The organism is Chitinimonas sp. JJ19 (assembly GCF_036961565.1).
Lineage (GTDB): Bacteria > Pseudomonadota > Gammaproteobacteria > Burkholderiales > Chitinimonadaceae > Chitinimonas.
Window position 1 is genome coordinate 114,609 of sequence record NZ_JBAMDD010000007.1, and the last position, 57,671, is coordinate 172,279.

General features: G+C 60.1%; 50 protein-coding genes and 4 tRNA genes (1 of these 54 only partly in view). 33 read left to right on the top strand and 21 right to left on the bottom strand.

What is annotated here, in order from left to right; all coding sequences use genetic code 11:
• On the bottom strand, nt 1-1,341 hold the 5' portion of the coding sequence (locus tag V7714_RS10710) for a catecholate siderophore receptor Fiu (RefSeq protein ID WP_335709713.1). The gene continues 948 nt to the left of window position 1, outside the view; 1,341 of the gene's 2,289 nt are visible here — the first part of the coding sequence; the start codon lies at nt 1,339-1,341; its stop codon lies off the left edge, out of view.
• A 496-nt stretch (nt 1,342-1,837) separates the two neighbouring features.
• Here V7714_RS10710 and V7714_RS10715 point away from each other — a divergent pair, with 496 nt between their 5' ends.
• The 3 genes from V7714_RS10715 to V7714_RS10725 all read left to right on the top strand — a co-directional run bounded on the left by V7714_RS10715 (nt 1,838) and on the right by V7714_RS10725 (nt 5,567).
• On the top strand, nt 1,838-4,042 hold the full coding sequence (locus V7714_RS10715) for a RelA/SpoT family protein (RefSeq protein WP_335709714.1): 2,205 nt from the start codon (nt 1,838-1,840) through the stop codon (nt 4,040-4,042).
• Between the two features lie 233 nt (nt 4,043-4,275).
• On the top strand, nt 4,276-5,109 hold the full coding sequence (locus V7714_RS10720) for a substrate-binding periplasmic protein (RefSeq protein WP_335709715.1): 834 nt from the start codon (nt 4,276-4,278) through the stop codon (nt 5,107-5,109).
• Nucleotides 5,106-5,567 (top strand): DUF1456 family protein, encoded by a 462-nt coding sequence (locus V7714_RS10725; protein WP_284197760.1) that lies wholly within the window; start codon nt 5,106-5,108, stop codon nt 5,565-5,567. The genes V7714_RS10720 and V7714_RS10725 overlap by 4 nt, the downstream gene beginning before the upstream one ends.
• A gap of 100 nt (nt 5,568-5,667) precedes the next feature.
• On the opposite strand, the gene V7714_RS10730 is transcribed toward V7714_RS10725, so the two are convergent.
• A complete protein-coding gene (locus tag V7714_RS10730) occupies nt 5,668-6,903 on the bottom strand; it encodes an MFS transporter (protein ID WP_335709716.1) in 1,236 nt (411 codons plus the stop codon).
• A gap of 226 nt (nt 6,904-7,129) precedes the next feature.
• Here V7714_RS10730 and V7714_RS10735 point away from each other — a divergent pair, with 226 nt between their 5' ends.
• A complete protein-coding gene (locus V7714_RS10735; RefSeq protein ID WP_335709717.1) occupies nt 7,130-7,915 on the top strand; it encodes a substrate-binding periplasmic protein in 786 nt (261 codons plus the stop codon).
• 140 nt (nt 7,916-8,055) lie between these two features.
• On the opposite strand, the gene nadC is transcribed toward V7714_RS10735, so the two are convergent.
• The 3 genes from nadC to V7714_RS10750 all read right to left on the bottom strand — a co-directional run bounded on the left by nadC (nt 8,056) and on the right by V7714_RS10750 (nt 10,945).
• Nucleotides 8,056-8,907 (bottom strand): carboxylating nicotinate-nucleotide diphosphorylase, encoded by an 852-nt coding sequence (nadC, locus tag V7714_RS10740; RefSeq protein ID WP_335709718.1) that lies wholly within the window; start codon nt 8,905-8,907, stop codon nt 8,056-8,058.
• Between the two features lie 291 nt (nt 8,908-9,198).
• On the bottom strand, nt 9,199-10,233 hold the full coding sequence (gene pstS / locus V7714_RS10745) for a phosphate ABC transporter substrate-binding protein PstS (RefSeq protein ID WP_335709719.1): 1,035 nt from the start codon (nt 10,231-10,233) through the stop codon (nt 9,199-9,201).
• A 343-nt stretch (nt 10,234-10,576) separates the two neighbouring features.
• Nucleotides 10,577-10,945, bottom strand: a complete 369-nt coding sequence (locus tag V7714_RS10750; RefSeq protein ID WP_335709720.1) for an Mth938-like domain-containing protein — start codon at nt 10,943-10,945, stop codon at nt 10,577-10,579.
• Between the two features lie 137 nt (nt 10,946-11,082).
• Between V7714_RS10750 and V7714_RS10755 the strand changes: the two genes are divergently transcribed.
• The 8 genes from V7714_RS10755 to V7714_RS10790 all read left to right on the top strand — a co-directional run bounded on the left by V7714_RS10755 (nt 11,083) and on the right by V7714_RS10790 (nt 19,021).
• Nucleotides 11,083-12,330, top strand: coding sequence for a pyridoxal phosphate-dependent aminotransferase (locus V7714_RS10755; protein ID WP_335709721.1), 1,248 nt, complete (start codon nt 11,083-11,085; stop codon nt 12,328-12,330).
• Entirely contained in the window at nt 12,312-12,758 is a 447-nt protein-coding gene (locus V7714_RS10760) for a GNAT family N-acetyltransferase (protein WP_335709722.1), read from the top strand. The genes V7714_RS10755 and V7714_RS10760 overlap by 19 nt, the downstream gene beginning before the upstream one ends.
• Nucleotides 12,759-12,768: 10 nt before the next feature.
• On the top strand, nt 12,769-14,094 hold the full coding sequence (locus tag V7714_RS10765) for a homoserine dehydrogenase (protein WP_335709723.1): 1,326 nt from the start codon (nt 12,769-12,771) through the stop codon (nt 14,092-14,094).
• Nucleotides 14,095-14,106: 12 nt separating this feature from the next.
• On the top strand, nt 14,107-14,649 hold the full coding sequence (locus V7714_RS10770; RefSeq protein WP_335709724.1) for an MOSC domain-containing protein: 543 nt from the start codon (nt 14,107-14,109) through the stop codon (nt 14,647-14,649).
• Nucleotides 14,650-14,875: 226 nt separating this feature from the next.
• A complete protein-coding gene (gene thrC / locus V7714_RS10775) occupies nt 14,876-16,288 on the top strand; it encodes a threonine synthase (RefSeq protein WP_335709725.1) in 1,413 nt (470 codons plus the stop codon).
• A gap of 108 nt (nt 16,289-16,396) precedes the next feature.
• The gene (locus tag V7714_RS10780; protein ID WP_335709726.1) at nt 16,397-17,185 is read left to right on the top strand and encodes a substrate-binding periplasmic protein; all 789 of its coding nucleotides are present in this window, start codon (nt 16,397-16,399) and stop codon (nt 17,183-17,185) included.
• A gap of 368 nt (nt 17,186-17,553) precedes the next feature.
• A tRNA-Leu gene (locus V7714_RS10785) sits at nt 17,554-17,638 on the top strand.
• Between the two features lie 177 nt (nt 17,639-17,815).
• Nucleotides 17,816-19,021 (top strand): tyrosine-type recombinase/integrase, encoded by a 1,206-nt coding sequence (locus V7714_RS10790; protein ID WP_335709727.1) that lies wholly within the window; start codon nt 17,816-17,818, stop codon nt 19,019-19,021.
• Nucleotides 19,022-19,323: 302 nt separating this feature from the next.
• On the opposite strand, the gene V7714_RS10795 is transcribed toward V7714_RS10790, so the two are convergent.
• Nucleotides 19,324-21,879, bottom strand: a complete 2,556-nt coding sequence (locus V7714_RS10795; protein ID WP_335709728.1) for a toll/interleukin-1 receptor domain-containing protein — start codon at nt 21,877-21,879, stop codon at nt 19,324-19,326.
• Nucleotides 21,880-22,687: 808 nt separating this feature from the next.
• On the opposite strand from V7714_RS10795, the gene V7714_RS10800 reads away from it, so the two are divergent.
• The 8 genes from V7714_RS10800 (at nt 22,688) to V7714_RS10835 (ending at nt 28,607) form a co-directional block, all read left to right on the top strand.
• Nucleotides 22,688-22,948, top strand: coding sequence for a helix-turn-helix transcriptional regulator (locus tag V7714_RS10800; protein WP_335709729.1), 261 nt, complete (start codon nt 22,688-22,690; stop codon nt 22,946-22,948).
• A gap of 11 nt (nt 22,949-22,959) precedes the next feature.
• Nucleotides 22,960-23,688 carry a hypothetical protein gene (locus V7714_RS10805; protein WP_335709730.1) on the top strand — a complete coding sequence of 243 codons (729 nt, stop codon included), beginning with the start codon at nt 22,960-22,962 and terminating at the stop codon, nt 23,686-23,688.
• Nucleotides 23,689-23,738: 50 nt separating this feature from the next.
• Nucleotides 23,739-24,158 carry a hypothetical protein gene (locus V7714_RS10810; RefSeq protein ID WP_335709731.1) on the top strand — a complete coding sequence of 140 codons (420 nt, stop codon included), beginning with the start codon at nt 23,739-23,741 and terminating at the stop codon, nt 24,156-24,158.
• Nucleotides 24,159-24,524: 366 nt separating this feature from the next.
• Entirely contained in the window at nt 24,525-24,743 is a 219-nt protein-coding gene (locus V7714_RS10815; RefSeq protein ID WP_335709732.1) for an ogr/Delta-like zinc finger family protein, read from the top strand.
• A 322-nt stretch (nt 24,744-25,065) separates the two neighbouring features.
• Nucleotides 25,066-25,245: a hypothetical protein gene (locus tag V7714_RS10820; protein ID WP_335709733.1), complete on the top strand. Its 180-nt coding sequence runs from the start codon at nt 25,066-25,068 to the stop codon at nt 25,243-25,245.
• Nucleotides 25,242-25,613: a DUF1484 family protein gene (locus V7714_RS10825; protein WP_335709734.1), complete on the top strand. Its 372-nt coding sequence runs from the start codon at nt 25,242-25,244 to the stop codon at nt 25,611-25,613. The genes V7714_RS10820 and V7714_RS10825 overlap by 4 nt, the downstream gene beginning before the upstream one ends.
• Nucleotides 25,614-25,629: 16 nt before the next feature.
• Entirely contained in the window at nt 25,630-26,808 is a 1,179-nt protein-coding gene (locus tag V7714_RS10830) for a DUF7146 domain-containing protein (RefSeq protein WP_335709735.1), read from the top strand.
• Complete coding sequence (locus tag V7714_RS10835; protein WP_335709736.1) at nt 26,805-28,607, top strand: DUF927 domain-containing protein; 1,803 nt, start codon at nt 26,805-26,807, stop codon at nt 28,605-28,607. Before V7714_RS10830 ends, V7714_RS10835 begins: the two co-directional genes overlap by 4 nt.
• Nucleotides 28,608-29,063: 456 nt before the next feature.
• On the opposite strand, the gene V7714_RS10840 is transcribed toward V7714_RS10835, so the two are convergent.
• Together V7714_RS10840 and V7714_RS10845 are read right to left on the bottom strand one after the other, a co-directional pair.
• Entirely contained in the window at nt 29,064-29,432 is a 369-nt protein-coding gene (locus tag V7714_RS10840; RefSeq protein WP_335709737.1) for a hypothetical protein, read from the bottom strand.
• Between the two features lie 187 nt (nt 29,433-29,619).
• Entirely contained in the window at nt 29,620-29,961 is a 342-nt protein-coding gene (locus tag V7714_RS10845) for a hypothetical protein (RefSeq protein WP_335709738.1), read from the bottom strand.
• A gap of 341 nt (nt 29,962-30,302) precedes the next feature.
• Between V7714_RS10845 and V7714_RS10850 the strand changes: the two genes are divergently transcribed.
• The 5 genes from V7714_RS10850 (at nt 30,303) to V7714_RS10870 (ending at nt 33,447) form a co-directional block, all read left to right on the top strand.
• A complete protein-coding gene (locus V7714_RS10850) occupies nt 30,303-30,443 on the top strand; it encodes a hypothetical protein (protein WP_335709739.1) in 141 nt (46 codons plus the stop codon).
• 288 nt (nt 30,444-30,731) lie between these two features.
• The gene (locus tag V7714_RS10855; RefSeq protein ID WP_335709740.1) at nt 30,732-32,093 is read left to right on the top strand and encodes a DUF6602 domain-containing protein; all 1,362 of its coding nucleotides are present in this window, start codon (nt 30,732-30,734) and stop codon (nt 32,091-32,093) included.
• A gap of 441 nt (nt 32,094-32,534) precedes the next feature.
• Complete coding sequence (locus V7714_RS10860) at nt 32,535-32,777, top strand: type II toxin-antitoxin system Phd/YefM family antitoxin (RefSeq protein ID WP_335709741.1); 243 nt, start codon at nt 32,535-32,537, stop codon at nt 32,775-32,777.
• 101 nt (nt 32,778-32,878) lie between these two features.
• Nucleotides 32,879-33,169: a CopG family ribbon-helix-helix protein gene (locus tag V7714_RS10865; RefSeq protein ID WP_335709742.1), complete on the top strand. Its 291-nt coding sequence runs from the start codon at nt 32,879-32,881 to the stop codon at nt 33,167-33,169.
• On the top strand, nt 33,166-33,447 hold the full coding sequence (locus tag V7714_RS10870; RefSeq protein ID WP_335709743.1) for a type II toxin-antitoxin system RelE/ParE family toxin: 282 nt from the start codon (nt 33,166-33,168) through the stop codon (nt 33,445-33,447). Before V7714_RS10865 ends, V7714_RS10870 begins: the two co-directional genes overlap by 4 nt.
• Nucleotides 33,448-33,706: 259 nt before the next feature.
• Here V7714_RS10870 and V7714_RS10875 read toward each other — a convergent pair whose 3' ends face one another.
• The 3 genes from V7714_RS10875 to V7714_RS10885 all read right to left on the bottom strand — a co-directional run bounded on the left by V7714_RS10875 (nt 33,707) and on the right by V7714_RS10885 (nt 36,773).
• Nucleotides 33,707-34,474: an SDR family NAD(P)-dependent oxidoreductase gene (locus tag V7714_RS10875; protein ID WP_335709744.1), complete on the bottom strand. Its 768-nt coding sequence runs from the start codon at nt 34,472-34,474 to the stop codon at nt 33,707-33,709.
• A gap of 110 nt (nt 34,475-34,584) precedes the next feature.
• Nucleotides 34,585-35,739: a hypothetical protein gene (locus V7714_RS10880; protein WP_290330960.1), complete on the bottom strand. Its 1,155-nt coding sequence runs from the start codon at nt 35,737-35,739 to the stop codon at nt 34,585-34,587.
• A 152-nt stretch (nt 35,740-35,891) separates the two neighbouring features.
• A complete protein-coding gene (locus V7714_RS10885) occupies nt 35,892-36,773 on the bottom strand; it encodes an AraC family transcriptional regulator (RefSeq protein WP_335709745.1) in 882 nt (293 codons plus the stop codon).
• A 520-nt stretch (nt 36,774-37,293) separates the two neighbouring features.
• Between V7714_RS10885 and V7714_RS10890 the strand changes: the two genes are divergently transcribed.
• Complete coding sequence (locus tag V7714_RS10890; RefSeq protein ID WP_335709746.1) at nt 37,294-38,163, top strand: CheR family methyltransferase; 870 nt, start codon at nt 37,294-37,296, stop codon at nt 38,161-38,163.
• 64 nt (nt 38,164-38,227) lie between these two features.
• On the opposite strand, the gene V7714_RS10895 is transcribed toward V7714_RS10890, so the two are convergent.
• The 9 genes from V7714_RS10895 to V7714_RS10935 form a co-directional block, all read right to left on the bottom strand.
• A complete protein-coding gene (locus tag V7714_RS10895) occupies nt 38,228-40,033 on the bottom strand; it encodes a peptidyl-prolyl cis-trans isomerase (protein WP_335709747.1) in 1,806 nt (601 codons plus the stop codon).
• An 86-nt stretch (nt 40,034-40,119) separates the two neighbouring features.
• Nucleotides 40,120-40,196: transfer RNA gene (locus tag V7714_RS10900), tRNA-Asp, on the bottom strand.
• 63 nt (nt 40,197-40,259) lie between these two features.
• Nucleotides 40,260-40,335: transfer RNA gene (locus V7714_RS10905), tRNA-Val, on the bottom strand.
• A gap of 71 nt (nt 40,336-40,406) precedes the next feature.
• A complete protein-coding gene (locus V7714_RS10910) occupies nt 40,407-40,679 on the bottom strand; it encodes an HU family DNA-binding protein (protein ID WP_284197777.1) in 273 nt (90 codons plus the stop codon).
• A gap of 454 nt (nt 40,680-41,133) precedes the next feature.
• Nucleotides 41,134-43,554, bottom strand: coding sequence for an endopeptidase La (gene lon / locus V7714_RS10915; protein WP_335709748.1), 2,421 nt, complete (start codon nt 43,552-43,554; stop codon nt 41,134-41,136).
• A gap of 304 nt (nt 43,555-43,858) precedes the next feature.
• Nucleotides 43,859-45,136 carry an ATP-dependent Clp protease ATP-binding subunit ClpX gene (gene clpX / locus V7714_RS10920; RefSeq protein WP_335709749.1) on the bottom strand — a complete coding sequence of 426 codons (1,278 nt, stop codon included), beginning with the start codon at nt 45,134-45,136 and terminating at the stop codon, nt 43,859-43,861.
• An 83-nt stretch (nt 45,137-45,219) separates the two neighbouring features.
• Nucleotides 45,220-45,867 carry an ATP-dependent Clp endopeptidase proteolytic subunit ClpP gene (clpP, locus tag V7714_RS10925; RefSeq protein ID WP_284197780.1) on the bottom strand — a complete coding sequence of 216 codons (648 nt, stop codon included), beginning with the start codon at nt 45,865-45,867 and terminating at the stop codon, nt 45,220-45,222.
• Between the two features lie 121 nt (nt 45,868-45,988).
• Nucleotides 45,989-47,290, bottom strand: coding sequence for a trigger factor (tig, locus tag V7714_RS10930; RefSeq protein WP_335709750.1), 1,302 nt, complete (start codon nt 47,288-47,290; stop codon nt 45,989-45,991).
• A 74-nt stretch (nt 47,291-47,364) separates the two neighbouring features.
• Nucleotides 47,365-47,449 (bottom strand) — tRNA-Leu (locus V7714_RS10935).
• A gap of 284 nt (nt 47,450-47,733) precedes the next feature.
• Between V7714_RS10935 and gspL the strand changes: the two genes are divergently transcribed.
• From gspL to V7714_RS10970, 7 genes are all read left to right on the top strand, one after another.
• The gene (gene gspL / locus V7714_RS10940) at nt 47,734-48,900 is read left to right on the top strand and encodes a type II secretion system protein GspL (RefSeq protein WP_335709751.1); all 1,167 of its coding nucleotides are present in this window, start codon (nt 47,734-47,736) and stop codon (nt 48,898-48,900) included.
• A complete protein-coding gene (gene gspM, locus V7714_RS10945; RefSeq protein WP_335709752.1) occupies nt 48,897-49,364 on the top strand; it encodes a type II secretion system protein GspM in 468 nt (155 codons plus the stop codon). The genes gspL and gspM overlap by 4 nt, the downstream gene beginning before the upstream one ends.
• Nucleotides 49,361-50,101: a type II secretion system protein N gene (locus tag V7714_RS10950; protein ID WP_335709753.1), complete on the top strand. Its 741-nt coding sequence runs from the start codon at nt 49,361-49,363 to the stop codon at nt 50,099-50,101. The genes gspM and V7714_RS10950 overlap by 4 nt, the downstream gene beginning before the upstream one ends.
• Nucleotides 50,102-50,238: 137 nt before the next feature.
• A complete protein-coding gene (gltX, locus tag V7714_RS10955; protein ID WP_335709754.1) occupies nt 50,239-51,642 on the top strand; it encodes a glutamate--tRNA ligase in 1,404 nt (467 codons plus the stop codon).
• Between the two features lie 158 nt (nt 51,643-51,800).
• A complete protein-coding gene (gene purL, locus V7714_RS10960) occupies nt 51,801-55,757 on the top strand; it encodes a phosphoribosylformylglycinamidine synthase (protein ID WP_335709755.1) in 3,957 nt (1,318 codons plus the stop codon).
• Nucleotides 55,758-55,775: 18 nt separating this feature from the next.
• A complete protein-coding gene (locus V7714_RS10965) occupies nt 55,776-56,300 on the top strand; it encodes a retropepsin-like aspartic protease family protein (RefSeq protein WP_335709756.1) in 525 nt (174 codons plus the stop codon).
• Between the two features lie 136 nt (nt 56,301-56,436).
• A complete protein-coding gene (locus V7714_RS10970) occupies nt 56,437-57,093 on the top strand; it encodes a hypothetical protein (RefSeq protein WP_335709757.1) in 657 nt (218 codons plus the stop codon).
• A gap of 217 nt (nt 57,094-57,310) precedes the next feature.
• On the opposite strand, the gene V7714_RS10975 is transcribed toward V7714_RS10970, so the two are convergent.
• Nucleotides 57,311-57,631: a hypothetical protein gene (locus V7714_RS10975; protein WP_335709758.1), complete on the bottom strand. Its 321-nt coding sequence runs from the start codon at nt 57,629-57,631 to the stop codon at nt 57,311-57,313.
• Between the last annotated feature and the right edge of the window lie 40 nt (nt 57,632-57,671).

Below are 57,671 nucleotides of genomic sequence, written 5' to 3' on the forward strand. Positions count from 1 at the left end.
ACCCTTGGTGCGGGCACCGGTCGGCGCCATGGCGGCAAAGCGTGCGTTCGGGTTGGGGTGATACAGATTGGCAGCATCGGTGGTCTGGCCAGCAACCGCGCCCTGGTTGTTGTTACGCTGCGATTCGTAGATCACCTCGGCACCCGCGCTGATGCTGTGCTTCACGGCACCGGTCGCCAGTTCGGCGGTCAGGTTGGTCTGGTTGGTCAGGATGACGTTTTCCTGATCCTTGCCCTGGCGGCTACGGTTCACCGTCCAGTTGGCGGGGTTGGCATCTGCCACGTTGGCCGCGGCAAGGGCACTGACACCAGTCATCACGTAGTCCTGGCTGGACTTACCGTAGCGCGAGGTGTTACGCAGGGTGATGCCAGGAGCGAAATCATGCTCGAAACGGGCGGTGAACATATCGGCCACCACATCGTCCTTGTCGCTCAGGGCACCGTAGAAGTTCTCGCTGTCCACCTTGGCCTGCGGCTTGCCCACCAAGGCGGCGTTGTAGTAACCCTGCAGGCCTATGGTCGGTACGGCGCCATCGGGGCGGTTTTCCTGGTCCACGTGCAGCAGGTAGAAATAGGCACGGGTGGGGGTATTCAGGCCGAATGCCAGCGAAGGCGCCACGCCCCAGCTGTTGTTCTCCACCTGGTCACGGCCGGTCACGCCGCTGTCTTGCAGCATCAGGTTCAGGCGGAAAGCTGCGCCTTCGATGTCCAGCTTGCGGTTCATGTCCAGCGTGGCGCGCTTGTAGCTACCGCTACCCAGGCCCAGGGTACCGGAGATGGCGCTGTCCAGGGTGGGCAGCTTGGTGCCCATGTTGACATAGCCCGAGGCGGCGCCACGGCCGTTGTCGGCACCGGCTGGGCCCTTGGCAATCTCGACCTGGTCGGTATTGAAGGTGTCGCGGCTGATCGTACCCAGGTCGCGGATGTTGTCGACAAAGATGCTGCCTTGGGTGTCAAAGCCGCGCATGAAGATGGAATCGCCAGTGGCGGTGTTGCCGTTCTCGCCCAGCAGCAGGGTGATGCCGGGGGTGTTGCGCAGGGCCTCGGACAGCGTGGTCGCGGCTTGCTCCAGCAGCAGTTCCTTCTTGATCACGGTAATGGTCTGGGGCGTATCCAGCAGCGGCTGGGTCAGCTTGGGCGAGCTGGCCTTGTCGGCCTTGTAAGCGGGCGCATCGGTCGTGGCGCTGGCTTTCACATTCACGGTGGGCAGGGTGGCGTCGCTCTTTTTGTCGGCTGCAACTTCGGCTGCCATAGCCGGTACAGCCAGCATCAGGGCCGATGCCAGCGCCGTGGTCTTGAGCAGCGTGGTGTCGCCATGCTTCTTGCTGATGATGTAAGCCATCGGTACTACTCCCTCTTTGTATGGTCTGAATCTGAAAACCCGGACCAAGGCCGGCCTGCCGGCTTTGGCAGGGCAACGCGCAGCTGCCTGGTGCTTGCTGGCCGGCAATCCGGTGCCGTAGCCAGTGCACGCCGCGAGCGCGCTACCCGAAATCCATAAACCCCCAGCAGGCAAAAAAATCCGGCGCCTTCCCGGGCGCCGGTTAATCCGTACTGGGTGGTGACACGAGAGCCGCAAGGCTCCCCAGCCGCTGCACTACACTTGATTTGTGCAGCCGCCTGGTCTGATTTGCAGCCCCAACAACTCGCTTCCCGATCGCAACCGCCGAGACCCGCAGCACCAGATGCGCCGCATATTACCGATAACCATTCTCATTTGCAAATATTGTTAAGAACGATTTCTATTTATTAAATAGCCGTTTGTAATGGCTATCAACCATGCAAGGCCCGCCCGCCAAAGGGCAGGCAAGGCCAGAACGCATGGCATAATCCTGCCCATGGTTGCTCCTACCCGCCCCCTCGCTGTCTCTGTTGCCGATGCTGCCGACCCACAGGGCTGGCTGGCGCGCCTGGGCGACCGCTTTGCCGCCGATGAGCTGCAGCAGATCGGTATCGCCATGGAATGGGCGCAGGCGCTTTATGCGGGCCAGTATTACGCCCCCATCAATGCGCCCGTGTTTCCCCATGCAGTCGCCGCCGCCAGCATCGTGGCCGACCTGCGGCTCTCAGCTGATACGGTCATCGCCACCCTGCTGTTCTGCGCGCCCGATCACCTGCCCGACGCGCAGGAGCAGATAGAAGCGCGCTTCAGTCCCACCGTGGCCAAGCTAGTGGACGGTATCAGCAAGGTCCGCAAGATGGCTGCCCTGAGCCGGGTTGAAGCGGGCCGCAAGGAGGACGCCCAGCAGCAGATAGAAACCGTGCGCAAAATGCTGCTGGCCATGGTGGAAGACATACGTGTGGTGCTGGTAAAACTGGCCTGGCGTACCCAGACCATGCACTACCTGGCCAAGTGTGATGAAAGCGTACGGGTGCCCATCGCCCGCGAGACCCTGGACATTTTCGCGCCCCTGGCCAACCGGCTTGGCGTGTGGCAGATCAAATGGGAGCTGGAAGACCTGGGCTTCCGCTTTCTGGAGCCTACGGTCTACAAGCGTATCGCCAGCCTGCTGGACGAAAAACGGGTAGACCGCGAAACCTTTATCGCCGAGTCCATCGCCAGCCTGCGCGAGGAACTACTGAAGCAGGGCATCAAGGCCGACCTGATGGGCCGCCCCAAGCATATCTTCAGCATCTACAAGAAGATGAAGCAGAAGCGGCTGGATTTCAGCGAGATGTACGACATCCGCGCCATACGCGTGCTGGTCAACGATATTTCAGATTGTTACAGCGCCCTGGGTGTGGTGCACCATATCTGGCAGCCCATACCCGGCGAGTTCGACGACTATATCAGCCACCCCAAGGGCAATTTCTACCGCAGCCTGCATACGGTGGTGGTGGGGCCGCAGGACAAAGCATTGGAGGTGCAGATACGCACTTTCGACATGCACGAGCATGCCGAGTATGGCGTCGCAGCCCACTGGCGCTACAAGGAAGGCGGCTCGGGCGACGCCCGTTACGAAGAAAAAATCGCCTGGCTGAGGCAGTTGCTCGACTGGCGCGACGACATGAGCCAGCAGAGCACCGTGGCTGAGGCCTTCCAGGCAGAGCAGTTTGATGACTCGGTCTACGCGCTCACCCCGGCCGGCCGGGTGATTGCCATGCCACGGGGTAGCACCCCGGTGGATTTTGCCTACCACCTGCATACCGACCTGGGCCACCGCTGCCGGGGCGCCAAGGTGGATGGCCATATCGTGCCGCTGGACACCCCGCTGCAAACTGGCCAGCGGGTGGAGATACTGGCGGCCAAGGAAGGCGGACCCAGCATAGACTGGCTGCACCAGGGCTATCTCAAGAGCCACCGCGCCATCGCCAAGGTACGGCACTGGTTGCGCCAGCAGAACCTCGATATCGCTATCGAAACCGGCCGCGGCATACTGGAGCGAGAGCTGACCCGCGCCGGCAGCCACCCCAACCTGGAAGAACTGGCCGACAAGCTGGGCTACAAACAGCTGAACGAACTACTCGCTGCTGTCGGCCAGAACGAAGTCACCTCACGTGACCTGGCCATCGCCCTGGCGCCCGCCCCGGTGGAAGTACCGGTAGAGGCCGGCGACATCATCAAGCGGGCCCGCGCCGACACCCATGGCGAAGGCATACTGATAGAGGGTGTGGACAAGCTGATGACCATGCTGGCCCGCTGCTGCAAGCCCGTACCGCCTGATGCGGTGGTCGGCTTTGTCACCAAGGGCCGCGGTATCAGCATACACCGCAGCGATTGCGCCACCCTCAAGCGCCTGTCCGCCAATGCACCCGAGCGCCTGATCACGGCCGACTGGGGCGAGAAACTGCGCGGTGCCCAGCACGGCCAGGTATTCGCCGCCGATGTGGAAGTCGAAGCCCACGACCGCCCCAGCCTGCTGCGTGATATCTCAGACCTGTTCTCGCGCGACAAGATCAACGTGACCGCTGCGCAGACACTCAGCCGTAACCAGATCGCCCGCATGCGCTTCACCCTGGAGATACGGGACGCCCAGGGTTTGCGCAAGGTGATGGAGCACGTCAAGCAGGTCGCTGGCGTCATCGCCGTGGTCAGGCGCTGATGCTTGGCGCCGCTCACCAAACCCAGCATAGCGGTTCTGGCTAGGCGCGCGCAGCAGACAATACGTGGGTACCGCAAGCTCGCACAACAACGCCCGCAGGGTTTTGTTAGCGGCGCTTAGCCGGCTCGCCCACGAACAGTGCAGCGCCCTACTCCAGCCGGTCTAACATTAGTACAGCGGGCCGCTCGCGGCCCCCGTTTGCACAGTGCAGCCAGGCGAGAGAGGACAGAGCCATGACCCTACGCATGCTATGCAGCCTGGTACTGCTGACGGTGCTCTCCAGCGCCATGGCAAGCGCGGCAGACCCGCCCATGACCCTGCAACTGGCTTATGTCGATGTAGACTCCGCACCATTTCAGCTGGGGCGAGGCCCGGAAGTCGCCGACCCACCCGGCATCTCGGTAGAGATGGTCCAACGCGCCGTCAGCGATGCCGGGCTGAAGCTGCAGCTGCAGCGCGTGCCGCAGCTACGCATGCTGCACCTGCTGGAAACCGGCAAAATTGATGGTGCCTTCATCTTTTCGTACAACGAAGACCGGGCCAAGCGCTTTGCCTACCCCATGCTCGGTGATAAACCCAATGCCAGTCTGCGCGCCACCCATATACGCTATCGCCTCTACCGCCGCGTGGGCAGCCCGGTGAACTGGGATGGCCGGCAGTTCGAGCAGCTGGATGGCCCTATTGGCGCAAACAAGGGCTGGGTCATCGTCAGCACCCTGCGCGACATGGGGCTTGCAGTAGACGACGGCGCACCGGATCATCCCGGCAACTTCGCCAAGCTGCGGCTGGGCCGGGTAGCCGCCATGGCAGCGCTGGAGCCCTCGGCCGACAGCTATCTGCAGATTGAAGGCATTACCGATGTGGAGAAAGTCGGCCCACCGCTGACCTCCCGCGATTACTTCCTGCTGTTCAGCCGCGCCTTTGTGGCGAGCCACCCGGAGCTGGCCGAGCGCATATGGCAAAAACTGGCACTGATACGGGAGCAGAGCGAAACCGCCCTGTACCGCAAGTACCAGACCACCCTACCACCCCGCACGGGTTCGCCCGTGCCAGAGAAGAAACCATGATCCACAACGACGTACTACGCAGCCTGCGCTACAGCCTGAATATCACCGACGGCAAGATTGCCGACATAGCCAAGCTGACCGGCTTTGAGCTGGCCAAGGCCGACGTGATTGCCTATCTGAAAAAGGACGAGGAAGAAGGCTACCTGGATTGCCCCGACGAGGTACTCGCCCACTTTCTGGATGGCCTTATCGTATTCAAGCGCGGCCGCGATGAAAACCGCCCCCTGCCCCCGGTCACCCTGCCGCTCTATAACAATGTGGTGCTCAAGAAACTACGCGTCGCCTTCGAGCTCAAGGAAGACGATCTGATGGAGATCATGGACAAGGCCGGCTTCAAGGTCTCCAAGCCCGAGATGAGCGCCCTGTTCCGCAACCCGGACCACAAGAACTACCGCCGTTGCGGCGACCAGTTCCTGCGTAACTTCCTCAAGGGCCTGACGCTGCGCCTGCGGGGTTGAAACAGGGCGTCGCTGCTGGATGGCGCACATCGCCATCCCGCTTCCCTACCCAGGCCAAGCCTTCGCCCCGGTGCGGCTGGCAAAACCCAAGGAAGCGACGCTAAACCACACTCGCCTCTCGCTCTATCCTCCCCACCGCCCAGGCCAGCACCGCCGTTGCGGGTATGCCGGCCAGCAGCACGGCATACCATAGCGCATCGCCCCCCCAGGCAGCGTACAGCCGGCTGCCCACCAGCGGTGCCAGCAAGGTGCTGGTGCTCCACATGGCAGACTGCATGCCAAAATAATGCCCGCTACGCCGCCCCTCGGCCCGGTGCATGATGATGACACCCAGCGTGGGCATCCACAGCATCTCGCCCACCGTCCAGATCACCGTAGACGCCAACACGCCAGTCAGGCCACTGACCCAGGGCAGCATGCCTAGGCCCGCCACCATCAGCGCACAGCCCCAGATCACCGGCCCACGTACACCATAGCGTTGGCTCCAGGCCGTCAGCGGCAGTTGGCAAAGCGCCACCAGCAAGCCATTGATACCATGCTGCCAACCCACCCAGGCGGGGCTGAGACCGTGGTGCTCCCTCAGGTAGGCGCCATACAGTCCGTTGATCTGGTCGTACATCATGCCCAGCGGCAACGCCGCCAGCAGCAGGCAGAGAAACACGCGGTCGCGATAGGGTGAAGCACCAGGGGTATCCAGTGTAGGGGTGCTTTTTGCGGTAGCGGCCGCATCCACCGGCGGTGCTATCCGCGCCAGGGCATAGGCCAGCCAGGCTGCAGCGGCAAAGCAGGTGGCCGCATCGGCCCAGAACACATAGCGGTAGTCCCATCCCGCCAGCATGCCGCCAAAGAAGCCCCCTACGGCAAAGCCCAGATTGATGGCAACACGGTGCAACGATTGCGCACGGGGCCGCTCTGCGGGCTCGCAGGCCTCCATGATCAGCCGCTGTACCACCGGTCTGTAGCCGGCATCGGCCACGCCACCCACAAACAAAAAGACCGCCAACCACCCCACCGAACCGGTCTGCGCCAGCAGCAGCAAACCCAGCCCGGAAGCACACAGGCAGGCTACGGCCAAGCGCCGGGGCGAGACATGATCGCTCAGTACGCCCAGGCCGTAGGCACCGACCAGCGTACCGGCACCATAACCGGCCAGTAGTAAACCTATAGTAGGAAGAGGCAGATGCAGGGATTCGCGCAGGTAGATGGCCATGAACAGCTTGGCCATGGCGCCCATGCGATTGATGAATGCGGTGGCGGCCAGTATCCAAGCCATTGATGGCAGGCTGAACAGGCGTGCCACAAGGGGAAAGCGGTGTCGCAGTGTTGTCGTCGCCATGGCCTACCCTGAGGATGTGAGGCGCCATGATGCCTGGGTGGCCTATGCCTGCACAGACACAGTTCCCATCAAGGCGAGCGGCACAGGCTGTGGCCTGGCAACAGCGCAAGCACCGCCGCGCGGCCCTGCCACCACGTCGACCGATTTTGCAAAAGCCGTAGGCGCAGAGTGCGGCGCCAGCGGCTATGATGTGACCAAGAACAAAGCAGGATCAGGGGGTATCAGCATGCAGCGCATACTCGGCATGGCCTTGTTGGCTTGGCTAATGCTGGCAGGCCAGGCCCACGCGGGCCGCATCGTCAAGGTGGGTGTCGTGCTGTTCCCGCCCTACATCGTCCTGCAGCAGGATGCCCGTGGCTCGACCTTGCGGGTGGAGTTATTGGAGCTGATGAACAGCTTCCAACGGGACTACCGCTTCGTCCCCGTGGTCAGCGGGCCACTACGCCGCTTCCACGACTTCGACCAGGGCATGTACGACCTTTCCTTCTACGACAACCTGGCCTGGGGCTGGAAAGACCGCGCCGTGGACGCCACCAAGGTGTTCCTGCGGGGCGGCGAGGTCTATGTGGCCCTGGCCAGGCACGGCCGCGACGAAAACTACTTCGCCGACCTGAGCGACAAGCGCATGATAGGCATGCGGGGCTATCACTATGGTTTTGCCGGCTTCAACAACGACCCTGCCTTCCTGCGGGAGCGCTTCCAGATGTCGTTCACCGATGACAACGAGGCCACCCTGCGCCTGTTGCTGTTGGAACGCGGCGATGTCGCCGTGGTGACCGAGGCCTATCTGGCCGGCTATCTGATACGCAATCCGCAGGACAAAGACCGGCTACTGATCTCCAGGAAGAAAGACCAGCCCTACAGCCACAGCATCATTGTGCGCCGGGGTGCGCGCCCTACGGTGGACGAGCTGAATCAGCTACTGGACAAGATGCAGCGTGCCGGCGTGCTCAAGCCGCTGTGGCGAAAGTACGGTGCCGACGCCGAGGGCAACTACCCCGACAAACCTTGACGCCCCCAAGAGCCGCTAACAAAACCCAGCGTAACGCCAGCGTAGCGGTTCTGGCTAGGGGTGCGCAGCAGACAGTATGTGGCTACGGCAAGCCCGCACAACAACGCCAGCAGGGTTTTGTTAGTGGCGCTAAGTGCGGCTTAATCGGCAAAAGCAAAGCGCATGGACAAATCGATGGCGCTAACATCCTTGGTCAGCTTGCCTATCGATATCCGGTCCACACCGGTTTCGGCAATGGCCCGCACAGTCGAGATATCCACGCCGCCGCTGGCCTCCAGCACGGCCTTGCCCGAACTACGGCGTACCGCCTCGGCCATGTCGGCGTGGCTCATATTGTCCAGCAATACCGATTGCGCGCCAGCGGCCAATGCCTGATCCAGCTCGGCCAGGTTCTCGACCTCGATCTGTATGCTCACCCCCGCCGGCGCCAGTTTGAAGGCCTCGCGCAATACCGCTGCAATACTACCTGCGGCAGCGATGTGGTTTTCCTTGATCAGGATGCCATCGTACAAGCCGATGCGCTGGTTCTCGCCCCCGCCGACCCTGACCGCGTATTTTTGCGCCAGCCGCAGGCCAGGCAAGGTCTTGCGGGTATCGTGTATGCGGGCGCGGGTACCGGCGATGGCGGCCACATAACGCTGGGTTTCGGTCGCTACGGCAGACAGCGTCTGCAGAAAATTGAGTGCGCTACGCTCCGCCGTGAGCAAGGCCCGAGCCGGGCCGGTGATCTCGCACAGCACCGTATCGGCCCCCACCTGCGCGCCCTCTGCCACCTGCCAGTGTATAGACACGCCAGCGTCCACCTGCCGAAAGCACTCCTCGAACCAGGCCTGGCCACACACCACCGCCGCCTGCCTGACCCGCACGCTTGCCCTACCCGGCCGCTCGGCAGGTATCAACATGGCAGTCCAGTCTGCACGGCCAATATCCTCCGCCAGCGCGGCGGCAACTTGTTGGGCAATCAGATGGGCTGGGGGGGGTGTCAAAGTCATGGCAGCAGCAAATCTTGGTTAGGCAACAAGCCGCCATTGTAACCCCTGCAAGAAAAACGCCGGCCATTGCTGGCCGGCGGCAGGCTAGTCTTTCGGTGCCGATGCGGATCGCGCGAGGCAAGACCGACCACAATCAACGCATTTCAGGGGAGATCAACGTTGCAGGTCGGATACTAGTCGGCGGCTCATGGACCTACAGCTGCCATGCGATAAACCGCCCAGGGGGCAGACCAGTTGCACCCTGTCACGATGAGCTGACATGCATACGCCCATACCGCGCCCGCCGATAACTCAGAGCCCGGCCTTGTAGCCGTACTGCCGGCTCCAGGCCTTGCGCACCCCTATCTTCATGCTGTCGCTCAAGGGTACATAGCCCAGCTCGCGGCTGGCGCCGTCACCATGCTTGTAACCCCAGTAGATGAATTCCAGCACCTTCTGCGCCCCCGGTCCCGACTTGGGCACCAGGGTGAAGGTCAGCGTGGTCATGGGCCAGCCGGCATAGGTATCGTTGTCTGCCAACACTAGGTAGAAATCCGGGTCGGCACTATAGAGCAGCTTCTCGGCATCGAACTGCGCTGCCGCCAATATGGCCTCCGGGCTGGCCTTCACATACACACCAACACGGTTGGGCAACTGGACCATATTGAGCTTATCGCGCAGCGCTCGCCCATACTCGGCATAGGCAATGGCGCCTGGCGTGGTCTTCACGGCCTCCACCACCGCGCCGCTGCCCTTGGCAGCGGTGCCCGACACGCCCTTCAACTCCTTGCTCACGCCTTGGCTTTTCTTCCAGTCCGGAGAGCGAGCGTTCAGGTAATAGCTGAATGCAAAAGTAGAGCCCGAGCTATCGGCCCGGTAAACCGGCTTGATAGCCCTATCCAGTGCATTGGCCGGTATGCCCTCGTTTAGCGCCAGTATCTCCGTATCGTTCCAACGCTTGATCCGGCCGGTATAGATTTTGGCCAACACATCGGCATTGAGCTTGAGCGAGCCGGCCTGCACGCCGGGCAGATTGACCACCGGCACCACCGCGCCCATGGCGACAGGAAACTGCCGCAGGCCTTTCTCGTCTAGCTCTGCCCGCTTCAACGGCTCGTCCGAGGCGCCAAAATCCACCTGCTTGGTGGCGATGCGCTTAACCCCCTCGCCCGAGCCGACCGCCTCGTAATTGACCACCGAGCCGGCGCCGGCCTGTTTCTGGTATTGCTCTGCCCATTTGCGGTAGAGCGGCTCGGCAAAGGTGGAACCCGCGCCAGACAGATTGGCCGCCTGGGCGCTCAGGCTAACCAGAGCCAACAGAAATAGCTTGAATAAAGGGGTAGGCATCACAGCAGCGCTCCTTGGCAATAACGCTTGAATCCGCTCACAACATGGCTTGGGCGTTGTTGCGCAAACTTGCCGTACTGTTTGCGTACTGCCGATTGCACATGTCAGTTACCCCAAAGCCAGTAGGGTTTTGTTAGCGGTTCTTTTAATACGATAGATGCTGTCGCCGATATACACGGGACAACGCAAATGCAAAGCCAGCAGCGGACGCAGCAGCAATCCCTTATTAATCATGGCTTTAATTGGAAATGTATAGGCACACCCGCCCCCGAGGCTGCCCGCCGCTTGTCGGATTGTTCAAGACAAAGCTGGGTGCGCAGCCCGCTGGGGCCGTAAGCAACGCTTACTCGAACAGCACGGCAGCAATCACCCTGCGGTCTTCCGCCACCAGGATATTGAAGGTGCGGCACAGGGCCGAGATATCCATGGCATCCACGCCGACCTGCGCCTGCATCAGCGCACGGCTAAGGCGGGGGTGTGGAAACTGCAAGCGGCTGCCGGTGCCCAGCAGCACCACCTCGGGCTGAAATGCCAGCAAAGCTTCAAAATCGGCCTCGGTCAATTCAGCAAAGCTGGCAGGACGCCAGGGATCCACGCTGGTGGGGCTGACCACCAGGCTGCCACTGCGCCGCTGTTCGTTGACGCTGACAAAGTCGGCACCATAGCCAGTAAAGACATTGAGATGGGTAGGTTTGTCGGCGTGCAGTTTCATGGCGGGCTATCTGTCTATCCAGGCCGTATTCTACCCCTGCGGTCGTGGAATAAGTGCTAGGTGCAAAGCGAATATTGCAGGGCAGCAAACTTTGCTACTATCGAACGCTCCCCATAACGCCTGCAGCCCAGAACACAATGCGCGCCGTCAAAAAGTCCCAGAAACTCGACAACGTCTGTTACGAAATCCGCGGCCCCGCTTTGGCGCGCGCCAAGCAGATGGAGGACGACGGCCAGCGCATCATCAAGCTCAATATCGGCAATCTGGCGGTTTTCGGTTTCGAGCCCCCCGACGAGATCGTCCGTGACGTGATACACAACCTGCCCCAGGCGGGTGGCTATGCCGATTCCAAGGGTATCTTCCCAGCCCGCAAGGCCGTCATGCACTATGCCCAGCAAAAAGGCATCAAGGGCGTCAGTGTCGAGGACATCTATATCGGCAACGGCGTATCAGAGTTGATCCTGCTGAGCATGAACGCGCTGCTCAACAATGGCGACGAAGTGCTGGTGCCTGCACCGGACTATCCTCTCTGGACTGCCGCCGTGTCCTTGTCTGGCGGCACGGCCCGGCATTATCTCTGCGACGAAGCCAATGACTGGCTGCCCGATCTGGACGATATCCGCGCCAAGATCACCGACACCACGCGCGCCATCGTGGTGATCAACCCCAACAATCCCACCGGTGCGCTGTACCCCGACGAGATATTGCAGGGCATCTTGCAGATAGCCCGCGAACACGACCTGATCGTCTATGCCGATGAGATCTACGACAAGACCCTGTACGACGGCCACACCCATACCAGCATCGCCTCGCTGGCTGACGATGTGTTCTGCGTTACCTATGGCGGCCTGTCCAAGAACTACCGTGCCTGCGGCTATCGCGCCGGCTGGATGATACTGAGCGGCGACAAGCGCCATGCCCAGGACTATATCGACGGCCTCAACATCGTGGCCTCCATGCGCCTGTGCGCCAACGTGCCCAGCCAGCATGCCATCCAGACAGCCCTGGGCGGCTACCAGAGCATCAACGAACTAGTCGCACCAGCTGGCCGGCTGACTCGCCAGCGCGACCTGGCCTGGGAGCGGCTGACAGCCATCCCCGGTGTCAGCTGCGTCAAGCCCAAGGGGGCGCTGTACCTGTTCCCCCGGCTGGATCCCAAGGTCTACCCGATTGCAGATGACCAGGCCTTCATCACCGAACTGCTGGAAGAAGAAAAAGTGCTGCTGGTGCAGGGCACCGGTTTCAACTGGCACTCGCCCGACCACCTGCGAGTCGTGTTCCTGCCCCATATGGATGAGCTGGAAGAGGCCCTGGATCGCATCGAGCGCTTTCTGGCGGCTTACCGAAAACGTCACGAAAGCCATGCATGTACGCCCTCCGCCTGACCGACGACGACCGCAAACTGATCGAACCCACCTGGCTGTCCCGGGCGGAAGCGGTACACCGCGAACTGCGCCCGCAACTGGCGGCAGACTACGCCGCGCAAATGGCTGGCATCTTTGCCGACGGGGGTGAGATGGTGGTGGCCATAGAAGGCGAGGCCGTGCTGGGCGTCGCCGTCTACCGCTGCTACCGCGATACTTTCTCTGGCACCAAATTCTATGTGGATGACCTGGTCACCACCGAGGCCCAGCGCTCTCGCGGGGCCGGCAAGTTGCTGCTGGACTGGCTGCAGCAGGATGCCCGCCGCCGCGGTGCCAGCAATTTCATACTCGACTCAGGTACGCAACGTGAACGGGCCCATCGCTTCTATTTCCGCGAGGGCCTGGGCATCGCCTGTTTCAATTTCTGCAAACCTCTCTCAAACGACTAGGCAAACCCGTATGAAACCCATCCAAGTAGGCCTGTTGGGCTTCGGCACGGTCGGCTCCGGCGTCGCCAAGGTACTGGCCCGCAATGCCGAGGAAATCGGCCGTCGCGCCGGCCGCGCCATCGAAGTGAAACGTGTCGCTGTCCGCAATATTGAAAAGGCCCGTGCCGTTGCACCGGTTGCCGTAGTCGAAGGGCTGGCCTTCGGCAACGATTTCCACGCCGTGGTCGACGACCCGGAAATCAGCATCATCTGCGAACTGATAGGCGGCACCACCCTGGCCAAAGAGCTGGTACTGCGCGCCATCGCCAACGGCAAGCATGTGGTCACTGCCAACAAGGCGCTGCTGGCCCTGCATGGCAACGAGATCTTCGCCGCAGCCCAGGCGCGTGGCGTCACCGTGGCCTTTGAGGCGGCGGTAGCCGGTGGCATCCCCATCATCAAGGCACTGCGCGAGGGCCTCACCGCCAACCGTATCGAATGGATAGCCGGCATCATCAATGGCACCTCCAACTTCATCCTGACCGAGATGCGCGACAAGGGTGCCGCCTTTGCCGATGTGCTGGCCGAAGCGCAGCAGCTGGGCTATGCCGAAGCCGACCCGACCTTCGATATCGAAGGCCATGATGCCGCCCACAAGCTGACCATATTGTCGGCCCTGGCTTTCGGCATACCCATGCAGTTCGACAAGGCCTATCTGGAAGGTATCTCCAGACTGACCCAGGAAGACATTGCCTACGCCGAACAGCTGGGCTACCGCATCAAGCTGCTGGGCATTACCCGGCGCAAGGCCAATGGCGTAGAGCTGCGGGTACACCCCACCCTGATCCCGGCCAAGCGCATCATCGCCAATGTGGACGGTGTCATGAACGCCGTGGTGGTACAGGGCGATGCCGTAGGCCAGACCCTCTACTGCGGCCGTGGCGCCGGCTCCGAGCCCACTGCGTCGGCCGTGGTGGCCGATCTGGTCGATGTGACCCGCCTGCTGACAGCCGACCCGGAACACCGCGTACCGCACCTGGCTTTCCAGCCAGACCGCTTGGTCGACCTGCCCATCCTGCCCATCGATGCCGTGGAAACCAGCTACTACCTGCGGCTCAAGGCACACGACAAGGCCGGCGTGATGGCGGATGTCACCCGTATCCTGGCCGACGCCGACATCTCCATCGATGCCATGATGCAAAAGGAGCCCGCCGAAGGCGTGAAGGTCGTGGACATCATCATCCTCACCCATATTGCGCTGGAACGCCGGGTGGATGAGGCCATTGCCCGTATCGAAGGCCTGGCCACCATAGCCGGCAGCGTCACCAAGCTGCGGCTGGAAAACCTGGATAAGTAAGCAGGTCCGCGCATGCAAGGCGAGGTGCTGGCGGTCTGCCGTCATCCGGAGCATGGCTTCAGCAAGCCATGCACGGCGCACATCACCCTGCTGGCGGGCTTGGGCGTGGAGGGCGATGCCCATATGGGCACCACCGTAAAGCACCGCTCGCGGGTACGCCAGAATCCCGATCAGCCCAACCTGCGACAGGTACACCTGATTGCGGCAGAGTTGCTCGACGAACTGCAGCAGCAAGGGTTTGCCGTGGCGGCGGGCGCACTGGGCGAGAACGTCACCACCCGTGGGCTGGATTTGATACACCTGCCGCGCGGCACAGTACTGCATCTGGGTGCACAGGCCGAAGTGGAGATCACCGGCCTGCGCAATCCCTGCAACCAGATTGAGGCCTTCCAGCCAGGCCCGCTGGCCGCCGTGCTGGGCCGGGATGAAGCCGGCAACCTGGTACGCAAGGCAGGCATCATGGGGATAGTCCGGGCTGGCGGCGTGGTACGACCAGGCGATACCATCCGGCTAACCTTGCCGCCCCTGCCCTACCATAAGCTGGAGCGTGTCTAGGAAACAGCCGCCAACCACAGTTTCACTGGGTGTGACCCACACCCAGGTAACAGCACCAAAGAGCAACAAAGCCCTGCCCAGCAGGTGTGATGCATGACAAGGACGCGAACAGCCAGGTCCAGCCAGAAGCGCTACCCAGGCCGATTGCGACAAGCCGGCCCACGACGCCGAAGTGATGAAACACCCAGCAAACCACTGGCAGCACAGGCACTCACAGGAAACCGACATGCAATACATCAGCACCCGCGGCGGCATGGCCCCGCAAGCCTTCAGCGACATCCTGCTCGGCGGCCTGGCACCCGATGGTGGCCTGGTCGTCCCCGATGTGTACCCCCAGGTGGACAATGCCACACTGCAAGCCTGGCGCAGCCTGAGCTACCCACAACTGGCCTATGAGATCGTCTCGCGCTTTGCCACCGATATCCCGGCTGCCGATGTACGGCGCCTGGTGGAAGCCGCCTATACCCGCGATGCCTTCGGCAGCGATGAGATCACCCCGCTGACCGAGCTGGAGCCCGGCCTGCACCTGCTGCACCTGTCCAACGGCCCCACACTGGCCTTCAAGGACATCGCCATGCAGCTGTTGGGCCAATTGTTCGAGTACGTCCTGACCCGCCGTGGCGAATCGGTCAACATCGTCGGCGCAACCTCGGGCGATACCGGCTCCGCTGCCGAGTACGCCATGCGCGGCAAGCAGGGCGTCAACGTCTTCATGCTCAGCCCTCATGGCCGCATGAGCCCCTTCCAGCGGGCGCAGATGTTCAGCCTGCAGGATGCCAACATCCACAATCTGGCAGTGGAAGGCACCTTTGACGACTGCCAGGATATCGTCAAGGCCATCAACAATGATGCCAGCTTCAAGGCCGGCTACAAGGTCAGCGCCGTCAACTCCATCAACTGGGGCCGTATCGTCGCCCAGGTGGTGTATTACTTCCGCGCCTACCTCAAGGTGGCCGGCAAGATAGGCGACCCGGTGGACTTCGTGGTGCCCTCCGGCAACTTCGGCAATATCTGCGCCGGCCATATCGCCCGCCAGATGGGCCTGCCCATAGGCAAGCTGGTAGTAGCCACCAACGAGAACGATGTGCTGGACGAGTTCTTCAAGACCGGCCGTTACACCGTGCGCGGCTCCGCCGCCACCCATGCCACCTCCAGCCCCTCCATGGACATCTCCAAGGCCTCCAATCTGGAACGCTTTGTATTCGACCTGATAGACCGCGACAGTGCCGCGCTGGCCGGCCTGTGGCGCGAAGTGGACAGCACCGGGGGCTTCGACTTTGGCAAGACACCCTCGTTTGCCCGCATGGTGGGCGAGTTCGGCTTCAGCTCTGGCAAGAGCACCCATGCCGACCGTATCGCCACCATACGCAGCGCCAAATCGCGCTGGAACGTAGTGCTCGACCCGCACACGGCAGATGGCGTCAAGGTCGCGCTGGAAAGCCGCCGCCCTGGTGTGCCCATGGTCACCCTGGAAACCGCCCTGCCCGCCAAGTTCGAGGCCACCATCCTCGAAGCATTGGGCGAACAGCCTCCGCGCCCGGCCGAGCTAGCCGATCTGGAAAGCCGCCCGCAACGCAGCAGCGTGATGCCCAACGACGTCGATGCCATCAAGCAGTACCTGATCAACACCTTGGGTTGATACGCCCATGCAGGAGGTAGCCGCCATCCGGCGGTTATCTCCTTGCATGCCAGCAGGCCGGCTTGGCAGGCACTATGCTTGAGGCAGTCCCCGTGCTGCACATAGCCCATGCGATTGCTGCCTCTGATCCTTGCCCTGCTTACCCCTGCCGCGCTGGCCGCCAGCCCCGCCGGCACCGAAACCCTGCGCATCTGCGATGACGGCGGCGGTTGGCCGCCCTATATCTGGCAGGAGGGCAGCACAGCCGACGGCAACCCCATCCTGAAAGGCTATTCCATCGATGTGCTCAAGCGGATCGCCGACGATGCCGGGCTGGATTTCAAGATCGATATGCTGCCCTGGGAGCGTTGCCAGGCGCTGCTGAAACGGGGCATGTACGAAATGGCGCTGGGCGCCTCCATCAATCCCGAACGGGAACGGGATTACATGCTCAGCCACGCTTACTACCAGACCACCAGCGTCTATTTCTACAGCCGCCAGCGCCATCCCAAGGGCCTGGCGGTACAACAGCTACCCGACCTAAAAAAATATCGCGTTTGCGGCCTGCACGGCTACAACTACGAAACCTATGGCCTGGGGCCCAAGGACGTGGACCGGGGCACCTCGCAGTTCCCGCAGCTGATTGCCAAGCTGCATGCCGGGCATTGTGACCTGTTTATCGAAAAGCGCGAAGTGATGGTGGGCTTTAGCCTGACCGACCCTAAAATGAAGCGACTGCTGAACGACACCCGGTTGGCCAGCGCCCCCGTGCCTGGCGTCGCCGCCACCAGCTTCCATATGATGCTATCCCGCGCCACCCCCCGCAGCCGCGCCTTGCTGACCCTGCTCAACGCCGGCATCGATGCCATGGCAGAAAATGGCGAACTGGCCAAGCTGCAGAAACGCTACTTACCCTGATGGATAAGGTGAGGGATGGGACCACAAGGCCAGAGTACAGGTGATACCGCATGGCCGTGTGGAGCGACCGGTTCGGAGCCTGCTGCATCACCCTGGCAGCAGGGCGCTGAGCGCCAGGCCTGTCAACCAGATGCGCGCCCACTGATCGCGCCGGGCTCACCTAAGCAGCCTCCCGGAAATGCTACCGGCCTGATATACTGCGGCCCGCACAAAGTTTCAGGGGTACGCTGCTGGATAGTAGAAGGCGTGGAGCGCGCAGGGGGATTTCGCAAGTCGTTGATATCGTTAACGACGATGCAAACCGAAAATTCCGCTACATCGGTTCGATGCTTGACCCGCCTCCACCCCCACCAGCAGCTTGCCTCACCGCCCGGATGGTGAAACTGGTAGACACAAGGGACTTAAAATCCCTCGGCGCAAGCCGTGCCGGTTCGATTCCGGCTCCGGGCACCAGAGTACAGTCCGAGTAGTTCCGAAGACTTCCAGAAACCCGCATCGTTGCTAGCGATGCGGGTTTTTTGTTGTCCCCTTACGTCCGTGTAGGTGTGTCCATATCCAAGCTTTTTGTGTACCTTTCTGTGTACCTTTTCAAAACTGGCCAAAAAAAGGTACACATTCTGGTGACATCACATGCCGTTAACTGATCTGACCATCCGCCAAGCCAAACCCCTCGAAAAGCCCTATCACCTCGCTGATGGTGACGCGCTGTACCTTGAAGTCACCCCTGCAGGTGGCAAGCGCTGGCTGTACCGCTGCCGCTTCGACGGCAAGGTGGTAAAGCTCGCCCTGGGACGTTACCCGGCCGTATCCCTCTCTGCGGCCCGCGAGAAGGCGCTTGAGGCCCGTAAGCAGTTGGATCAAGGGATCAACCCTAGCCAAGCGAAGAAAGTCGCCAAGATCGCCAAGCAGATGGAAGCGACCAACTCGTTTGAGATATTGGCTAGGGAATGGCACACCAAAGAGCTGGCCCGCTGGACGCCTGGCCACGCCACCCGAATTCTCGACTCGCTAGAGGCTGATGTATTCCCTCGCCTGGGGCCTTTGCCCATTACCGAGATTACGGCGCCGATGATTCTGGAAACGGTTCGCAAGATCGAGGCACGTGGCGCTGTTGAAACGGCAAGCCGTGTGTTACAGCGGATTGGCAAAGTGATGCGCTACGCGATCCTGACGGCACGCGCCACGCACAACCCCGCATCAGACCTTGTAGGGGCGCTGCACGCGGCCAAAGTGCAACACCGCCCTGCGTTGCCACGCGCTGAGCTGCCAGAGTTTTTCAGGCGGTTGGAAAGTGAGCAGCTCATGCCTGCCACCAAGATCGCCATGAAGCTGCTGATCCTGACTTTTGTCCGGCCAGGCGAGCTGCGCGGCGCTCGCTGGGAAGAGTTCGACCTTGATCGCGCAGAGTGGCGTATCCCAGCGGAGCGGATGAAGATGCGCAGTCCGCATCTAGTTCCACTGTCGCGTCAGGCTATCGAGCTGGTGAAGGCAATAAAGCCGCTAGCTGGAAGCAGCCCTTTATTGTTTCACGCAACGACCGATATCAACCGGCCTATGTCCGAGAACACGCTTGGCTATGCTATGGGGCGCATGGGCTATCAGGGCACGGCGACGCCTCATGGCTTCCGTGCCCTGGCCTCTACAGTGTTGAATGAAGAAGGCTTTGATCCCGACATAATCGAGCGCCAGCTTGCCCATGCGGAGCGAAACAAAGTACGAGCTGCCTACCACCGCGCTGAGTATGTGGAGGATCGCCGGAAGATGATGCAGTGGTGGGCGGATTTTCTGGATGCTCAATCTCACCAAGAGCCGCTAAAAAACAGAAGGGTTATGTAAGCTCCTCTAAGTTCCATGCATTGACGATGCCTATTCACGCCCCTGACACACACCAGAACTGTGATCAAGGCTCGACGGTGGGAGTAAAACGAAGATAGGACGGAAAAGTCTTTGGGCGGATTGACATCATCAACTCACGCCAAGTAATTGGCCAAAAAAAGCAGCCAAATTACCCCTGGACGGACCAGTCCATCCTATGGAAGTAGTGCTTCAGGGGATTAATCCAACTAATTTACTGCACATCAGGCTTGGCTCTGCAGGCTATAAAAAATGCCGCCCCTTTCATGGAACTCTCACAGACTCTAAATTTTAGCTTGGTTCAGTATGCTGACCAACGAGTTGGACAGCTTGCTATTTGAGTGCTTAGAGGCAACAAGTATTTCCGACGCCAAGTTTTTTGCAACCCGCCTAGGCAGATAAGGGAGACACCTTGAAAAACATTCCGCCCCATCTACTATAGAGCACGCTGAACTTACCTCAACCAGCTCCTTGCAGATAATTGGCAATGTAGATTGCCTTTGCCCTGTTTGCATTGCCTTAGTTTTCAAATATAAATCCTCCAAAATTTTCTGGGCATTTACGAAGCGCTTGCTCTTAGCTTCTATTCTGGCACGCAGCATGTTTACAATGAATGTCTGACTATTTGCATAAGGCTGAATAGCAAGGAAATTCTTCACCTCCTCTGTCTGATTGAGAGCAAGCAAGTGATCGCATTTTAATACACCCCAATACATCTTATTGCTTGAGTTATCAAACGAGTGCATTTTATCTAAAAGGGCTTCGATCTCGGAGGATCTTTTGGCTACGTCTGCCGGGCCGGCACAAAGTTCTACCCTTACAGCCATTTCAATAACGTATGGGTTTGAACCGGCACGAGCAAGTGCTTCTCCTATATACCTACGAGAAGCTGTCACATCCCCAATGTTTAGTGCCACAGATGCCAGCTCTCTTAACACATGAATATCCGACTTTCCCTTTGCATTGTAAGCCGACGATAAATAACTGAAAGCCTCATCCAGCTTTCCGTCTAGACGTTTTTTAAATCCATTCAAGAAATTTTCTATTCGCACAGCCTTCGTGGATTCAGAAATCTCCTTGAATTTTTCACCAATAGTTTTGAACTCATCATTTTTAGCCAAGCGAGCGGCAGCCATGCCCATGTAGCGAAGTGTCTCTACAAGCCCATCCTGCGAAAGTGCGGCACGAGCCTCATAGGCGCGTTTGCATAAAGACAAAGTGTCCTCGTATTTCTCGCTATCATACATTGATCTGGCAACCTGAAGGCATTGAGATGGCAATATAATACTTTCAAAAACCGGTCCGACATTTTGCCCGCGACGCAGTATACTTAGGCAGTATTCATTTAGCACCGCCACGGATGTAACTTCATCAAGCGCAAGAGAATTGGCGAAGTGACCTTGATGTTCAAAAAGCTTCTTTAGGTTATTTTCGATCTCGCTATCTCGACCTATTGCACGCGCACCTCTAACTAAATAATTTGGCATTCTTAAACAAACCTCATCTTCAATAATAAATCCAAAAGATGCGCACTCAGAGATGGCCTCATTCACTTGCTCATGTGATGCCAGCCCTGCATTGACGATATATTGACTTAGGTCCGATCGGACTATATAACCTGCATTTGCCACGAAAGATAGAAGAGTAGAGTTTAATTTCGATGCTGCTAGCGACTGAAGAAACTGACGAGATAAACTCTCAAGGTTTTTTAATAGATGCGGGCGAATCTTTGCTGTGCTGCCAGATCCTTGAGCAACTAATAGTTTAGCACCCAGCTCAAGTTGCTTTGGACTGCCCATACAAGCTTCGAAAACCGTCTCTTTAAGAGACTCATTGTATGGCTTGGAAAGTGACTTAAGCCACCAACTGAAAAGAATTTTTGAATTATCCTTATCCAGAGGCGGCAACTCTTGGGTTATCAGCCTCCCCACTAATGCCAATGGAACATTGAGCGGCCGTCGAAATGTTGCAATGGCAAATCGCGGATAGCTTTTGCCGGCGAGTAGCGACATCAAATCCGCTAACCAGTCAGGAATTTGCCCATCTTCTGTCAGCAAGGAATAATCATCCTCAAGCAAGACAACCTGCCCGCCGGATGAGCAATCCTCTATTGTTTTTGCTAATAGCGACAGCCTGCTGGTATAGTCGCAGGAGTCGAAATTATGAAAAATGCTTGAAAATTCGGAAGGTGTCGCAATGGTAGTAAGACCAACAAGGTCACGATACAATTCCTTTTCCGTTACAAAACTCGATGTTGCAATAAGTAGTTTTCGGTGAGAAACAAACGGATACTGACGGCTGTATAGTTCATTTATCAAGTCTTTTCGACCTGATCCATCGGGTCCATGCACAAGAATTGCGCCTGGCATCTCCTTGGTTTCGACTAACAACATACCTTCGAGTAACTTTAGTTCATCAGGCCTATAAAAGGGTGGCTTCTTGCTACAATTAAGTTCCTTGTCAATCTCACTCTGAATACGACAAAGAATATGGCGATAAGTTGGCGGCTCCCTCATGACATATTTTTTTAGCCAATCAGGCAAGTCCTGAACTTTTGCGCCATCCAATAAAAACACCATAGCTCGGCGTATGCCATTTTTCATCCAGCTTTCAAATGCTCGCTCTAGTTCTCCTTGGACCCACATCGAATTTATGGCTGCAGGCGAGGCAAATAGTATGAAATGGGTCGACTCCAGCATGGCCACATATATTTCAGACGGGATTGAGCCGGTTGGGTCAAAAGTGGCCTCATCGTAATTACATAGGGAGGCGCCCAATTCCTCATAGATTTTTCGAACTATTGATTTGTCCGTGGATGAGTGCGATAGAAATATTTTCATGAATTTCTCTTTATGTGCTTGAGTTTTCTGGTGAAGTGAGCAATTTGAGCTCGATTGGCTGATGGGTTCTAATGGGTAAAATTCAGGTAAAAATGTTAGTTCGGCAGTTTATTATTGACCACCAGAAACGATTTGTATTTACTTATAGGTTCGGGAGTGTATTTCAGCATAAATTGCTGGAGCGCCGGCTCCATATATAAGTGCCGCATCCCGGATGAACACCTAAGTACGTAAGCGCGCGCTTGTGTCCCCGCCACACCTGCCCGCTTCATAGGGCGCTTCCCATGCACCCTGCAAGCAACCGTAGAACCGCGCCAGCACTGGGGCGCGATAGGGGTGTGGGTGCGCCAGGAATCTTGCGTTTTCATGCGCCATAGACATGCAGTCTGCAACGTTCTTCCTCCTGCCCATCCTAGCTGATGCGCCTTGTCGTTTTAATCGGTGCGCAAAGCACCGTCTCTAACCATCTAAGTCCATCCCAGGCCGTCTAGCAAGCCGCTCTATTAGTTCGCTGCCGAACTGTGTCGCGTGGGCGACCGCCTGGCTTGCGTGTCAGCCTGCGTACTCCGCTGCTTGCGGCCCGCCGCACCGCAGGCCCAGCACCGCCCCAAACCCGCCCCTTTCCGGTTTCTGCAAGCCCCGTCTAGACGATTTCAGCCCCTAAAAGTCCGTAGTCGTTGTGTGGCGCGCCCACACAACGGTAACGAGGTGCGGCCGTTTCAGCCTGTCCCGATACTGGCGGCATGCGTTCAAACACGCTTACCGACATCCACCGGGATGCACTGAAACCCATTGCTTAGGAGCCTCGATGTTCAACACCCAGACCGCCAACCCCGCCCGACCCGGCAGCCCAGCCGGCAACGTCGCCACCGCCAGCCAGATGCCGGAGCGCTTTATCCGGCTGCCGGAAGTCATCACCCGTACCGGGCTGTCCCGTTCCAGCATCTACGCCGCCATCCAGCGCGGCGCCTTCCCCGCCTCCGTCTCGCTGGGCGGCAAAAGCGTGGCCTGGCTGGAATCCGAGATCACCGCCTGGCAAGGCGCCCGTATCGCCACCCGTACCCACTAAGAGAGAACCCCATGCTGATTACCCAAGCCAACAAGATCGCCGAGCTGGAAGCCATGGCCAGCCAGGTTGCACGTTGCCGCAGTGACTTTGAAGCCAAGCGCGATGCGGTGATCGCTCTGCGTGCGGAAATCGCCACCCAGCGCAAAGCCGCCGAAGCCGCAGAAACAGAAGCCTTCAACATGCGGCAGGGGGCAAAGGGACTGCTGCGGCAGCTGGCCGGCCAGGTCAGCAAACCGTTTCGGGACTTCAAGTCCAAGGAGCGGGCCGCCTACACGCTGGCCGAAGACTTCCGCGAGCTGGTCGCCGAGCTGGAAAACAACCTGTCAGAACAGGAAGACGACGCTTCGGAGCTGCTGGATAGATGGCGTAACGCGTCCAACGCACTACGAGGTGCCTATGCCGACGCCCTGATTGCTGAAGGTTTGGCCGCTTTGCCGGACGCGCTGATCGCTGGGCTACGCCTGAAGGCTGCCTACCATGGTAGTGAATCTCGCTGGGCGACTTGGCGGCAGTTCTCCTTCGCTACGTCCGATGAATTCGCCCTGGCGCAACTCCACGGGAAGCTACCTTCGGCCCTGAACCGTGAGATTTCGGTGCCCGATTCGGCTGTGCTGACTCAACTGCAAGCCTTGGACGCTGCGGGTATTACCACGGGCAGTGTCGCTGCTCGCGTGAAGCGGCGAGAAGCCAGAGCCGCAGCACAAATGAACACACACCCGACCGCCAATGTGGGTGCCTAAGGCTTACCCCCCGCAAACCGCTAACAGACAACTAACAAAGGCATACCGCAATGACCAAGCAATGGATAGGCGTAGAACTGGACGGCACCCTGGCCGAAGTAGACAAACTGAGCGGCGACCATATAGGCGAAGCGCTGCCGCGCATGGTGAGCCTGGTCAAGGACTGGCTCGATGCAGGCAAGCCGGTCAAGATTCTGACCACCCGCAATGTGACCGGTAGCAGCCTGCTACGGATTAAGTCCTGGCTGAGCGATAACGGCCTGGGCGGCCTGGATGTGGTGGCACTGGATGCCGATATGGGCACGCTGTGGAGCGCCCGCGCTGTCCGGGTGGAGCACAACACCGGCAAACCCTGCCGCGCGTGTGCAGATGCCCCTGTTCAGCGCCATAGCACCCATGTGATGGGTGGCGGCTTCCTGGCGCCAAGGCTGGGCTATACGGATCAGCGTTTCCATCTGACGGACTGTTAAGGCCTTGAATGGTAGGCGGTATCTCGCCGCTTACCGTTCAAATCTGTCCCTAGAGGTACAAGCTCGTCCTGATTCGCGCATTTCAGTCAAGAAATTTATTTGCAAAATTTTGCCCGTCAAACAAAGCAAAGTAAGGCAATTAAAAGCAAGATACGGCAACATCAGATAATTCTTATATTCGATGGCATTAGGGTCAAGCTATTGATATGTATGCAATTTATCGGAATTTGGTAGCGACTGAAAAGACAGCGAAGACAGGCTGAATCGGCATTTGGCAAACACTTGCAGACCCGGCACAATGAAAAAACTCTCTCCTCCCCCACTGCGTTTGGCTTTCTTTTTGTTGCTGATAAAAGGAGCAAACGCATGAGCATCCGCTGTCCCCATTGCGGCAAGACCGCCCACACCCGCACCAGCAAGCAGGTCTCCCGTCTGAGCCGTGAAGTCTATTTCCAATGCTCCAACCTGGAATGCGGCCATACGTTCGTCGGCGTCATGGAGATCGTGCGAACGCTCTCACCCAGCGCCATGCCTAACCCCGAGGTACGCCTGGCCCAGACGCAACGGCAGGCGCAAGCGTACTGAGCGGGTGGGCGAGATGCACAATTACCCATCCTCGCAGCAGCGGTGCCGGCTTGACGCCTGCGGCCATCTGGACCACCATGTGCCCGTCGCAGTCAATCCTGCGACCGGGATTGGCGTCCCGAACCAAAAGGCGGACAGCCGCCACTTGCGGCTATTTTTACGTCCGTTGCACACCATTGGTGCGTCCATTTCTATGGTGGGCCATGGTGGGAGAGCGCTCGCGCTCGCCGGTTTCCTTTTGGCCGGTACGCCAATCCTGCCATGTGCCTGCCACCCCCGATTGGCGTCGGGAGGCGGGTTAACGACCCAAAAGGAATGCACCATGCCTATGCTCATCCTGCGCGCCCTCCGCGCCCTTTTCCCCACCCGTGCCGTACCGGTTTCGACCCTGCCCACCCAGGCCCAGGCCTATGCGCTGGCTGCTCTGCTGGTGGCCCATGGCCGCAATGCCGTGATCGCCCCAGCCGCCCAAGGGTTTACCGTGTCCGAGGTGGCGGCATGAGCGCCCGCGAGCCCTACCGTTACCCAAGCCAAGGCAGCCGTTACGACCAAGCCAGCCGCAGTGGGCCGGCCTGTCTGCCTTTCCGCGATCTGCGGCGGGTACAGGCGCAATTAAGCCACCCAGGCCGCAGCAATCGGCAGGCGCTGGCCGAATCGGCCGCCTTGTTGGGCCAGGCACTGACCGCCCTGGATACGGTGCCCAGCGCCTGTGATGCCCTGCAGGAAGTCTGCGCGGGCTTCCATCTGCTGCTGCATACCTTGGCCCGCATGGATGCCGACCCGATTCCCTGTTCCAGCCTGTACTGTCTGCTGGAGCCCATGCAATACAAACTCGATGCGGCAGTAGATCGCCTGACCGACATCCTCTAACCGCCAGGACACCCCCATGAACCTGTACTGTTCCAACCCGCAAAACGGGCTGGCGGCCCCCGGCTTGCCTGCCGTTATGCCCACCCCACCAGCCAAGCGACTCAACCAGCCCCGCTTGCGCCCCCTGGACGCCGACACCGTGCGCCAGGCTGCCAGCGGCCGCTGGCCTGCCATCCTCACCGCCCTGGGCCTGCCGGCTCCGGTGTTCGGCCATCGCCGCAATCAGCCTTGCCCTTGTTGTGGCGGCACGGATCGCTTCCAATGGATAGACAAGGACGCGGGCCGCTTCGTCTGCCGCGCCCTGGACAAGCAAGGGGGCGATGGCTTCGCCTTGGTCATGCACTGGCAAGGCAGCGACTTCAAGACTGCCCTGGCGGCGGTAGCCGGTGTGCTGGGCCTGGCCGATACCCCGCCTATGCCGTCGCGACAGCCTGCCGCCCCTTCGGTAGCGGTGACGACCAACAGAACCAACCCCAGGCGGCAGGCCGCCAAGCTGGCCCGCCTGTGGGCCGAGGCCGCCCCTATCCAGCAGGGCGACCCGGTGGCGCGCTACTTGGCGCAACGTGGGCTGCAACTCACTACCTTCCCCGACAGCCTGCGCCTCCATCCCGCCTTGCCCTACTGGTGCGAGCTGGACGGCCAGCCGCACGAGCTGGGGCGTTACCCTGCCATGCTGGCCCAGGTGATCGACTCAAGCGGCAAGCTGGCCGGTTTGCATCGTACCTACCTCAACGAGGAGGGCGGCAAGCTAGCGCTACGGCACCCCGGTACAGGCGAGCCGCTGCCGGTCAAGAAACTGATGGTGCGTAGCGAGAAGGCCACCGAAGGCGCCGCCATTCCCTTGCAAGTACCCCATGGTGGTCGCCTTGCCCTGGCCGAAGGTGTAGAAACCGCCCTGGCGGTACATCTGGGCAGCGGCTTGCCGGTCTGGGCCTGTGTCAGTGCCGGTGGCCTGCAGCGGGTCGCCTTGCCCGAAGGTGTGCAAGACGTGTTCATCTTTGCCGACCACGATGCCAGCCAGGCCGGCCAGCAAGCCGCCGAGCGTTTGCGCTGCCGACTACAGCGCGAAGGCTTGCGGGTGCGTAGCCGCAAACCTGCCCAGCCCGGCACCGATTGGCTGGATGTCTATGCCCAAAGCCAAGCCATGCAGCAACCCGGCCATGCTGATTCCGCCACCCTGGAGCACGCCCTATGAGCCGGCGCGAAGACGAGAAGTTACTGATGCAGGCCGCCGACCTGCCACCCGATCCCGTTGGCCCCCGCTTCGAGGTCACAGACCAGGGCGTGTTCTATATCGGCACCAAGGTGGATGCGCAAACCGGCGCGGTGACGGAATTGCCGCCCATGTGGCTGTGCGACCGCCTGGCCATCATAGGCCGAGGCACCGACGATAGCGGCGAGCACTACCGCATCCTGTCCTGGCAAAGCCGAGGCAACCGGGCGCCGCAAACCCATGCCTTGCCGCTGGGCAGCATAGGCGAACGCAGCAGCTGGGCCATGCTGCGCGCCCATGGTCTGGCCCTGGCCACCAATCGCCGCGCCCTGGAACAACTGGCCGCCTGGCTGCAGACTGGCGGCAGCGACACCATGCACCATGTGACCGAGCGCGGCGGCTGGATACATGGCGCCTATGTCCTGCCCAGTGGCGAGATCATCGGCACCCCCAGCATGCCGGTCTTCTACCTGGGCGACCAAAGCCATGCGGGTGCCTACCAGGTCAAGGGCCAGGCCGATGCCTGGCGCGACAGCGTAGCCAAGTTAGCCCAAGGCAACACCCGGCCCATACTCGCCATCGGCGCGGCCCTGGCAGCGCCTTTGCTGGGGCTGGTAGGCCTGGAGTCGGGTGGCTTCCACCTCTATGGCCCCAGCGGCTGCGGCAAGACTACCTCGGCCAATGTGGGGGCATCGGTGTGGGGCTTGCCACGCGAACAGCTACTGAATTGGGACGCCACCGCCATCGCGCTGGCTAACGCTGCCGCCGCCCGTAACGATGGCCTGATGCTGCTGGATGAAATGGGCCAAGGTAGCCCCGAAGCCGTCAGCATGGCTGCCTACCGCCTCTTCAATGGCACCGGCAAAATGCAGGGCGCCAAGGAAGGAGGCAACCGCGACATGCTGCGCTGGCGGGTGCTGGTGCTCTCTACCGGTGAGATAGACCTGGCCGCCTTTATGCAGGGTGGCGGCAAGCGCACACGAGCCGGTCAAGAGGTGCGACTGGCCAGCATGCCCGCCGACGCAGGAAAGGGCCTAGGCGCCTTTGAAACCCTGCATGCCCACACAGATAGCAACCAGCTCGCCAAAGCCCTGGACGCCGCCGTAGCTGACCAGCACGGCAGCGTGGGGCGGGCCTTCGTTGCCTATGTGGCCGACCATCTGCCCCGCATCACCGAACGCCTCAAAACCGCCGTGATCGCTGCCGACTACCTGGGCAAAGCAATAGGCCAGGATGCCAGCGGCCAGGTGCGGCGGGTAGCCTCGCGCTTTGCGGTCACAGGCGAGGCATTGGAGATCGCCACCGAGGCCGGCTTGACTGGCTGGGCTGCGGGCGACGGCCATGCAGCGGTCAAACGCTGCTTCGAGGACTGGCTCCAGCGCTACGGCCTGGGCAACCGCGAAGACAGCCAGATACTCGACCAGGCGGAAGCGTGGTTTGCCGCCAATGCCTTTGCGCGCTTCATTGACTGGCATGACGCTGGCAGCGACCGCGAACCCATCATGAACAACTGTGCCGGCTACCGACGCCGAAGCAGTGATTCGGTCTACTGGCTGGTGTTTCCGGGTGTCTTTACTGACGAGATTGCCGAAGGCTACGACAAGGTGCTGGCAGCGGCGGTGCTGGCCCAGGCGGAGATGCTGCACAAAGGCAGCGACGGCAAGGCGACCTCGGTACACAAGACCCCCGACCTACCCAACCAGCCCAGGCGGTTTTACAAGATGGTGGCCGTGGTGCGCAAAGAAGCGACCGAAGACGAGCCTAAAGCCTATGCGACCTAAAAAACGGGTGTTACTGGTGTAACGGTGTAACTGCTTCTCTCTGACCTAGGTAGTACAAGGGTTTAAGGGGTGTTGAGCGGTTACACCGTGGTTACACCTGGGGCGGTGGCGGTGTTACTGGCAGGTGCTTCTGCGCCTGGTTACACGCCTTGGAGGGGGTGGGTGTAATTGTGGTGTAACCGCTGAACGCCTGTATTGATGCGGGTTTGCGGGCTTGGTTACACCGTAACACCGGTTACACCTGGGTTTTGTGTCGTATATAGAAAATCCTGAGTAGATAGGCCGCAGGTTGGTACTAGGTTTCGACGCCAGTGAGGGGGGCGGATAGCGTAGGCAACGCTTCTCTGTTCGAGTCACGTCCTTTGTGCTGATCTTGCCAAGCAACACGGCTTCAACGGCACCGAGAGGTGTGTTTTTCGATGCATGTATTTGTTGCTTCCCTCTGAATTCATTGGACTATATTGGTTTTCGGTTGCCGGCAAGTAGGTCAGACGAAACCGGGCAACAAGTCGATACCACAAACAAAATGGCCGGAGGAATCAGATGAACCGTGGAGGAAGAGGCGGCGGCGGGCGTGGTGGCCGTGGCGGTGCCCGTGGGAATCAGGGCAATGTGGGGGATCGCCACGAGTTGCAACGGCGAGGCCAGCAGGCGGGTCAACAGGCCCAGGCTGCTGCCGATAGAGGTGATCATCGTGCTGCAGCGGCTGCGGCCCAGGCTGCGGTCGACAACCTGCAGGGTGCGCGCAGAGCCCGTATTGCAGATGGCATGCGGTACGCTGGTGTAGGTGCCGGCCAGCTTGACGCGGCTCAGGATGATGGTCATCGCGGCGCACGCCAGCACGTGAATCAAGCTCTCCGGGAGGCCCGCGATCAGTTGGCGGAAGCCCAGGCAGCCGCCGCCGCTGCTCCGCCCCCCAGGCCGGCTGGCCCACCACCACCCAACGCATGGCAACAGCGCGCCGAGCGCGAAGCGGGTCGCCAGGAAGTGATCGCCGCATTCGCACAGCCAGTCAACGCTCAGCCCGCCCAGCTACAAGGTGCATGGGCACAACGTCATAACCCCGGCGGGGGACGTGGAGCGCCTGCTGCTGCACCAGCGCAGCCGCAGCCACAAGTTGCGCAACATCACGCGCCTCCACCACCTCCGCAGGCTGCCCCAGCACAGCGCCATGCTCATGCAGGCCCCGCACCTGCTCAGCTGGCGCCGCCTCAAAACGGCGGGCACCAGCAGCCGGGGCCACGGGGCCAACCTGGGCCAGGTGCTCCACCACAAGGCGGTAGAGGACGCGGACGGGGTCGCGGTCGTGGCTGAGCTTCTTCTCTCTGTTTGACTCCCGATAGGCGGGGGGCATGTCCCAGTCTCTGAGGTTGTGGCGCAGATGCTGATGGATTTATCTGGATTGGCTGGGATCAATAGGCGAGACCAATACACAGGCGAAGCCCGTCGTGGAGGACACAGGCGAACCCGGTGTGTACCTTTTTGTGTACCATTTACTTTTCCATCGTTGCGAATACATATAGATATCAATATGTTATGACGCTTTTTCGATAGAGGCTCCGGCACCAGAGCAATACCCATACAAGTCAAAGGCCTGCTAACTTTGCAGGCCTTTTGCATTTCTAACACTAACGGAACAGTCAGCCGCGCCACCGGGTGCAGCGTCGCCACCACGGCCAAGTAATCAGGCGAGAGATGCGCATACGACTGAAATCGCCCTCGATGTTCACCGGCACCGGCCTTGTGGCTATTGGCGAGATCGATGGCAAGAAGGTCAGTGCCTGGATCGGCAACCAGCCAAGCACAGTTCACGGCGTGAACGAAGTAGTGCGATGAGCCAAGAACTTTACGGCTTCAAGTCCACTGCCGGCTAAATTTTTTGCTTCTACAAGAAATTACCCACCAGTTGGATGATTCCCATTTGCTTGTTAGGCTGACTTTGCAGGTAAGCCAATCCTTAAGCAAGCAATAATCCAATGACATATTACAACTAGGCTATATTGAGGGAAAGATAGCCAACCTGAGAGAATAATGCCAGCCTGTCTAGTGGATCTGTAGACCTATGAGTGAATGCGACCAATCTTATGTATACTGCATTAGCCAATACAAATTAGGACTTACACCATGGAAGGCAGCTTTGGTCAGCGTGGATGGAAAGAGTTCCATAGAAACAGGAAAAATATTCTCGCTGAATACGACAAAATCATCGAACAGACTTCAAGCAGACCTGTAAGGTCTGCTCACGGGCCAGGCATCGAAGCCTACATTAGGAAATGGCTATCTGATTTCCTGCCCAAAAAGTATGGAGTGACTTCCGGCTATATTATTCCAAATGTTTTTAACGACAATGGATATATCTATCATTTTGACATAATTATCTACAATCAGCTCGAAGCGCCCATTCTTTGGATTGAAGGAAACGAAGACAATAGCGATCAAGGCAAGTCGAAAGCCATTCCCGCCCAACATGTAATTGCAGTATACGAGGTTAAATCCCGCCTAACAAAAGCAAATGCTCACGATGCGCTGGAAAAGCTAAAACAAACGGAAGAGTTTAAAGAGCAGTTAAATGAAAAATACAGCTGCGGAATTATATTTACCGAACTAAAAGAGACGGAAAACAAATCAACATCAATCCTCCAAGAGCTTTATAAAGGCAAAGACGTACTTGGCTTCAAAGGCGGCATGGTACTCAGGTATGAAGGAGATGAGACATGTACCGGACTAATCTCGCTAAGCCTGCTAAACCCCCAAAATCTAGACCACAAAAATACCTATTTACCTTTGGCCAAACGCATTGACGACTTGAACTTCTTCCTTACAGAAGATGGGAATCTGCAAATAGCAGAAAGCGGTGGGGGTGGCATGATGGTTTGCACTTCCCCCAATAGTTGGGCATTTTCAAAATCATACGGTACAAATTTTACCGAAAGCTCTATCATGCTTGACCTGAGCTGGTCCCGGAGCAATTTTTCAAGATTTTGCATGAATTTACTTGCCTCGCTAGAAGGCATGAATCCAGGGCTGAATCACCCCTTCTTTGGCATGATCTTTGATAGCATTCGCAGAGAAAGAGCGTCACCACAGCCAGAAATCCCGAGACAGGGCTATCCATTCCTAACAATCTCCCTGCATCAAGAAGAAAATAGAACAGAACAACACTCAGTCTGTTTTCTTGAGGATGGCATTGAAATTGAATTTTTAGTGGAAATTGAAAACAAAGGCGATTCTCTGGCGACCATATCTGACGATGAATTTAGGACAACACTTCCTCTGCCTGCCGGAAAGAAGGGGGTCTGCCGGAAAAAAATTCGCGCGGCACCCTTAAAGAATTTAGAAGAAGGATTAGCATTTTATGCCAACAGCATAGAATTTCCTTATAGGCTCGTATACAAGACCGGAAAAGACAACAACGAATTCTTTGCCGTTGAAGCTACTGTTAAAATTTGTGATGGTCAGATGAGTATCTCTTCTGTAGCGGTTTGACTAAGCCTAGCGCCAAACCTGTCAAGGCCGCCGAAGGTGCTCGTCTTGGCCTTGACAGGTTTGGAGCGACCCCACGCTAGTACATGGGGATACAGGCAGCCTCATCGCCGGAATGCCCATGTAGATCAGCGCATGCTTCCGGCTTTCCAGACGTATTGCTAAGCTCGACAGCGCTCCGCCTCGTATAGTGTGTTTATGGTCAAATCATTCGTGGTCATCCGCTTCCAAGCTGCCGCTCACGCTCACGCTCGGGCAAAGGCGTGCCGTAGACTACGCTGACTACAGACAAGAACCTTGCTCAAGCAACATCACCGATGAAAGTCGCGCTTGGCCTACGTGCCAAAGAAGACCGTTACTGATCTCGGTCGCAGATGCGCGAAGCGCAATGATTCACCATCGTAGGCTTCGCTTCAACTGAATGAGCCCGGGAGCACTCTCACCATGGAAATCACCAAGTCGGTCGACATAGCTGCGTTCGTAGCCAACCCAGCGGCCACAGTACGAGCAGCCCAAGATGCGCCAGTCGCCGTCCTTCATCGCGGCAAGCCAACCTGCTACCTCGTCAGCACGGCCCAGTGGGAGGCCATCACCGAAGCCCAGCAGGACGCCGAGCTAGCTCAGCTAGCCTGTGCACGCCTAATCGATCTCAAACAGCCGGTACGTATCACGCTTGCTGAGCTGTAGCGCCTACCGCCATACCTAGTGATCTGTCACTACAGAGCCAACTCATCTCGGTAGCGTGTAGTACAATCAGGTAATACCTGAGATTACCAAAGGTTACTATCATGGCCGCCAATCAGCTTCGTCCTACCTCTATCAAGCTCGACGAGACTATCCGGGATCGCATCCAGCGCCTGGCTGATGCGCGCCGTCGCACATCGCACTGGCTCATGGTCGAAGCCATCAACCAGTACGTCGATCGCGAAGAGAAGCGCGAAGCGCTCCGGCAAGCCGCGCATAACGCCTGGGATGAGTACCAAGAGACGGGCCTGCATGCCACGGTAGAGGAAGTGGACGCTTGGCTTGCCAGTTGGGGCACTAACAGCGAGCTACCACCACCAGCATGCCGCAAGTGAAATACGCCCCAGGGGCAATCCGCGACTTGCAGCGACTACGTGAATTCCTGCGCCCCAAGAACCCGGCAGCGGCAAAGCGAGCCGGTGAAGCCATACTGAAAGCAGTCCAAGTCCTTGGCCAGCAGCCGCATATCGGCAGACCCATCGAAGAGATGCCCGAGGAATACCGAGAATGGTTGATCGACTTCGGTGATAGCGGGTACGTAGCCTGGTATCGCATCGACGCCGACACGGTCACGATCCTCGCCGTGCGCCACCAAAAGGAAGCTGGGTATTAGTCCCAGTATCCGCCCAGACCAGGCCTGCTGTGGCTTGCTTCCCCTACTCTGCTTGGCAGCCTGGGCACGCCCGGAAGTTCACTGCCTCCAAGCCGCAACTGGTCTCGACGTCGCCGACAAGCTGGAAGTACTTCACGGTGCTGACCGGCTAGCAATCAAAAACCCAATAACTGGAAACGAAACGTGCCACTCCTCCAGACCGCTGCCACTGCGATGGTAATGGCCGGTTCACAACACCAGAGGAGCTTGGAAAGCGCCCCTAGGCCTGCAGGCCACCATCCACCACCAGACCGTGGCCCACGACATAAGACGATTCCGGTGAGCTTAGCCACAGGATAGCGTTGGCGATTTCCGCGGCCTGGGCCAGCCTGCCTATGGGGATTGCCTGGGCCAGCTGCGCTTGGTGCGCCAGCAGCGCTGTGGGGTCGAGGTGGGCGGTACGGCGGCTGCGGCGTGGCGTTTCGGTGGCGCCTGGGCAGACGGCGTTAATGCGTATGCCGCGTGAGATGTACTCCTTGGCGGTGGAGCGGGTAAGGCCAATGACAGCGTGCTTGCCAGCGCTATACATGGCTGCAGTGGGCGCGCCGGACAAGCCATTGATGGAAGAGACATTAACGATAGTGCCACCGCCCAGGCGGAGCATGGCCTCGATCTGGTATTTCATGCAGTTGAAGACACCCAGCACGTCGGTCGAGGTACTACGGTGGGCCTCGTCGAATGCCATTTCGTGGGTGGCCATGGCTTGCGTGTCGCAGGCGGCACTGTTGACGGCACAGTCCAGCTTGCCAAAACGGTCGAGGGTAAAGGCGACGAGCGCTGCGACCGAGAGTGGGTCAGTGACATCGCAGGCGTGATAAGCGACTTCGCCCTGCGTGCGCAGCGTCGATACTGCTGCCTCGCCCTGCTCGCGATTGCGTGCCGCCACGACCACCGAAGCGCCCCTGGCGATGAAGGCCTGTGCCGCTGCCAAGCCTATGCCTGTGGTGCCGCCTGTAATCAGCGCTACGCTGCCTTGTAGACTATGCATGGGGGTTTCCGGCCGAAAGATGAAAGGGATCCTAACCCGCTGCAGATCGATGGTGGCAGTGCCAGCGGTCTAGTACGGTCCGCTACGAGGTGGCCCGGCGCGCAGGCCGGTCAGGCTCGGCCACTTAAGCGCAGCCAGGCTACCCAGGCTTGGTCTTCTATCTCGTACGCACCGCGTGACTCCTTCCAGATGATATCGCGCTCGCGCAGCGCATCGATGGCGTTCTGGACCGTGGCGGTGCTCAGCGGCACGGTGTCGGGCAGCAGGGCCTTGTAAGCGCTCATTGAGGCTTCGCCAAAGGGGGAGAACTGCCCTTCCTTGCTGGCCATGACGCGCACCACGGCCTGCTGCAGCGGTGTCAGCGATTCGAAGTCGCTCTTGACCTCCTGCCATACCCGGTCTTGCACCAGGTAGGCATCTGCCCTTAACCGCATACTGAGATTGGGCGATTCCTGCGCCAGGGCAATGTCGGCCACCAGGCTGCGCAGCAGTTCGGGGCGATTGCCCACCATCTCGAAGGCCTCGAACACGGCGACCGGGTCGAGCTGGTTATCGGCCGCCAGTGCGCGGTTGACGCTGGTGGTGTATTCGTCAGTGAACTCACGCCCCAGCAAGGGGAATGGCGTCACACGGGAGCCATAGAACGGCATCTTGGCGCTCATCACCAGATGGGCCAGCTTGTCGCGGCTGGAACCGGTGAACACCAGCATCAGGTCTGGGGCATCGCCAGAGCGGTTCATGGCATCGCGGGCGGCCTTGAGCGCATACATGGCTTGCAGGCCGCTGGGGGTCGTCAGGGCATGCTGGGCTTCATCCACCACCAGCATGACAGGGCGCTTGGCGATGCCATGCAGCAGCTCCAATGCTTGGTGCAGGGTCACTCCAGCGGGTAGGCCAGGGACGGTCAGATCCAGCGAGAGGGAGCCGGCAATCGTGATCTTAGACAGGCCTATGGCCTTGGCCGCTTTGCTGACCAGACCATGGAACTCGGCGATCTTCTGCTTGATGGCATCGGCAATCAGTTCAGCCGGATCGCTGGCCCTATCCGACCACAGGTCTACGTATACGGTGGCCCAGCCACGCGCCTCGGCGGTGGGGATAAGATCCTCACGCAGAAAGGTGGATTTGCCCACACGGCGCTGTGCCGCCAGGAACAAGCCTGAGCGCGCATCAAGCAGCCCCTCCCCCGATAGGGCTTCACAAAAGCCCACGGCCAGGCTGGGTCGTCTGAAGGTATATCTTGCAGACGCAGCAGAGACAGACACGGTTTACTCCATCCATCAGCGTTTATCTGGAATTATTCTATCAAGATAAATTATCAACACAAGATAAATATCGATAAATACCGATGACTGGTATCGATATCCTGCCCGCCACAGCTCAGCACCCGCAGGCGGGCAGCGCGTACACCGCCGCCCTATTGCACGGGCAGGAAGATATCGGTGATGGCCTCATGCTCTGCCACATCAGGAAAGAAGCGGACGCGCTGGCAATACAGCGGAAAATCCCGCAGCGTCTCACCGCTCTGCGGCAGCCATGCGGCGTAGAGGTGACGCACGCTGGCAGCCAGGGTGTCGTCAGAGCCGATATGCCGCAATACCGCGCAGCGGCCTGCTGGCAAGATGATTTCAAACAAGCCCTCGCCATTGCCCGCGACTGATACCTCGGTGGCGACACCGATATCCATGCGGAAGTCGGCAGGTGGCGTTTCTGCAGGGTCGCTATAGAGCAAGTTGAAAGTGGCGTGACGATGTGGCGGCAACTGCATGCGCTTGCGCCAGGCTATAAAACGCCGCACGGTATTACCGATCAGGGCGGGATGCCCCTGGTGCGCCATGGCAACCAAGCGTGTTGCCGGGAATTCGATCAAACGGATGGCTTCTTGCGATATCGTATGCTGCATATGTCTGGCCTCCAATGCCAGTAAGGGGTGGTAGGCCTCTTGCCATGCCCACCATTGCGGCAAGCGCCGGAAGCCCGACGGGGTCTGGCCCAGGCAACGCTTGAACGCTCGCGAGAATGCCTCGGGGCTATCGTAACCATTGGCTAGGGCGATGTCGGTAATGGGCTGCTCCAGCCGAAAAGCCAGCTGAAACGCCGCCCGCTTCATGCGCCGGAGCTGGATGTAGCGATAGACGCCTATACCCAGCAGGGCCGAGAACTGCCGGTGGAAATGGTATTTAGATAAGGCCGCCACCTCGCTCAGGTGCGCCGCCGTCAATTCATCCGCCAGATGCGTATCAATATGTCGCAGTACCTTGCGCAGCCTTGTGTAGTACGCCGCCGTCCTTGCCGCCATGTCGCTTATCCTGTTTAGAACCACTAACAAAACCCTTCTGGCTTTGTTGTGCGGGCTTGCCGTACCCACGTACTGTCTGCTGCGCGCCTGCGCACGCACGCCTAACCAGAACCGCTACGCCGGGGTTTGTTAGCGGCGCTTAACCACACGCAGCATACCTACCCTGGAGCTGGCTGGCCTTGCAGAAGTTGCTCAAGACCGCCTTCCCGCTGACCAATGCGGCATCAGCAGCTATCGGCTGCATTGCACGGTGCCAACGGGGCTTTGCATCCCCAAACGGGCTGCAAAGAGCCTGTACACGATTTTTTCGCCCCGGCGTTCCGGGCAATGCCCGGAGCCCAAACGGGAACCCTGTCTGGAACCCGAACCGGAACCCGGGCGCGAAGGGCCGGATCGGAAAGCGGTCATGCACTGCGCTGGACTCCCGGCTAATAACCCCTTATTGCCTGCGTCACCCGCCTTGTTTCCGGTCCGGCGCCAGGGTGAAAAAATTGCGAACAGGCTCTAAGATAAGAAGACGATGAAAGATACCCGCACCAGCCCTCCGCCCTTTGTCATACCGGCCATGAGCACCCCCGCCGTGCGGGAGTTCAAGTTCACCCAGCAGGATTTTGATCGGGTGAAGAAATTGATATACGACTATGCCGGCATCGCCCTTAACGACAGCAAGCACGACATGGTTTATGGTCGCCTGGCCAAGCGCTTGCGGGCGCATGGCTTTGGCACCTTTCAGGAGTACCTGGTACTACTGGAGAAAGGCGACGAGGCCGAGTGGGAAGCGTTCATCAATTCGCTGACTACCAACCTCACCTCCTTCTTTCGCGAGACCCATCACTTCCCTGTACTACTGGACCACCTCAAGGCCAACCGTGGTGTTGGCACCCAGCATATCTGGTGCTCTGCCGCCTCTACCGGCGAAGAACCCTGGTCACTGGCCATCACTGCAGCCGAAGCCTTTGATAGCCTCAGGCCACCAGTCAAGATCATTGCCACCGATCTGGACACCAGCGTGCTCAAGATTGCCCAGGCGGGCGTGTATAGCGCAGACAAGGTAGACAAACTGACACCACAGCAACTGGGTCGGTTCTTCAACAAGCGGGCCGACGGCCATTACGAAATCAAGGCCGAGCTGCGCGAGATGATGACTTTTCGCCGGCAGAACCTGATTGACCCGCTCTGGTCAGTGCGCGGCCCATTCGATGCCATGTTCTGCCGTAACGTGATGATCTATTTCGACCGTGCCACCCAGCTCAAGATACTGGAACGATTCGCCCCCCTGCTCAGGCCCAATGGCCTGCTGTTTGTAGGCCATTCGGAAAACCTCTATCACGCTGCCCATCTGTTCAAGCTGCGCGGCAAGACGGTGTACGAGCTGGAGAAAACCCGCTAGCCGCCAGACAAAAAAAGCGCCCTGCAAAACAGGGCGCTCTTCTTGGTAAGCACGACCAGCGTGCTTACTTGGTCTGGGCAATCTCTACCTTCTGCTTCTTACGCAGTTCGGCGATATAAGCCTCTACCGTCTGGCGACCGGTCACCTGCTCCAGCGAACCCACCAGGTTCTGGCGCATGGCCGGGTCCATAGGCGCGGCGGTGGCTGCGCTCACCTTGAAGACGATATAGCTGTCCTTGTTCTCCACACCCGCATAGCCAGGCAGCTTGGCGGCAAAGATGGCATTGATGGCGGGCTTGTCCAGGCCTTCGCTACGCAGGCGGCTGATGGGGCGCGAAGGCGTCCATTCCAGTGCAACCGGCGTGCCTGCCTGCAACGCTGCCAGGGTCTTCTTGCCTTCTGCCTGTGCCAGCTTGACAGCCTTCTCGCGCTTGAGCAGATCGCTGATCTTGCCAGCCACTTCAGCCAGCGGGGGGATACGCGCCTTTTCATGGGCGGCCACACGAGCCACCAGCAGCGTACCCTTGCTCACTTCAATCGCGTCGGAATTGTGCTTCTTGTTCAGCACATCATCGCCAAACACGGCTTCACGAACCTTGTCATTCAGCATCGGGTCGGCACTGGCCTCTCGGCTCACCCAGTCGCTCTGCACCAGGGGCAGCTTATAGGCATCCACCAGGGGCTGCAGGCTGTTGGCCTGCTGGTACGCCATGTCTGTGAACTTCTCGGTTTCTGCATCAAAACGCTTCTGGGCCAGCTCGGCGCGCAGCGACTGCTCGATACCGGGCTTGAGCTCTTCGAAGCTCTTGCTGCGCACATCCTGCAGTTGCAGTATGTGATAGCCGTATTCAGTCTCGACCACGCCGCTCAGTTCGCCCTTGGCCAGCTTGAATGCGGCATCATCAAAAGCCTTTACCATCACGCCCTTGCGGTTGTAGCCCAGATCACCACCCTGCACGGCCGAACCCGGGTCTTCCGAATTCTGCTTGGCCAGGTCGGGAAAGCGTGCCGGATTCTGCTTCAGCTCAGCCAGGAGCTTCTCGGCCTTTTGCTTGGCAGCCGCCTTGGCGTCCTTGCTGGCTGCAGCATCGGCCTTGATCAAGATATGGCGAACCTGGCGCTCTTCCTGAGCAAGTTCAGCCTTGTTCTTCTCGAAGTGCTCCTGCAACTGTTGCGGTGTCACCACCGTGGTCGGCAGCAAGGCATCGCGCGAGAACACTACATAAGACAGCTTTACCCGCTCCGGCAGGCGGTAATCCGCTTGATGGCTGTCGTAGTATTGCTTGACCTCAGCGTCGCTCACCACAGCCTGAGGCATGAACTTGTCTGCGCCAAACACCAGTGCCGTCACTTCGCGTGGCTGGGTCACCGCAGTAACCAGGCGTTCTGCAGCCAGGCGCGAGCCAAAGCCGCTGGAGCCCAGGCTGTCCACCAGCGTCTGCATCCGCATGTCTTCGCCCAACAGCTGCTCGAACTGGGCCACGGTCATATTGCGGCTGGCGAGCATGCTCTTGTAGCGCTCAATGCTGAACTTGCCGTCTTCACCCTTGAAGGCGTCGATCTTGCCGATCTGCTCGCGCAGTTGCGCATCCGCAGCCAACACGTTCAGTTCCTTGGCCTGGTTCATCATCAACTGGCGCTGTACCAATTGTTCGACCATCTTGGGCTTTTCAGCCTCGGGCACTTGCTGCCCGCCTGCCAATGTCTGCAGATCGCGCTCCGTGACCTCCACCCCATCAACCTTGGCCAGGGTGCCGGCACCGCCATCCCCCATCAAGGTGGCAGAGCCGCCGGTCATCATCAAGCCAAGAATCACCAGGCCAAAGGCCACACCCACGAACCCACGGTGCTTTTGTACGAACTCGAACATCGGTAGACATCTCCACACCCGGCTAGGGCGATGGTTCAATGACAGGCAATAAAAAAGGGCGAACTTGCGTTCACCCTTTTTTGATTTGGCGGAGCGGACGGGACTCGAACCCGCGACCCCCGGCGTGACAGGCCGGTATTCTAACCAACTGAACTACCGCTCCAAGTTCCACTTGGCCAAGTCAGTCAGTAAAAAGCGCTGCTTGAATCAACCAAAGGCAAAAAACTGGTGGGTGGTGACGGGGTCGAACCGCCGACATTCTGCGTGTAAGGCAGACGCTCTACCAACTGAGCTAACCACCCCTGAACCTACCAACAAACTACTCAGCAGGCCTCGTCCAAGAGAACTTCAGGGTTTGGACTAAGTAAGCCAGCTATTGTACGGAATCTTTTAGCGATTTACCAGCACGAAATTTAGGTTGTTTCGCTGCCTTGATTTTTATGGTCGCGCCGGTGCGCGGATTACGGCCACTGCGGGCACTGCGCTCCCCCACATAGAAGGTGCCAAAACCCACCAGTGTCACCATATCGCCGCCCTTGAGCGCAGCCGTCACCGAGGCAATGGTTGCATCCAGCGCTTTCCCTGCTGCGGCTTTGGATATCCCCGCTTCGGCCGCAATAGCGTCAATCAGTTCCGACTTATTCACTATATGTCCCCTTTCAGTTGGTAGGATGGAGCAACAGCAATACAGGTCAAACACAGCGATAGGCGCTGAACAAGCATCAAGCTCAATGCATGGGTACTGCGCTTGGCAGAGCAGATCATTCGCGCAAAGGGCAGCGACAGCTCACGCAGCCTTACCCAACTCCCTGCCGTCGCCGCGCAAGGCATGCTTCGGAGCACTGGAAGTGCGGGGTGCGCCCCATCATGCAAGTGGCACTTCCTCACCATCGCGCAGGCATGGTCACCCGCAGGGATTCCCTAGACTTTATAGCAAGCGGATTTTTCGTGTGTCAAGCGCAAAGCCGCGTCATTGCTGGATTTGCGGGCATCCAGGCATTATCGCCACCCAGCCAGCATCCACTGATGCAGGCAACCCCGCCGATTCCGTGCCCACATAACAAAAAGGCTGCCTATACAGGCAGCCTCTTGTCTCAATCCTAATGCTTGGTCGGCGTGTTGCTGGGCACCGCCACGGGCGCCGCAGCAGCGGCCTCTGCTGGCGCTTCCGGCTCAATCACGCGCGGCGTGGGCTGCCTTTCCAGCGCCAAGGCCAGTACCTGGTCTATCCACTTCACCGGATGGATCTCCAGCTTCTGCTTGATATTATCCGGAATCTCCACCAGGTCCTTGGTGTTGCCATCCGGTATCAGCACATGCTTGATGCCGCCACGGTGGGCTGCCAGCAGCTTCTCCTTCAGGCCACCAATGGGCAGCACTTCGCCGCGCAGGGTGATCTCGCCAGTCATGGCCACATCAGCGCGTACCGGTATGCCAGTCAGGATGGAAACCATGGCGGTGGTAATGGCAATACCCGCCGACGGGCCGTCCTTGGGTGTCGCGCCCTCTGGCAAGTGGATATGGATATCGTGCTTCTGGTAGAAGTCCGGATCCACCCCCAGGCTTTCGGCCCGGCTACGCACCACCGACAGCGCCGCCTGTATGGATTCCTGCATGACTTCACCCAGGGTACCGGTGGTGATCATCTTGCCCTTGCCCGCCAACGACACCGCTTCGATGGTCAGCAACTCGCCGCCCACCTCAGTCCATGCCAGGCCGGTAACCTGGCCCACCTGGTTGCTTTCCTCGGCCAGGCCGTAGGTGAACTTGCGCACACCCAGATACTTGTCCAGATTCTTGGCGTTGACCGTCACCTTCTTGTCCGATGGCTTGAGCAGCAAAGCCTTGACCACCTTGCGGCAAATGCGGGCCACTTCGCGATCCAGGCTACGTACGCCAGCTTCGCGGGTATAGAAGCGAACGATATCGCGCAGCGCCGATTCCTGAATGATCAGCTCGTTTTCCTTGAGCCCGTTGGCAGCCATCTGCTTGGGCACCAGGTACTTCTCGGCGATATTGACCTTCTCATCCTCGGTGTAGCCCGCCAGGCGGATGATTTCCATCCGGTCCAGCAGGGGTGCCGGGATATTCAGCGAGTTGGCCGTCGCCACGAACATCACATCCGAGAGATCGTAATCCACTTCCAGGTAGTGATCACTGAAGGCGTGGTTCTGTGCCGGGTCCAGCACTTCGAGCAGCGCCGAGGACGGGTCACCGCGGAAATCCGCCCCCATCTTGTCCACTTCGTCGAGCAGGAACAGTGGGTTCTTCACCCCGGCCTTGCTCATGCTCTGCAATATCTTGCCGGGCATGGAGCCAATATAGGTACGGCGATGGCCGCGAATCTCGGCCTCGTCACGCACACCACCCAGCGCCATGCGCACGAACTTGCGGTTGGTGGCGCGGGCGATGCTCTCACCCAGCGAGGTCTTGCCTACGCCGGGTGGGCCAACTAGGCACAGGATGGGGGCCTTGAGCTTCTCGACCCGCTGCTGCACGGCAAGATACTCGACGATGCGTTCCTTGACCTTGTCGAGGCCATAATGATCGCTATCCAATATCTTGTCTGCCTCGGCCAGATCCTTGCTGATCTTGGTCTTTTTCTTCCACGGCAGGCCGATCAGGGTATCGATGTAGTTGCGCACCACGGTGGCCTCGGCCGACATGGGCGACATCATCTTCAGCTTCTTCAGCTCGGCATCGGCCTTGGTCTTGGCATCCTTGGGCAGGCCTGCAGCCTTGATACGCTTCTCCAGCTCATCGAGCTCGGCACCCTCTTCGATCTCGCCCAGTTCCTTCTGGATGGCCTTGACCTGCTCGTTCAGATAGTACTCACGCTGGCTCTTCTCCATCTGCCGTTTCACACGGCCGCGGATGCGTTTTTCCACCTGCAGGATGTCAATTTCGGCTTCCAGCTGCTTGAGCAGGTGCTCCAGCCGCTCGCCGACCTTGAACATCTCCAGAATGTCCTGTTTCTGTTCCAGCTTCAGCGGCAGATGGGCAGCAATGGTGTCAGCCAAGCGTCCGGCGCGCTCGATGCCAGACAACGAGGTCAGCACCTCGGGGGGAATCTTCTTGTTCAGTTTGACGAACTGGTCAAACTGGCCCAACAGCGCGCGACGCATGGCTTCCGTCTCGGTGTCCTCGACCGCATCCATGGGGACGGGCTGGGCGGTCACGGTAAAGTGGCCGTCGTCCTCGGTGATGGTCTCCACCAGCGCACGCTGGCTACCCTCTACCAGCACCTTGACGGTGCCGTCAGGCAGCTTGAGCATCTGCAGTATGGTGGCAACGGTGCCGACATCGTACATATCGGTCGCTACCGGTTCGTCCTTGGACGCGTTCTTCTGAGCCAGCAGCAGTATCTGCTTGCCTGCCTCCATGGCGGCTTCCAGCGCACGTATGGATTTGGGCCGGCCGACGAACAACGGTATGACCATGAAAGGGAACACTACCACGTCGCGCAAGGGCAACAGTGGCATGTCTATGGAGTGGGCTGGCAGTTCAGTGTGCTGGGACATGGGGTATCCAGTGCGAGAGTCTATGTCTGGAAGATGGGGCGCAGAACGCAGATTTCAACGTGGTGCAAGTCCATCTTGACTGATAAAAGCCCGGCTCGGCAACCACCCGCCACAAAAAGAAACCGCCCCGAAGGGCGGTTTCTTTTGCTTTGAACGACTTAGCGCCTGCACACCATGCTGCAACATCTGCATGATAGGGCTGAAGCTGCGGCAGGAAATCCTCATGACAGGGTGTCGTGTGGCACTTCTTACCGCGCTGCATTCAACCAGCGACCACCGCTGTACATCGCGCGGCAGCTTGCACTCAGGCAGCCTGCGCCTGTGACTTATCCTTGTCGCCATGCACCAGCAAGGGCTGCCCGGCGTGATCAATCACGTTCTCGTCTATCACGACCTTCTGCACATCGTGTTGCGACGGCAGTTCATACATGGTGTCGAGCAGCGCACCTTCCAGGATGGAACGCAGGCCCCGCGCACCGGTCTTGCGCGCCAGCGCCTTGCGGGCAATGGCATTCAGCGCTTCCGGGCGCACTTCCAGCTCGGCACCTTCCAGCTCGAACAGCTTCTGGTACTGCTTGATCAGCGAGTTCTTGGGCTCGGTCAGAATGGTGATCAAGGCAGCCTCATCCAGCTCGTCCAGGGTCGCCACCACAGGCAGACGACCCACAAACTCGGGAATCAGGCCAAACTTGATCAAGTCTTCCGGCTCAGTCTCACGCAGGGTCTTGCCTACATCCTTGCTGGCGTCCTTGGAGTGCACCGAGGCGGCAAAACCGATACCGCCCTTCTGCGAACGCTGGCGTATCACATTGGTCAGGCCATCAAAAGCGCCACCGCAGATGAACAGGATGTTGGTGGTATCAACCTGCAGGAACTCCTGATTGGGGTGCTTGCGACCACCCGACGGTGGTATCGACGCCACCGTCCCTTCGATCAGCTTCAGCAAGGCCTGCTGCACGCCCTCACCCGAGACATCGCGGGTAATGGACGGGTTGTCGGACTTGCGCGAAATCTTGTCGATTTCATCGATATAGATAATGCCGCGCTGGGCCTTCTCGATATCCCAATCACACTTCTGCAGCAGCTTGGCGATGATGTTTTCCACATCCTCGCCCACATAGCCAGCCTCGGTCAGCGTGGTCGCATCTGCCATCACAAAGGGGACATCCAGCAGGCGCGCCAGGGTCTGTGCCAGCAAGGTCTTGCCCGAGCCGGTAGGCCCGATCAGCAGGATATTGGACTTGGCCAGCTCGACGTCGCCGGTCTTGGCAGCCGGATTAGCCAGGCGCTTGTAGTGGTTGTACACCGCTACTGCCAGCGATTTCTTGGCCTTGTCCTGCCCGATCACATACTGGTCCAGCGAGGCACGGATTTCGGCCGGTGCTGGCAGCTTGCCGGCCACACCAGTCTTGGCCGCACCGGCCACGGCCGTGCCGCTCTGCAGTTCTTCGCGGATGATGTCGTTGCACAACTCGATACATTCGTCACAGATGAAAACCTGTGGACCAGCGATCAGTTTGCGCACTTCGTGCTGGCTCTTGCCGCAGAAGGAGCAGTAAAGGAGTTTTTCTTTTTCGGTCATGGCAACCTCGCCATCGCAAGTGGCCGCCAGGCGGCCACGTTCTATCTATAAGGCAGCCGGGAGCGGGCTCCCGACTGTCGGGTTCAGGCCAGCGCCTGGCGCGAGGAGATCACCTGGTCGACCAGGCCATAGGCCTGGGCTTCCGTCGCGGTCATGAAGTTGTCACGGTCGCTGTCACGGGTAATTTCTTCAATGCTGCGGCCAGTGTGCTGGGCCATCAGGGCATTCAGTTTCTCACGCAGGCTCAGGATGTACTTAGCATGGATCTCGATGTCGGTCGCCTGGCCCTGGAAGCCACCCAAGGGCTGGTGAATCATCACTGTGGAGTTGGGCAGGGCAAAACGCTTACCCTTGGCACCTGCCTGCAACAGGAAGGCGCCCATGCTGGCAGCCATACCCACGCACAGGGTGGAGACATCGGGCTTGATGAACTGCATGGTGTCGTAGATGGACATGCCAGCAGAGATCGAACCGCCGGGGCTGTTGATGTAGAGGAAGATATCCTTGTCCGGATTCTCCGACTCCAGGAACAGCATCTGCGCCACAACCAGGTTGGCGGTCGCATCGTTGACCGGCCCCACCAGGAAGATCACGCGTTCCTTCAAGAGGCGCGAATAGATATCGTAGGCACGCTCGCCACGGCCGCTTTGCTCGATGACCATGGGAACATAGCCCAAGCCCTGCGGTTCGGTGTGGGTGTTGCGCCAATCGGCGGGATTGAAGTTGCTCATGCTGTCCTTCTTGTCGGCAAGTCGTATAGGGGGCCGGATAAGCCGGATAAAAAAGGGCCCGGCCGGCACTTACCTATAAAGGTAAGGCGGACGAGCCCGATTTCAAGCGTAGAACGCAAACTTAGGCTTGTTGACCCATCAGTTCGTCAAACGCCAGTTGCTTCTCAACCGTCTTGGCCTTGGAGTAGACGAACTCAACCACGTTGTCTTCCAGCGCCAGCGCCTCCGGGCCTTCGAGGCGATCACTGCTGGCATAGTACCACTTGACCACTTCTTCCGGATGCTCGTAGCTCTCGGCGAATTCAGCCACGATGGTCTGAATCTGCTCAGGCTTGGCTTGCAGATTGTTGGCGCGCACCACTTCAGCCAGGATCAGGCCCAGGCTGACACGACGCTTGGCCTGCTCTTCGAACAGCTCAGGCGGGAAAGGCATTTCCTTGGGATCGAAGCCACGTTGCTGCATCTCCTGACGGGCGTTCTCGATCAGGCGGCCGATTTCCTGGCCAACCAGTGCACGTGGCAGCTCCAGCGGGCTGACGTCCAGCAGGGCCTGCATCACAGCTTCCTTGCCGCGAGCGGTCAGACGACGCTTCACTTCGCGCTCGACGTTCTTGCGGATTTCAGCACGCAGGGCATCGATGCTGCCATCTTCCACACCCAGGGTCTTGGCAAAAGCGGCGTCCAGCTCGGGCATGGTCGGGCCAGCCACGTTCTTGACGGTCACTTCGAACTGGGCGGTCTTGCCGGCCACGTCCTTGCCTTGATAATCAGCCGGGAAGGCCAGGTCGAAGGTCTTGGTGTCGCCTTCCTTCATGCCGACCACGGCGCTGTCGAACTCAGGCAGCATCTGGCCTTCGCCGGCCAGGAAGGCGTAGTTCTCACTGGAACCGCCAGCAAATGCCACGCCGTCGATGGTGCCCTTGAAGTCGACGATCACGCGATCGCCCTTCTCGGCAGCGCGCTCGACGCGGTCAAAACGGGTGCGCTGCTTGCGCAGGATTTCAATGGTCTTGTCGACTTCGGCGTCGGTCACGCTCAGTACCGGACGCTCCACTTCCACGGCGGTCAGGTCGCCCACAACCACTTCGGGGTAGATTTCGAAGGTAGCGCTGAACTTGAATGCATCGCCTTCAGCAGGCTTGCCTTCAAAACGGGGGAAACCCGCGACGCGCAGCTTCTGGTCTTGCACAGCGCTGGCGAAAGCGGTTTGTACCTGTTCGCCCAAGACTTCTTCGCGAACTTGCAGGCCGTAGTTGGCGGCCACGATCTTCATCGGGGCCTTGCCAGGACGGAAGCCTTGAATACGAGCGGTGCGAGCCACGCGCTTCAGGCGGGCATCCACGGCGGTTTCGATGTCGGCGGACGGGATGGCGAAGTCGAGACGACGCTCCAGTTGGCCCAGCGTTTCCAGTTGTGCTTGCATGTCAGTAATCCTGTATTGCGTGTAGACAGTTCTGTTTCAATCAATACCGACCAAGCGTCGGCGTCAGCGTATCCTGGTGCGAGAGGGGGGACTCGAACCCCCACACCTTACGGCGCTGGAACCTAAATCCAGTGCGTCTACCAATTCCGCCACTCTCGCTTCCCGGCGCTGCGTCTTTAGGTCGGACCATGCACTGGACACGACACGCGGCGCGTAACGAATCGAGGATTATAGGCGAGAGATTGGGTAAATAACAAACCCGGTCATCAAGCGGTCGTCCGGACGCCCTCCTCAACCCCCTCCATCACCGCCTTCGACGGCCCTGCAGCGCGCCCTGCAAGCTGTCTGTACGCCGCCACGGTGCATACGGGCGGCGCCAACAATTCGAAACGCTGTGTCATACTCGCGCACACTTTATACAACACTCCCTACGGCCCGCCGTCGTGACCACGCTACGACTCTTCCTCACCGAAGCCGCTTTACCCGCCTCGCCCGCCACCGAAGTGGAATGGCGCACCCTCAACGGCCCGCAATCCGGCCACGGCCGTTCGGCGCTCAGTGCCCTGCCGGCGGCCAGCCGGGTGGAGTTGTTCCTGCCTCCCGCCCGCGTGCTGCGTACCACGGTCAGCCTGCCCAAGGGCGCAGGCAAACAGGCGGGCAAATTGCTGCCGTTTGCCTTGGATCAAGTACTGCTGGCCGAACCCACCGAGCAACACCTGGCTCACCAGCTGGTAGGCGAGCAATGCCGTGTAGCCGCAGTCCAGCGGGAACTACTGGCCGAGCTGATGAACACCCTGACCCAGGTCGGTCGCCGCCCTCGCGCCGCCTGGGCTGCCGACGCCCTGGTGCCTGCCGATGGCAGCGTATTGCTCTGGTGCGGCAATGGCTGGGCCCGCCGTACCGGCGAGACATCGCAGTGGTTTGACGCCGTCAGCCCGGCAGACCCGCCTTCGCTCCTGGTCGCCCTGCTGGGCGATGCCCCTCAGCTTGAGCTGGCCGCCCCCAAGACCGCACAGGCCGAGATTGCGGTAGATCGCTGGACCGCCGCGCTCGGTCGCCCTGTTCAACTGGCCCATGGGGATGTTTACAGCAATGCCGTAGCGGGTGATGCGGTAGAGCTGCTGCAAGGCGAATTCGCCGCTGGCACCCAGTTCGACGTGGATTGGAGCCGCCTCAGGCCCACCGCCTGGCTGGCAGGCAGCGCCGTGCTGCTGGCACTCCTGGTGACCACCGGCCAGTGGCTGTCCTGGCGTAGCGAAGAACAACGCCTGCGACAGGGCATAGATACGGCCTATACCAAGGCCTACCCCAAAGAGCCGCTGGTGGATGCCCGCCTGCAGCTGCAAGCCAAGCTGGCCAGCAACGCCACCCCAGCACTCGCCCCGCAAGCAGGCAGTCTGGCACCGCTGCTCAAGGTAGCGCCCCAGCTACAGGCCTCCGGCGTACCGCTGGTCACGCTGGATTACCTGGAAGGCCGGGTCGAAGCGGAATACCAGGCCGCCCCGGATCAACTTGGCAACCTCGTACAGGCACTCAGCGCCAACGGCAAGGTAGAGGTACGCCCCTCCGGCACTGATCGCACCCGGCTCATACTGACACCCCAATCATGAACAACGCCCTCGCCCAGCTCACCCTATTCTGGAAACAGCGCAATGCCCGCGAAAGAGTCATTCTGGCGGCGGGCGGTAGCGTTCTGCTCCTGGTCCTGATCTATAGCGCCATCGTCTCTCCCCTGCTTAGCGAGCACAGCCGCCTGCAACGCACCTTGCCCACATTGCGCGCCGATGCCGCCCGCTTCGAGCGCGACCTGGCCCAGGCCACAGGCGGCCCAGCCGGCCCCACCGTCGCCGCCGACATCGGTGCACTGGCAGCCACAGCGGGCCTGAGCGGCGACAACGTCAGCATCAGCCGCGCCGACAACCAACGCAGCAGCCTCAGCGCCAAGGCGGTGGCCTGGAGCGCCGTCACCGCCCTGCTGGCCAGCAGCCAGGCCCAGGGCTGGTCGCTCAGCAAGCTGTCGGTGCGCAGTGTCGAAGGTGGCAATGTCGATGCCGATGTGGAGTGGACGCGATGAAACGTCTCTCCTGGCACTGGTGGCTGCTGCTGACCCTGCTGACCACGGCCTTCCTGATTTTGCGGCTGCCCGCCACCGTCATGGGCAGCATCATTGCGGCTCAGACCAAGGACAAGCTGCAACTGGCTGGCGCCCAAGGCAGCCTCTGGCATGGTTCGGCCCAGCCCCTGCTGCAGGGCGCAGCCCTGGGCGAGCGACTGGACTGGGCCTGGCAACCCAAGGCACTGCTCAAGGGCAGGCTCGCCTACCAGATCACACTGGACGGCGGCCAAGGCATTGTCTCCATGGGCTGGGGCGGTCTGGCCGTGCAGGAAGCCAATCTGGCCGTGGCCGCCGCACCGGTGTTCCAGCTCGACAAGGGCGTAAAGCCCTATGGCCTGAGCGGCCAACTACGCCTGGCCAGCCCCGAGCTGCGCTACCAGGCGGGCAAGCCCACCGGCACCCTGACGCTGGACTGGCTGGGTGCCAACTCCAGCCTAGCCCCCATGGTCTCTCCCCTGGGCGACTATCGTCTGACCCTGAGCCCAGCCGGCGAGGGCCTGCGTATCCAGCTGTCCACCCTGGGTGGCCGCCTGCAACTGAACGGTGGTGGTCACTGGGAGGCCAGCCAAGGCCTGGCGGCCGAAGTTGGCCTGCAAGCCAGCCCGGGCTCCGAGGCCGTACTCAGCCCCTTCCTCAATCAGGTAGGCCAGGGCAATCCCGGCGGCGAGCGCATGCTGCGCTTCAACTACCGCTAGCACCACCCGTTTGCGCGCCCCAGCCGGGGCGCGCAACACCCTGGCCAGCCCGGCGGCACCCTCGGCTGCCATAGCCGATTCGCCACCCCTCTCGCCACCGGGTAAAATGCGCGCTTTTCTCGCACACTCGGCCCATCATGACCGTCCGCACCCGCTTCGCCCCCTCGCCCACCGGCCTCCTGCACATCGGTGGCGTCCGCACCGCCCTGTTCTCCTGGGCCTACGCCCGCAAGCAACAAGGCGTGTTCGTACTGCGCATAGAGGATACCGACCTGGAACGGTCCACCCCCGAATCCGTCAAGGCCATCATGGACGGCATGCACTGGGTGGGTCTGGACTATGACGAAGGCCCGTTCTACCAGATGCAGCGCATGGATCGCTACAAGGTGGTGATACAGGACATGCTGGCCGCTGGCACTGCCTACTATTGCTATTCCTCCAAGGAAGAGCTGGATCAGATGCGCGCCGAGGCCGAAGCACGCGGCGAGAAGCCCCGCTACGATCGCACCTGGCGCCCAGAACGCGGCAAGACCCTGCCGCCCGTACCGGAAGGCGTGCAACCGGTGGTGCGTTTTCGCAATCCCGTAGATGGCGTGGTGGCCTGGGACGATGCCGTCAAGGGCCGCATCGAGATCGGCAACGTGGAGCTGGATGACCTGATCATCGCCCGGCCTGACGGCACCCCCACTTATAACTTCTGCGTGGTAGTCGATGATTGGGACATGGGCATCACCCACGTCATCCGCGGCGACGACCATGTCAACAATACCCCGCGCCAGATCAACATCCTGGCGGCGCTCGGCGCCCCGCTGCCGGTGTATGGCCATCTGCCCATGATACTGAATGCCAACGGGCAGAAGATGAGCAAGCGACGCGACGCTGTCAGCGTGGTCGATTACAGCGAGCAGGGCATCCTGCCCGAAGCCCTGCTTAACTACCTGGCCAGACTGGGCTGGGGCCATGGTGACGAAGAGTTCTTCACCATGACCCAGTTCGTCGAGTGGTTCGACCTGAAGAACGTCAGCCCCAGCCCTTCGCGTTTCGACCGCGACAAGATGCTGTGGATCAACCAGCAACACATGAAGGCCGCCGACAACCAGCGACTGGCGGAGCTGACCGCCCCCTTCCTGACCAAGCTGGGCTACGACAGCACCCAGGGACCCGCACTGGCCGAGGTGATAGGCCTGCTGAAGGAGCGCGTCACCAACCTGGTGGATCTGGCAGCACAAGCCACCTATTTCTATCGCCACGATGCCGCGCCAGCCGAACTGGCCGCACAGCATCTGAATGAGGAAGCCCGCGCCCGACTGGTACGCTTTCAGGGCGTGCTGGCCGATACCACCTGGGATGCCCCCACCCTCTCGGCCGCCATCAAGACCTTTGTGGCCGCCGAAGGGGTAAAGATGCCCCTGGTAGGCATGCCGCTACGTGCCGCCCTGTGCGGCACCACCCAGACCCCATCGGTGGATCTGGTACTGGCCCTGCTGGGCAAGGATGAGGTGCTCAAGCGCCTGAGCCACACACTCCAGACAGCCGCCTGAGCCTGCATTACCCTGGCAGCATCAGCAAAAACGGACGAGCAATCGTCCGTTTTTGCTTTTAAATCCGCATCTTCTTCTGCCCAACGGCTCCAAGCCGCGCCACTTTTCCGGTAAAATTCGCCGCCTCATCCCCGATCAAACGGACCGGTTCGCTCCTTATGCCCACCCTCCTCAAGCTTCGCGGCGGTATCGCCCTCTCCGCTTTCCGTCTCGAAAAACTGATCAATGGCCTGAAGGACGCCGGCATCACCGGTCTGGCGCCCTATGCCGAGTTCTGGCATTTCGCCGAGCTGAGCGCAGACCTGGACGCCGACGAGGCGCATAAACTGGACCGCATCCTGTCTGATGACAATGCCGCCGACGCCAGTCGCGCCAAGGGCAGCATGGTCCTGATCACACCGCGGCTGGGCACCATATCGCCGTGGTCGTCCAAGGCCACCGACATCATCGGCCTCTGCGGCCTGGACAAAGTCATACGCATAGAACGTGGCATGGCCCTGTACGCCGGTCGCGACCTTAGCCCCGCCGAGCTGGCCAAGCTCACCGAACTGGCGCATGACCGCATGACCGAAACCGTCTGGCCGGACTTCGACGGCATAGCCGGCCTGTTCCGCCATGTCGAGCCGCAGCCGCTGGCCAGCGTGGACATCCTCGGTGGTGGCCGGCCGGCGCTGGAAGCCGCCAACCGCGACATGGGCCTGGCGCTGTCGGCCGATGAGATCGACTACCTGGTAGAAAACTTCCAGAAACTGGGCCGCAATCCCAACGACATCGAACTGATGATGTTCGCCCAGGCAAACTCGGAGCACTGCCGCCACAAGATATTCAATGCCGACTTCGTCATCGATGGCGAGGCCCAGGCCAAATCCCTGTTCGGCATGATACGCGACACCCACAAAGCCCACCCGGAGGGCACCGTGGTCGCTTACTCCGACAACTCCTCGGTGATCGAAGGCGCTGGCATCCTGCGTTTCTACCCCCAGCCGGGCAGCCAGGAATACCGCTACAACGCCCGCCCCACCCATATCCTGATGAAGGTGGAAACGCACAACCACCCCACCGCCATCTCCCCCTTCGCAGGCGCCTCCACCGGTGCCGGCGGCGAGATACGCGACGAAGGTGCCACCGGCCGTGGCTCGCGCCCCAAGGCAGGGTTGACCGGCTTCACTGTGTCCAACCTCAATATCCCCGGCTTCAAGCAACCCTGGGAAGTACACTCCAACACCCAGCTCGAATACGGCAAGCCCGCCCGCATCGTCTCTGCCCTGCAGATCATGCTGGACGGCCCCATAGGCGGTGCGGCCTTCAATAATGAATTCGGCCGCCCCAACCTCACCGGTTACTTCCGTACCTATGAAGAAAGCCACCTGGGCGAGATGCGCGGCTACCACAAGCCCATCATGATCGCTGGCGGCCTGGGCAATATCGACGGCGACCATGTCGGCAAGCACGATATCCCGGCCGGTGCCCTCATCATCGTACTGGGCGGCCCTGGCATGCTCATCGGCCTGGGTGGTGGCGCCGCCTCCTCCATGGATACTGGTGCCAACGCAGCCGACCTCGACTTCGACTCGGTCCAGCGTGGCAACCCCGAAATCGAGCGCCGCGCCCAGGAAGTCATTGATCGCTGCTGGCAACTCGGCGACAAGAACCCCATCCTCAGCATTCACGATGTGGGCGCAGGTGGCCTGTCCAATGCCCTGCCCGAGCTGGTACATGGCTCGGATCGCGGCGCCCAGTTCAAGCTGCGCGATATCCATATCGAAGAAAAGGGCATGTCCCCGCTGCAGATCTGGTGCAACGAATCGCAGGAGCGTTACGTCCTGGCCATTGCAGCAGCCGACCTGCCCGCCTTCAAGGCCATGGCCGACCGCGAGCGCTGCCCCTTCGCCGTGGTGGGAACCGCCACTCTGGAAAAGCAGCTGGAGCTGGCCGACAGCCACTTCGGCAACAAGCCGGTCGACATGCCGATGGACGTGCTGCTGGGCAAGCCGCCCAAGATGACGCGCGATGTACAGCGGCTCAACCCCGACCTGCCCATGTTCGATTCCAGCGGCCTGGATCTGCACGATGCCACCTACCGCGTGTTGCGCCTGCCTGCCGTCGCCGACAAGAGCTTCCTGATCACCATAGGCGACCGCTCTGTTGGCGGCATGACCGCCCGTGACCAGATGGTCGGCCCCTGGCAAGTGCCGGTGGCCGATGTGGCCGTGACCACCATGGGTTACGAGACCTGCCTGGGCGAAGCCATGTCCATGGGCGAGCGTACCCCGCTGGCGCTGATCTCTGCCCCTGCATCAGGCCGCATGGCGCTGGGTGAAGCCATCACCAATCTGGCTGCCGCACCCGTGGCCAAGCTGGGCGACGTCAAACTGTCGGCCAACTGGATGGCCGCCGCCGGCCACCCCGGCGAGGATGCCCGCCTGTATGACACCGTCGAAGCCGTACGCGATCTCAGCATCGCCCTGGGTGTCAGCATACCGGTGGGCAAGGACAGCCTGTCCATGAAGACCGTATGGCAGGACAAGGGCGAGAACAAGGCCGTGGTTGCGCCCCTGTCGCTGATTGTCTCCGCCTTTGCCCCGGTCAGCGACGTACGCCGCACGCTGACCCCGCAGCTGAAGACTGATCAGGGCGATACCGACCTGATCCTGATCGACCTCGGCAACGGCAAGTGCCGCCTGTCCGGCTCGGCCCTGGCCCAGGTCTACAAACAGGTAGGCAACCACGCACCAGACTTGGAAGACCCACAAGCACTGGCCGCCTTCTTTGGCGTAGTCCAGCAACTCAATGCCCAGGGCAAGCTGCTGGCCTACCATGACCGTGGCGATGGCGGCCTGCTGGCCACCGTGGCCGAGATGATGTTTGCCGGCCATGTCGGTGTGACGCTGGATGTGGACGAGTTGTGCATAGAGCGCCGCCGCAATGAGCGCGAGTACGGCGAGATCAACCCCGAATCGGTCGCTCGCGCCGAAAACGGCCGCCTGATGGGCGTGCTGTTCAACGAGGAACTGGGCGCTGTGCTGCAGGTACGCCGCAGCGACACCCACGCCGTCATGGCGGCCTTCTTTGCCGTGGGCATCCGTAGCCAGTTGCATGTGATCGGCTCGCCCAACGACGACGACAAACTCAAGATCAAGAAGCGCAATCGCCTGGTGTTCAGCGAAAGCCGTACCGATCTGCACAAGGCCTGGTCGCAGACCAGCTGGCAGTTGCAGCGCCTGCGCGACAACCCGGCCTGCGCAGACAGCGAGTATGCCCGCCTGGACGACAAGCATGCCCGTGGCCTCTACGCCGACCTGAATTTCGATCCCAGCGAGGATGTGGCCGCCCCCTATATTGCCAAGGGCATCAAGCCACGTATCGCCATCCTGCGCGAGCAAGGCGTCAACGGCCATCTCGAAATGGCCGCCGCATTCGACCGTGCCGGCTTTACCGCGCTGGACGTGCATATGTCCGACATCCTCAGCGGCCGGCTCTCGCTCCAGGATTTCCAGGGTTTTGCCGCCTGTGGTGGCTTTAGCTATGGCGATGTGCTGGGCGCGGGCGAAGGCTGGGCCAAGTCCATCCTGTTCAACAGCCTGGGCCGCGAGGAGTTCAGCCGCTTCTTTGGCCGTAGCGACACCTTCGCCCTGGGCGTCTGCAATGGCTGCCAGATGATGTCCAACCTGGCTGAGATCATCCCCGGTGCGCAGGATTGGCCCAAGTTCCGCCGCAATGCCTCCGAGCAGTTCGAGGCACGGCTGGTCATGGCAGAAGTCGCCAAGAGCCCCAGCCTGTTCTTTGAGGGCATGCAGGGTGCACGCATGCCGGTCGTGGTCTCGCATGGCGAAGGCCGGGCAGTTTTCGCCGAAGCCGGCCAGCGCAAGCAGGTTATCACCGCGCTGCGCTACGTCGATGATCGTGGCCAGGCTACCGAAACCTATCCGCAAAACCCCAATGGCTCGCCTGACGGCATTGCTGGCGTCACCACCGGCGACGGCCGTTTCAGCATCATGATGCCGCACCCCGAGCGTACCTTCCGCACAGCAACACTCAGCTGGCATCCGGAAAGCTGGGGCGAGGATAGCGGCTGGATGCGCATGTTCCGCAACGCCCGCAAGTGGCTGGGCTGATAGGCGGATGGCGCGCGCATGCTAAGCCGGCAGTGGTGGCAGCACTGGGGGCCCAATATCGGGCTCTGGCTGCTTATCCTGGCCATGCTGTTTCTTGGCATGCGCAGCCTGCTTGAGCAGCAAGAAGTGCCTAACCGCATCAGCAACCTGTCGGGCAGCGTGCTGGAACTGCAGCGCGCCCGCGACGGCCACTATCGACTGGAAGGCCAGATCAACGGCCAGGTCGTCAAACTGATGCTGGATACCGGCGCCACCGGCGTGGCCATGGACATGCGCCTGGCCCAGAAGCTGGGCCTGCAGCCTGGGCGTGCCATTACCATTTCCACCGCCAATGGCGAGGTGGAGGGCTACCTCACCCGCATCGCCGAACTGCGCTTGGGAGACATCATCCTGCGCGACATCCCCGCCAATATGAGCCCCAACTTTGGCGACCCGAACGAGGTACTGCTGGGCATGAGCGCACTCAAGCACCTGGCGGTCACCATGCAGGGTGATCGCATGCAGATCAGCGTACCAGCACAGACGCAGAGCCCGTCCGAATAAGCCACTGTCGCAAAAAAACCGAACCGCTCGCATTACCCCCCAACAGCCCGTCATCACGGGCTGTTTTTTATATATCCTGAGGAACCCGCATCACGCATCCTGCTCTGATCGTTACGCCAACCTAGCCCAGGACACCATGAAATCCATACTCGCCCTGCTCAGCCTGCTGTTTGCCGCCAACGCCGCCGCCAATCCCGCGCAGGATGCGCTGGCCGAACTGAAAAAACACGACAGCTATCAGTGGCATTACCGCGTGCAGGAGTCGGGAGACAGCAATCGTCTGATACGGCATGACCCGGACAATATCGGCAAGGAATGGCAGCTGGAGCTGATAGACGGCAAGCCCGCCACGGCCGAGCAACAGGCCAGCTATCAGGAGCGTCGCAAAAAGAACAGCCGCACCCTACGCTTTCGCGATCTGGTTGACGCCGCCTCGTTGACACCGCTGGATGCAGGTCCCAAGCCACTGCGCTATCGCTTCGATGTCAAACCCAATGACAGCCTCACCGAGGTCGACCCCGAGCAACTGGCAGGCACGTTGACCCTGGCCCCGACCGGTGAAATAGCCAGCATCCTGCTCTACAACCCCGAGCCGTTCCGGGCCAAGCTGGTAGCCAAGATAGAGAAATTCAGCATACAGGTGGATTTCAGCCGCCACGCCAGCGGCGCCCTGCTACCCACCCGCGCCCAGACCATACTGCAAGGCAATATAGGTGGGGTGAAGGAGCTGAAGCAGAACCTGATACAGACCTATAGCGACTACCGGCCGAGCAAACAGCTGGCCAGCCGTTGATAGCTTGTCCTGAATGCAAGTCGTCGATAGGTGGTGATGGATAGGGCAGACCCCAGGCACACCCTGGCGCAAATCGTCAGCGCGGCCTGCTACGGCGGGCTCTCTTTTGACTGAGCACCCCTAACCTCGCCGCCAGGGCAACAGCCCACATTGCACGGTACGTGGATGGCGCCTCAAAGGCGCGAGTACCTGCAAGCAACATCGCGGTTTGGGTGGCTCAGCCAGTCAGCGTGGCATACAGCACCATGCCACCGATCAGCAAGGCAAAAGCCAGCACTACCACCATCAGCCCCAGCACGCCCCGCTGCCATCCCTCCAGGCTGTCCCAAGCCTCGGCAGCCTTGGTAAACGGCAGGCCACTCACCAGCTCGAACAAACCTACCAGCGCAAAAGCGCCGGGGGCACCCATGGCGATCAAGGCAATGGGGCCGGCATGGCTGCTGCCCAAGGATTTGTACTGCAGAACGGCATAAAAGACACCCGCAAAAGCCAAACCACTACCGGCCAACTTCGCTCCACCACGCTGACGTATCGACATGCCGCCCTCCCCTCCGATTGAATTGCCCTGCAATGTCACC

Coding starts and splice junctions, on each gene's coding strand:
- V7714_RS10750 (WP_335709720.1), bottom strand. CDS start 10,945: ATGAAACTGCACGCCGACAAACCTACCCATCTCAATGTCTTTACTGGC.
- V7714_RS10885 (WP_335709745.1), bottom strand. CDS start 36,773: ATGGCGGCAAGGACGGCGGCGTACTACACAAGGCTGCGCAAGGTACTG.
- clpX (WP_335709749.1), bottom strand. CDS start 45,136: ATGACCGAAAAAGAAAAACTCCTTTACTGCTCCTTCTGCGGCAAGAGC.
- V7714_RS10865 (WP_335709742.1), top strand. CDS start 32,879: ATGGCCGCCAATCAGCTTCGTCCTACCTCTATCAAGCTCGACGAGACT.
- V7714_RS10735 (WP_335709717.1), top strand. CDS start 7,130: ATGCAGCGCATACTCGGCATGGCCTTGTTGGCTTGGCTAATGCTGGCA.
- thrC (WP_335709725.1), top strand. CDS start 14,876: ATGCAATACATCAGCACCCGCGGCGGCATGGCCCCGCAAGCCTTCAGC.
- purL (WP_335709755.1), top strand. CDS start 51,801: ATGCCCACCCTCCTCAAGCTTCGCGGCGGTATCGCCCTCTCCGCTTTC.
- V7714_RS10725 (WP_284197760.1), top strand. CDS start 5,106: ATGATCCACAACGACGTACTACGCAGCCTGCGCTACAGCCTGAATATC.
- V7714_RS10730 (WP_335709716.1), bottom strand. CDS start 6,903: ATGGCGACGACAACACTGCGACACCGCTTTCCCCTTGTGGCACGCCTG.
- V7714_RS10790 (WP_335709727.1), top strand. CDS start 17,816: ATGCCGTTAACTGATCTGACCATCCGCCAAGCCAAACCCCTCGAAAAG.
- V7714_RS10815 (WP_335709732.1), top strand. CDS start 24,525: ATGAGCATCCGCTGTCCCCATTGCGGCAAGACCGCCCACACCCGCACC.
- V7714_RS10715 (WP_335709714.1), top strand. CDS start 1,838: ATGGTTGCTCCTACCCGCCCCCTCGCTGTCTCTGTTGCCGATGCTGCC.
- V7714_RS10860 (WP_335709741.1), top strand. CDS start 32,535: ATGGAAATCACCAAGTCGGTCGACATAGCTGCGTTCGTAGCCAACCCA.
- V7714_RS10780 (WP_335709726.1), top strand. CDS start 16,397: ATGCGATTGCTGCCTCTGATCCTTGCCCTGCTTACCCCTGCCGCGCTG.
- clpP (WP_284197780.1), bottom strand. CDS start 45,867: ATGAGCAACTTCAATCCCGCCGATTGGCGCAACACCCACACCGAACCG.
- V7714_RS10800 (WP_335709729.1), top strand. CDS start 22,688: ATGTTCAACACCCAGACCGCCAACCCCGCCCGACCCGGCAGCCCAGCC.
- pstS (WP_335709719.1), bottom strand. CDS start 10,233: ATGCCTACCCCTTTATTCAAGCTATTTCTGTTGGCTCTGGTTAGCCTG.
- V7714_RS10770 (WP_335709724.1), top strand. CDS start 14,107: ATGCAAGGCGAGGTGCTGGCGGTCTGCCGTCATCCGGAGCATGGCTTC.
- V7714_RS10950 (WP_335709753.1), top strand. CDS start 49,361: ATGAAACGTCTCTCCTGGCACTGGTGGCTGCTGCTGACCCTGCTGACC.
- V7714_RS10825 (WP_335709734.1), top strand. CDS start 25,242: ATGAGCGCCCGCGAGCCCTACCGTTACCCAAGCCAAGGCAGCCGTTAC.
- V7714_RS10765 (WP_335709723.1), top strand. CDS start 12,769: ATGAAACCCATCCAAGTAGGCCTGTTGGGCTTCGGCACGGTCGGCTCC.
- V7714_RS10760 (WP_335709722.1), top strand. CDS start 12,312: ATGTACGCCCTCCGCCTGACCGACGACGACCGCAAACTGATCGAACCC.
- nadC (WP_335709718.1), bottom strand. CDS start 8,907: ATGACTTTGACACCCCCCCCAGCCCATCTGATTGCCCAACAAGTTGCC.
- V7714_RS10965 (WP_335709756.1), top strand. CDS start 55,776: ATGCTAAGCCGGCAGTGGTGGCAGCACTGGGGGCCCAATATCGGGCTC.
- V7714_RS10840 (WP_335709737.1), bottom strand. CDS start 29,432: ATGACCATCATCCTGAGCCGCGTCAAGCTGGCCGGCACCTACACCAGC.
- V7714_RS10810 (WP_335709731.1), top strand. CDS start 23,739: ATGACCAAGCAATGGATAGGCGTAGAACTGGACGGCACCCTGGCCGAA.
- gspM (WP_335709752.1), top strand. CDS start 48,897: ATGAACAACGCCCTCGCCCAGCTCACCCTATTCTGGAAACAGCGCAAT.
- V7714_RS10805 (WP_335709730.1), top strand. CDS start 22,960: ATGCTGATTACCCAAGCCAACAAGATCGCCGAGCTGGAAGCCATGGCC.
- V7714_RS10855 (WP_335709740.1), top strand. CDS start 30,732: ATGGAAGGCAGCTTTGGTCAGCGTGGATGGAAAGAGTTCCATAGAAAC.
- V7714_RS10845 (WP_335709738.1), bottom strand. CDS start 29,961: ATGCCCCCCGCCTATCGGGAGTCAAACAGAGAGAAGAAGCTCAGCCAC.
- V7714_RS10755 (WP_335709721.1), top strand. CDS start 11,083: ATGCGCGCCGTCAAAAAGTCCCAGAAACTCGACAACGTCTGTTACGAA.
- V7714_RS10830 (WP_335709735.1), top strand. CDS start 25,630: ATGAACCTGTACTGTTCCAACCCGCAAAACGGGCTGGCGGCCCCCGGC.
- V7714_RS10795 (WP_335709728.1), bottom strand. CDS start 21,879: ATGAAAATATTTCTATCGCACTCATCCACGGACAAATCAATAGTTCGA.
- V7714_RS10875 (WP_335709744.1), bottom strand. CDS start 34,474: ATGCATAGTCTACAAGGCAGCGTAGCGCTGATTACAGGCGGCACCACA.
- V7714_RS10895 (WP_335709747.1), bottom strand. CDS start 40,033: ATGTTCGAGTTCGTACAAAAGCACCGTGGGTTCGTGGGTGTGGCCTTT.
- V7714_RS10820 (WP_335709733.1), top strand. CDS start 25,066: ATGCCTATGCTCATCCTGCGCGCCCTCCGCGCCCTTTTCCCCACCCGT.
- gltX (WP_335709754.1), top strand. CDS start 50,239: ATGACCGTCCGCACCCGCTTCGCCCCCTCGCCCACCGGCCTCCTGCAC.
- V7714_RS10720 (WP_335709715.1), top strand. CDS start 4,276: ATGACCCTACGCATGCTATGCAGCCTGGTACTGCTGACGGTGCTCTCC.
- lon (WP_335709748.1), bottom strand. CDS start 43,554: ATGTCCCAGCACACTGAACTGCCAGCCCACTCCATAGACATGCCACTG.
- V7714_RS10890 (WP_335709746.1), top strand. CDS start 37,294: ATGAAAGATACCCGCACCAGCCCTCCGCCCTTTGTCATACCGGCCATG.
- V7714_RS10970 (WP_335709757.1), top strand. CDS start 56,437: ATGAAATCCATACTCGCCCTGCTCAGCCTGCTGTTTGCCGCCAACGCC.
- V7714_RS10850 (WP_335709739.1), top strand. CDS start 30,303: ATGCGCATACGACTGAAATCGCCCTCGATGTTCACCGGCACCGGCCTT.
- V7714_RS10835 (WP_335709736.1), top strand. CDS start 26,805: ATGAGCCGGCGCGAAGACGAGAAGTTACTGATGCAGGCCGCCGACCTG.
- V7714_RS10975 (WP_335709758.1), bottom strand. CDS start 57,631: ATGTCGATACGTCAGCGTGGTGGAGCGAAGTTGGCCGGTAGTGGTTTG.
- tig (WP_335709750.1), bottom strand. CDS start 47,290: ATGCAAGCACAACTGGAAACGCTGGGCCAACTGGAGCGTCGTCTCGAC.